70 protein-coding genes, 3 tRNA genes and 4 pseudogenes (2 of these 77 cut by a window edge) are annotated in these 51,205 nt (G+C 53.0%); 37 read left to right on the forward strand and 40 right to left on the reverse strand.

The window, feature by feature from the left end:
- The 5 genes in view from ACTJJ6_RS02430 to ACTJJ6_RS02450 are tightly spaced (each overlapping or abutting the next) and all read right to left on the reverse strand, a layout consistent with a single transcriptional unit that may run on beyond the window.
- On the reverse strand, positions 1–472 hold the 5' portion of the coding sequence (locus ACTJJ6_RS02430; RefSeq protein WP_440801931.1) for a hypothetical protein. Its footprint begins 1,865 nt before the window's first position; 472 of the gene's 2,337 nt are visible here — the first part of the coding sequence; it begins with the start codon at positions 470–472; the stop codon falls past the left edge of the window.
- Positions 465–1,076 (reverse strand): phage tail protein I, encoded by a 612-nt coding sequence (locus ACTJJ6_RS02435; RefSeq protein WP_308354563.1) that lies wholly within the window; start codon positions 1,074–1,076, stop codon positions 465–467. The genes ACTJJ6_RS02430 and ACTJJ6_RS02435 overlap by 8 nt, the downstream gene beginning before the upstream one ends.
- On the reverse strand, positions 1,069–1,977 hold the full coding sequence (locus ACTJJ6_RS02440) for a baseplate assembly protein (RefSeq protein ID WP_440801933.1): 909 nt from the start codon (positions 1,975–1,977) through the stop codon (positions 1,069–1,071). Before ACTJJ6_RS02440 ends, ACTJJ6_RS02435 begins: the two co-directional genes overlap by 8 nt.
- On the reverse strand, positions 1,974–2,324 hold the full coding sequence (locus ACTJJ6_RS02445; RefSeq protein WP_440801935.1) for a GPW/gp25 family protein: 351 nt from the start codon (positions 2,322–2,324) through the stop codon (positions 1,974–1,976). Before ACTJJ6_RS02445 ends, ACTJJ6_RS02440 begins: the two co-directional genes overlap by 4 nt.
- Entirely contained in the window at positions 2,321–2,914 is a 594-nt protein-coding gene (locus ACTJJ6_RS02450; RefSeq protein ID WP_197640607.1) for a phage baseplate assembly protein V, read from the reverse strand. Before ACTJJ6_RS02450 ends, ACTJJ6_RS02445 begins: the two co-directional genes overlap by 4 nt.
- Before the next feature lie 146 nt (positions 2,915–3,060).
- Between ACTJJ6_RS02450 and ACTJJ6_RS02455 the strand changes: the two genes are divergently transcribed.
- Positions 3,061–3,993, forward strand: a complete 933-nt coding sequence (locus ACTJJ6_RS02455; protein ID WP_440801938.1) for a hypothetical protein — start codon at positions 3,061–3,063, stop codon at positions 3,991–3,993.
- Positions 3,994–4,021: 28 nt separating this feature from the next.
- On the opposite strand, the gene ACTJJ6_RS02460 is transcribed toward ACTJJ6_RS02455, so the two are convergent.
- The 12 genes from ACTJJ6_RS02460 to ACTJJ6_RS02515 form a co-directional block, all read right to left on the reverse strand.
- A complete protein-coding gene (locus tag ACTJJ6_RS02460) occupies positions 4,022–4,468 on the reverse strand; it encodes a phage virion morphogenesis protein (protein ID WP_440801941.1) in 447 nt (148 codons plus the stop codon).
- Entirely contained in the window at positions 4,461–4,892 is a 432-nt protein-coding gene (locus ACTJJ6_RS02465; RefSeq protein ID WP_440801944.1) for a phage tail protein, read from the reverse strand. The genes ACTJJ6_RS02460 and ACTJJ6_RS02465 overlap by 8 nt, the downstream gene beginning before the upstream one ends.
- Complete coding sequence (gene lysC, locus ACTJJ6_RS02470; RefSeq protein ID WP_440801947.1) at positions 4,855–5,115, reverse strand: Rz1-like lysis system protein LysC; 261 nt, start codon at positions 5,113–5,115, stop codon at positions 4,855–4,857. The genes ACTJJ6_RS02465 and lysC (ACTJJ6_RS02470) overlap by 38 nt, the downstream gene beginning before the upstream one ends.
- The gene (gene lysB / locus ACTJJ6_RS02475; protein ID WP_440801950.1) at positions 5,000–5,458 is read right to left on the reverse strand and encodes an Rz-like lysis system protein LysB; all 459 of its coding nucleotides are present in this window, start codon (positions 5,456–5,458) and stop codon (positions 5,000–5,002) included. The genes lysC (ACTJJ6_RS02470) and lysB overlap by 116 nt, the downstream gene beginning before the upstream one ends.
- A complete protein-coding gene (locus ACTJJ6_RS02480) occupies positions 5,455–5,952 on the reverse strand; it encodes a glycoside hydrolase family 24 protein (protein WP_440801953.1) in 498 nt (165 codons plus the stop codon). The genes lysB and ACTJJ6_RS02480 overlap by 4 nt, the downstream gene beginning before the upstream one ends.
- A complete protein-coding gene (locus ACTJJ6_RS02485) occupies positions 5,927–6,256 on the reverse strand; it encodes a phage holin family protein (protein ID WP_126178881.1) in 330 nt (109 codons plus the stop codon). Before ACTJJ6_RS02485 ends, ACTJJ6_RS02480 begins: the two co-directional genes overlap by 26 nt.
- Before the next feature lies 1 nt (position 6,257).
- A complete protein-coding gene (locus tag ACTJJ6_RS02490) occupies positions 6,258–6,626 on the reverse strand; it encodes a putative holin (protein WP_174136945.1) in 369 nt (122 codons plus the stop codon).
- Positions 6,627–6,630: 4 nt separating this feature from the next.
- Positions 6,631–6,834: a tail protein X gene (locus tag ACTJJ6_RS02495; protein ID WP_414104628.1), complete on the reverse strand. Its 204-nt coding sequence runs from the start codon at positions 6,832–6,834 to the stop codon at positions 6,631–6,633.
- Entirely contained in the window at positions 6,834–7,298 is a 465-nt protein-coding gene (locus ACTJJ6_RS02500) for a head completion/stabilization protein (protein WP_440801957.1), read from the reverse strand. The genes ACTJJ6_RS02495 and ACTJJ6_RS02500 overlap by 1 nt, the downstream gene beginning before the upstream one ends.
- A 98-nt stretch (positions 7,299–7,396) precedes the next feature.
- The gene (locus ACTJJ6_RS02505; protein WP_206435850.1) at positions 7,397–8,059 is read right to left on the reverse strand and encodes a terminase endonuclease subunit; all 663 of its coding nucleotides are present in this window, start codon (positions 8,057–8,059) and stop codon (positions 7,397–7,399) included.
- A gap of 11 nt (positions 8,060–8,070) precedes the next feature.
- Positions 8,071–9,135 (reverse strand): phage major capsid protein, P2 family, encoded by a 1,065-nt coding sequence (locus ACTJJ6_RS02510; protein ID WP_440801960.1) that lies wholly within the window; start codon positions 9,133–9,135, stop codon positions 8,071–8,073.
- A gap of 60 nt (positions 9,136–9,195) precedes the next feature.
- Complete coding sequence (locus tag ACTJJ6_RS02515) at positions 9,196–10,029, reverse strand: GPO family capsid scaffolding protein (protein WP_440801963.1); 834 nt, start codon at positions 10,027–10,029, stop codon at positions 9,196–9,198.
- A 143-nt stretch (positions 10,030–10,172) separates the two neighbouring features.
- Here ACTJJ6_RS02515 and ACTJJ6_RS02520 point away from each other — a divergent pair, with 143 nt between their 5' ends.
- Entirely contained in the window at positions 10,173–11,939 is a 1,767-nt protein-coding gene (locus tag ACTJJ6_RS02520) for a terminase ATPase subunit family protein (protein ID WP_089187108.1), read from the forward strand.
- A complete protein-coding gene (locus ACTJJ6_RS02525) occupies positions 11,940–12,971 on the forward strand; it encodes a phage portal protein (RefSeq protein WP_440801966.1) in 1,032 nt (343 codons plus the stop codon).
- 31 nt (positions 12,972–13,002) lie between these two features.
- Here ACTJJ6_RS02525 and ACTJJ6_RS02530 read toward each other — a convergent pair whose 3' ends face one another.
- The 10 genes from ACTJJ6_RS02530 to ACTJJ6_RS02575 all read right to left on the reverse strand — a co-directional run bounded on the left by ACTJJ6_RS02530 (position 13,003) and on the right by ACTJJ6_RS02575 (position 20,902).
- On the reverse strand, positions 13,003–14,739 hold the full coding sequence (locus ACTJJ6_RS02530) for a DUF262 domain-containing protein (protein WP_440801969.1): 1,737 nt from the start codon (positions 14,737–14,739) through the stop codon (positions 13,003–13,005).
- A 271-nt stretch (positions 14,740–15,010) separates the two neighbouring features.
- Positions 15,011–15,193 (reverse strand): hypothetical protein, encoded by a 183-nt coding sequence (locus ACTJJ6_RS02535; protein ID WP_060429994.1) that lies wholly within the window; start codon positions 15,191–15,193, stop codon positions 15,011–15,013.
- 140 nt (positions 15,194–15,333) lie between these two features.
- Positions 15,334–17,808, reverse strand: coding sequence for a replication endonuclease (locus tag ACTJJ6_RS02540; protein ID WP_440801972.1), 2,475 nt, complete (start codon positions 17,806–17,808; stop codon positions 15,334–15,336).
- Positions 17,805–18,731 carry a DNA cytosine methyltransferase gene (locus ACTJJ6_RS02545; RefSeq protein WP_440801974.1) on the reverse strand — a complete coding sequence of 309 codons (927 nt, stop codon included), beginning with the start codon at positions 18,729–18,731 and terminating at the stop codon, positions 17,805–17,807. The genes ACTJJ6_RS02540 and ACTJJ6_RS02545 overlap by 4 nt, the downstream gene beginning before the upstream one ends.
- Positions 18,718–18,948, reverse strand: a complete 231-nt coding sequence (locus tag ACTJJ6_RS02550) for a hypothetical protein (RefSeq protein ID WP_126178894.1) — start codon at positions 18,946–18,948, stop codon at positions 18,718–18,720. The genes ACTJJ6_RS02545 and ACTJJ6_RS02550 overlap by 14 nt, the downstream gene beginning before the upstream one ends.
- Positions 18,942–19,766, reverse strand: a complete 825-nt coding sequence (locus ACTJJ6_RS02555; RefSeq protein ID WP_440801976.1) for a DNA adenine methylase — start codon at positions 19,764–19,766, stop codon at positions 18,942–18,944. Before ACTJJ6_RS02555 ends, ACTJJ6_RS02550 begins: the two co-directional genes overlap by 7 nt.
- 2 nt (positions 19,767–19,768) lie before the next feature.
- Positions 19,769–19,987 (reverse strand): TraR/DksA family transcriptional regulator, encoded by a 219-nt coding sequence (locus tag ACTJJ6_RS02560; protein WP_121535536.1) that lies wholly within the window; start codon positions 19,985–19,987, stop codon positions 19,769–19,771.
- On the reverse strand, positions 19,987–20,259 hold the full coding sequence (locus ACTJJ6_RS02565) for a DUF2732 family protein (RefSeq protein WP_121535533.1): 273 nt from the start codon (positions 20,257–20,259) through the stop codon (positions 19,987–19,989). The genes ACTJJ6_RS02560 and ACTJJ6_RS02565 overlap by 1 nt, the downstream gene beginning before the upstream one ends.
- Positions 20,260–20,325: 66 nt before the next feature.
- Positions 20,326–20,679, reverse strand: a complete 354-nt coding sequence (locus ACTJJ6_RS02570) for a DUF5347 family protein (protein WP_306403542.1) — start codon at positions 20,677–20,679, stop codon at positions 20,326–20,328.
- 1 nt (position 20,680) lies between these two features.
- Positions 20,681–20,902, reverse strand: a complete 222-nt coding sequence (locus tag ACTJJ6_RS02575) for a hypothetical protein (RefSeq protein WP_046373863.1) — start codon at positions 20,900–20,902, stop codon at positions 20,681–20,683.
- Between ACTJJ6_RS02575 and ACTJJ6_RS02580 the strand changes: the two genes are divergently transcribed.
- Positions 20,901–21,356, forward strand: coding sequence for a hypothetical protein (locus ACTJJ6_RS02580; RefSeq protein ID WP_306403543.1), 456 nt, complete (start codon positions 20,901–20,903; stop codon positions 21,354–21,356). The genes ACTJJ6_RS02575 and ACTJJ6_RS02580 overlap by 2 nt on opposite strands.
- A 40-nt stretch (positions 21,357–21,396) precedes the next feature.
- Here the strand turns inward: ACTJJ6_RS02580 and ACTJJ6_RS02585 are convergent.
- The 3 genes and pseudogenes from ACTJJ6_RS02585 to ACTJJ6_RS02595 all read right to left on the reverse strand — a co-directional run.
- A pseudogene (locus tag ACTJJ6_RS02585) lies at positions 21,397–21,525 on the reverse strand (phage filamentation protein Fil family protein); the annotation flags it as partial.
- Positions 21,526–21,535: 10 nt separating this feature from the next.
- Entirely contained in the window at positions 21,536–22,045 is a 510-nt protein-coding gene (locus ACTJJ6_RS02590) for a phage regulatory CII family protein (RefSeq protein WP_306403544.1), read from the reverse strand.
- Positions 22,046–22,076: 31 nt separating this feature from the next.
- Entirely contained in the window at positions 22,077–22,469 is a 393-nt protein-coding gene (locus ACTJJ6_RS02595; RefSeq protein WP_308354540.1) for a hypothetical protein, read from the reverse strand.
- A 113-nt stretch (positions 22,470–22,582) separates the two neighbouring features.
- Between ACTJJ6_RS02595 and ACTJJ6_RS02600 the strand changes: the two genes are divergently transcribed.
- Both ACTJJ6_RS02600 and ACTJJ6_RS02605 read left to right on the forward strand, forming a co-directional pair.
- Positions 22,583–23,422: a phage repressor protein CI gene (locus tag ACTJJ6_RS02600; RefSeq protein WP_308354539.1), complete on the forward strand. Its 840-nt coding sequence runs from the start codon at positions 22,583–22,585 to the stop codon at positions 23,420–23,422.
- 30 nt (positions 23,423–23,452) lie between these two features.
- On the forward strand, positions 23,453–24,874 hold the full coding sequence (locus tag ACTJJ6_RS02605; RefSeq protein ID WP_342147855.1) for an AlbA family DNA-binding domain-containing protein: 1,422 nt from the start codon (positions 23,453–23,455) through the stop codon (positions 24,872–24,874).
- Positions 24,875–25,139: 265 nt separating this feature from the next.
- Here ACTJJ6_RS02605 and ACTJJ6_RS02610 read toward each other — a convergent pair.
- Positions 25,140–25,653: pseudogene (locus ACTJJ6_RS02610) on the reverse strand (tyrosine-type recombinase/integrase); the annotation flags it as partial.
- On the opposite strand from ACTJJ6_RS02610, the gene ACTJJ6_RS02615 reads away from it, so the two are divergent.
- The 12 genes from ACTJJ6_RS02615 to ACTJJ6_RS02670 all read left to right on the forward strand — a co-directional run bounded on the left by ACTJJ6_RS02615 (position 25,635) and on the right by ACTJJ6_RS02670 (position 30,118).
- Positions 25,635–26,042, forward strand: a complete 408-nt coding sequence (locus tag ACTJJ6_RS02615) for a DUF1367 family protein (protein WP_143778880.1) — start codon at positions 25,635–25,637, stop codon at positions 26,040–26,042. The pseudogene ACTJJ6_RS02610 and the gene ACTJJ6_RS02615 sit on opposite strands and share 19 nt — an antisense overlap.
- Positions 26,039–26,323 (forward strand): DUF1364 domain-containing protein, encoded by a 285-nt coding sequence (locus ACTJJ6_RS02620; protein ID WP_250601962.1) that lies wholly within the window; start codon positions 26,039–26,041, stop codon positions 26,321–26,323. Before ACTJJ6_RS02615 ends, ACTJJ6_RS02620 begins: the two co-directional genes overlap by 4 nt.
- Complete coding sequence (locus ACTJJ6_RS02625) at positions 26,323–26,721, forward strand: antiterminator Q family protein (protein ID WP_103682089.1); 399 nt, start codon at positions 26,323–26,325, stop codon at positions 26,719–26,721. The genes ACTJJ6_RS02620 and ACTJJ6_RS02625 overlap by 1 nt, the downstream gene beginning before the upstream one ends.
- Positions 26,722–26,981: 260 nt before the next feature.
- Positions 26,982–27,058: transfer RNA gene (locus tag ACTJJ6_RS02630), tRNA-Met, on the forward strand.
- A 2-nt stretch (positions 27,059–27,060) separates the two neighbouring features.
- A tRNA-His gene (locus ACTJJ6_RS02635) sits at positions 27,061–27,141 on the forward strand.
- A 2-nt stretch (positions 27,142–27,143) separates the two neighbouring features.
- Positions 27,144–27,218, forward strand: a tRNA-Gly gene (locus ACTJJ6_RS02640).
- A gap of 575 nt (positions 27,219–27,793) precedes the next feature.
- Positions 27,794–28,510 (forward strand): PACE efflux transporter, encoded by a 717-nt coding sequence (locus ACTJJ6_RS02645; protein ID WP_249655173.1) that lies wholly within the window; start codon positions 27,794–27,796, stop codon positions 28,508–28,510.
- Between the two features lie 123 nt (positions 28,511–28,633).
- Positions 28,634–28,888 carry a phage holin gene (locus tag ACTJJ6_RS02650; RefSeq protein WP_197751875.1) on the forward strand — a complete coding sequence of 85 codons (255 nt, stop codon included), beginning with the start codon at positions 28,634–28,636 and terminating at the stop codon, positions 28,886–28,888.
- On the forward strand, positions 28,888–29,418 hold the full coding sequence (locus ACTJJ6_RS02655) for a lysozyme (protein WP_346423835.1): 531 nt from the start codon (positions 28,888–28,890) through the stop codon (positions 29,416–29,418). Before ACTJJ6_RS02650 ends, ACTJJ6_RS02655 begins: the two co-directional genes overlap by 1 nt.
- Positions 29,415–29,801 carry a hypothetical protein gene (locus tag ACTJJ6_RS02660; RefSeq protein ID WP_440801983.1) on the forward strand — a complete coding sequence of 129 codons (387 nt, stop codon included), beginning with the start codon at positions 29,415–29,417 and terminating at the stop codon, positions 29,799–29,801. The genes ACTJJ6_RS02655 and ACTJJ6_RS02660 overlap by 4 nt, the downstream gene beginning before the upstream one ends.
- Entirely contained in the window at positions 29,701–29,958 is a 258-nt protein-coding gene (gene lysC / locus ACTJJ6_RS02665; RefSeq protein ID WP_440801986.1) for an Rz1-like lysis system protein LysC, read from the forward strand. The genes ACTJJ6_RS02660 and lysC (ACTJJ6_RS02665) overlap by 101 nt, the downstream gene beginning before the upstream one ends.
- Complete coding sequence (locus tag ACTJJ6_RS02670) at positions 29,948–30,118, forward strand: hypothetical protein (RefSeq protein WP_440801988.1); 171 nt, start codon at positions 29,948–29,950, stop codon at positions 30,116–30,118. Before lysC (ACTJJ6_RS02665) ends, ACTJJ6_RS02670 begins: the two co-directional genes overlap by 11 nt.
- Positions 30,119–30,169: 51 nt before the next feature.
- Here ACTJJ6_RS02670 and ACTJJ6_RS02675 read toward each other — a convergent pair whose 3' ends face one another.
- On the reverse strand, positions 30,170–30,715 hold the full coding sequence (locus ACTJJ6_RS02675; RefSeq protein ID WP_060437633.1) for a hypothetical protein: 546 nt from the start codon (positions 30,713–30,715) through the stop codon (positions 30,170–30,172).
- A gap of 389 nt (positions 30,716–31,104) precedes the next feature.
- Here ACTJJ6_RS02675 and ACTJJ6_RS02680 point away from each other — a divergent pair.
- The 4 genes and pseudogenes from ACTJJ6_RS02680 to ACTJJ6_RS02695 form a co-directional block, all read left to right on the forward strand.
- Positions 31,105–31,305 (forward strand): annotated as a pseudogene (locus tag ACTJJ6_RS02680) (glycoside hydrolase family protein); the annotation flags it as partial.
- A pseudogene (locus ACTJJ6_RS02685) lies at positions 31,250–31,561 on the forward strand (lysis protein); the annotation flags it as partial. The pseudogenes ACTJJ6_RS02680 and ACTJJ6_RS02685, both read left to right, overlap by 56 nt.
- A 53-nt stretch (positions 31,562–31,614) precedes the next feature.
- Positions 31,615–32,418 carry a trypsin-like peptidase domain-containing protein gene (locus tag ACTJJ6_RS02690; RefSeq protein ID WP_440801989.1) on the forward strand — a complete coding sequence of 268 codons (804 nt, stop codon included), beginning with the start codon at positions 31,615–31,617 and terminating at the stop codon, positions 32,416–32,418.
- 152 nt (positions 32,419–32,570) lie between these two features.
- Positions 32,571–33,302 (forward strand): terminase small subunit, encoded by a 732-nt coding sequence (locus ACTJJ6_RS02695; RefSeq protein ID WP_197834778.1) that lies wholly within the window; start codon positions 32,571–32,573, stop codon positions 33,300–33,302.
- Between the two features lie 555 nt (positions 33,303–33,857).
- On the opposite strand, the gene ACTJJ6_RS02700 is transcribed toward ACTJJ6_RS02695, so the two are convergent.
- Both ACTJJ6_RS02700 and ACTJJ6_RS02705 read right to left on the reverse strand, forming a co-directional pair.
- Positions 33,858–34,070 carry a hypothetical protein gene (locus ACTJJ6_RS02700; RefSeq protein WP_049222350.1) on the reverse strand — a complete coding sequence of 71 codons (213 nt, stop codon included), beginning with the start codon at positions 34,068–34,070 and terminating at the stop codon, positions 33,858–33,860.
- Positions 34,067–34,510, reverse strand: coding sequence for a hypothetical protein (locus ACTJJ6_RS02705; protein ID WP_197834777.1), 444 nt, complete (start codon positions 34,508–34,510; stop codon positions 34,067–34,069). Before ACTJJ6_RS02705 ends, ACTJJ6_RS02700 begins: the two co-directional genes overlap by 4 nt.
- Before the next feature lie 292 nt (positions 34,511–34,802).
- On the opposite strand from ACTJJ6_RS02705, the gene ACTJJ6_RS02710 reads away from it, so the two are divergent.
- Positions 34,803–35,207, forward strand: a complete 405-nt coding sequence (locus ACTJJ6_RS02710) for a hypothetical protein (protein ID WP_143778886.1) — start codon at positions 34,803–34,805, stop codon at positions 35,205–35,207.
- On the opposite strand, the gene ACTJJ6_RS02715 is transcribed toward ACTJJ6_RS02710, so the two are convergent.
- Positions 35,204–35,422 (reverse strand): hypothetical protein, encoded by a 219-nt coding sequence (locus tag ACTJJ6_RS02715; protein WP_033640661.1) that lies wholly within the window; start codon positions 35,420–35,422, stop codon positions 35,204–35,206. The genes ACTJJ6_RS02710 and ACTJJ6_RS02715 overlap by 4 nt on opposite strands.
- 74 nt (positions 35,423–35,496) lie before the next feature.
- Entirely contained in the window at positions 35,497–35,841 is a 345-nt protein-coding gene (locus ACTJJ6_RS02720; protein WP_033642719.1) for a hypothetical protein, read from the reverse strand.
- A gap of 248 nt (positions 35,842–36,089) precedes the next feature.
- Between ACTJJ6_RS02720 and ACTJJ6_RS02725 the strand changes: the two genes are divergently transcribed.
- The 5 genes from ACTJJ6_RS02725 to ACTJJ6_RS02745 all read left to right on the forward strand — a co-directional run bounded on the left by ACTJJ6_RS02725 (position 36,090) and on the right by ACTJJ6_RS02745 (position 39,129).
- On the forward strand, positions 36,090–36,440 hold the full coding sequence (locus ACTJJ6_RS02725) for a DUF4377 domain-containing protein (RefSeq protein WP_004940949.1): 351 nt from the start codon (positions 36,090–36,092) through the stop codon (positions 36,438–36,440).
- A gap of 183 nt (positions 36,441–36,623) precedes the next feature.
- Entirely contained in the window at positions 36,624–37,823 is a 1,200-nt protein-coding gene (fabV, locus tag ACTJJ6_RS02730; RefSeq protein WP_440801993.1) for an enoyl-ACP reductase FabV, read from the forward strand.
- A 226-nt stretch (positions 37,824–38,049) separates the two neighbouring features.
- Positions 38,050–38,268: a hypothetical protein gene (locus ACTJJ6_RS02735; RefSeq protein ID WP_049300683.1), complete on the forward strand. Its 219-nt coding sequence runs from the start codon at positions 38,050–38,052 to the stop codon at positions 38,266–38,268.
- A gap of 171 nt (positions 38,269–38,439) precedes the next feature.
- A complete protein-coding gene (locus tag ACTJJ6_RS02740) occupies positions 38,440–38,745 on the forward strand; it encodes a hypothetical protein (protein WP_440801996.1) in 306 nt (101 codons plus the stop codon).
- Between the two features lie 48 nt (positions 38,746–38,793).
- Positions 38,794–39,129, forward strand: coding sequence for a hypothetical protein (locus ACTJJ6_RS02745; RefSeq protein ID WP_004940957.1), 336 nt, complete (start codon positions 38,794–38,796; stop codon positions 39,127–39,129).
- A 37-nt stretch (positions 39,130–39,166) separates the two neighbouring features.
- Here the strand turns inward: ACTJJ6_RS02745 and dcuR are convergent, their stop codons facing one another.
- The 3 genes from dcuR to ACTJJ6_RS02760 form a co-directional block, all read right to left on the reverse strand.
- The gene (gene dcuR / locus ACTJJ6_RS02750) at positions 39,167–39,886 is read right to left on the reverse strand and encodes a two-component system response regulator DcuR (RefSeq protein ID WP_004940959.1); all 720 of its coding nucleotides are present in this window, start codon (positions 39,884–39,886) and stop codon (positions 39,167–39,169) included.
- The gene (locus tag ACTJJ6_RS02755) at positions 39,879–41,492 is read right to left on the reverse strand and encodes a sensor histidine kinase (protein WP_004940962.1); all 1,614 of its coding nucleotides are present in this window, start codon (positions 41,490–41,492) and stop codon (positions 39,879–39,881) included. The genes dcuR and ACTJJ6_RS02755 overlap by 8 nt, the downstream gene beginning before the upstream one ends.
- Positions 41,493–41,617: 125 nt before the next feature.
- The gene (locus ACTJJ6_RS02760; RefSeq protein WP_261267251.1) at positions 41,618–42,460 is read right to left on the reverse strand and encodes a class I fructose-bisphosphate aldolase; all 843 of its coding nucleotides are present in this window, start codon (positions 42,458–42,460) and stop codon (positions 41,618–41,620) included.
- Positions 42,461–42,944: 484 nt separating this feature from the next.
- On the opposite strand from ACTJJ6_RS02760, the gene ACTJJ6_RS02765 reads away from it, so the two are divergent.
- The 5 genes from ACTJJ6_RS02765 (at position 42,945) to ACTJJ6_RS02785 (ending at position 48,378) form a co-directional block, all read left to right on the forward strand.
- Positions 42,945–43,874 (forward strand): sugar ABC transporter substrate-binding protein, encoded by a 930-nt coding sequence (locus tag ACTJJ6_RS02765; RefSeq protein WP_016928128.1) that lies wholly within the window; start codon positions 42,945–42,947, stop codon positions 43,872–43,874.
- Positions 43,875–43,949: 75 nt separating this feature from the next.
- Entirely contained in the window at positions 43,950–45,434 is a 1,485-nt protein-coding gene (locus tag ACTJJ6_RS02770; RefSeq protein WP_033640651.1) for a sugar ABC transporter ATP-binding protein, read from the forward strand.
- A 15-nt stretch (positions 45,435–45,449) separates the two neighbouring features.
- Complete coding sequence (locus ACTJJ6_RS02775; protein WP_025160279.1) at positions 45,450–46,490, forward strand: ABC transporter permease; 1,041 nt, start codon at positions 45,450–45,452, stop codon at positions 46,488–46,490.
- Positions 46,491–46,553: 63 nt separating this feature from the next.
- Complete coding sequence (locus tag ACTJJ6_RS02780) at positions 46,554–47,474, forward strand: sugar ABC transporter substrate-binding protein (protein WP_016928125.1); 921 nt, start codon at positions 46,554–46,556, stop codon at positions 47,472–47,474.
- A gap of 139 nt (positions 47,475–47,613) precedes the next feature.
- On the forward strand, positions 47,614–48,378 hold the full coding sequence (locus tag ACTJJ6_RS02785) for an SDR family oxidoreductase (RefSeq protein WP_004940984.1): 765 nt from the start codon (positions 47,614–47,616) through the stop codon (positions 48,376–48,378).
- A gap of 47 nt (positions 48,379–48,425) precedes the next feature.
- Here the strand turns inward: ACTJJ6_RS02785 and metQ are convergent, their stop codons facing one another.
- Positions 48,426–49,241, reverse strand: a complete 816-nt coding sequence (gene metQ, locus ACTJJ6_RS02790) for a methionine ABC transporter substrate-binding lipoprotein MetQ (RefSeq protein ID WP_016928123.1) — start codon at positions 49,239–49,241, stop codon at positions 48,426–48,428.
- 236 nt (positions 49,242–49,477) lie between these two features.
- Between metQ and ACTJJ6_RS02795 the strand changes: the two genes are divergently transcribed.
- The 4 genes from ACTJJ6_RS02795 to ACTJJ6_RS02810 form a co-directional block, all read left to right on the forward strand.
- On the forward strand, positions 49,478–49,996 hold the full coding sequence (locus tag ACTJJ6_RS02795) for a hypothetical protein (RefSeq protein ID WP_240429835.1): 519 nt from the start codon (positions 49,478–49,480) through the stop codon (positions 49,994–49,996).
- Positions 49,997–50,143: 147 nt separating this feature from the next.
- Positions 50,144–50,569 (forward strand): universal stress protein, encoded by a 426-nt coding sequence (locus ACTJJ6_RS02800; protein ID WP_015377548.1) that lies wholly within the window; start codon positions 50,144–50,146, stop codon positions 50,567–50,569.
- Between the two features lie 110 nt (positions 50,570–50,679).
- Positions 50,680–50,994, forward strand: coding sequence for an ArsR/SmtB family transcription factor (locus ACTJJ6_RS02805; protein ID WP_016928121.1), 315 nt, complete (start codon positions 50,680–50,682; stop codon positions 50,992–50,994).
- Positions 50,991–51,205 carry the 5' portion of an SRPBCC family protein gene (locus ACTJJ6_RS02810; RefSeq protein WP_016928120.1) on the forward strand. 115 nt of this gene lie beyond the right edge of the window, so only the first 215 of its 330 coding nucleotides appear in the window; the start codon lies at positions 50,991–50,993; its stop codon lies beyond the right edge, outside the window. Before ACTJJ6_RS02805 ends, ACTJJ6_RS02810 begins: the two co-directional genes overlap by 4 nt.

The following is a 51,205-nucleotide window of genomic DNA, read 5'->3' on the forward strand; positions in this document are numbered from 1 at the left end:
CCCCGGCATTAAAAATGATTGGATATTTATCAGAGTGGTATCTTTTAATCGGCTTGATTCGGTTTTCCAATGTGCCGACTGCCTGCATGGTTGATACTAGCTGCGTCAGGATCTCCGCGAGGTAGTTGCCGGAGGCCAGAAAACGCCCGGTTGGTGTGGCCAGACCGTTGATGTTCTGATATTCGTCCATCCAGTGTTTGTCATCAGTCGATCGGACGTTAAACAGGACATCTGCGGGCAGCTTGCCGTTGTCAATATCGCGCTGGGCATCTGACAGGGTCTTATACCAACCCTCGCCGAGGCTGATCGTCGCCATCAGTGAATCGAACAAGTTACGCAAATACTGTGTACGGGCGGCCAACTGCCCGGCCTGAATATTTACCGCGCCGCTTTCGCCACCCTTTACCCGATCGCTGTCTTCGACCTGGTTAATGGATTCTTCCCATTTTGACTGTTCGTTTAATTTACTCATCGCTTGCGTTCCCGGTGTAGACATAATGGCCGCTGTGTTTAATTTTGCCGTCATAGTAAAGGGGGATATCGGGCGTTTTCCCTGCCGGATATACCGTCAGTATTTCCCCGCAATAACTGGCTACAGCGCTATAAATTTTTCCGCGCGTTATTGTCTTAATATTCAATCCCGCTATATGTCGGCTGACTGGTTTTGCATCACCGATCAAGCGCTCCAACTCTTTCACAATTTCTTCAGTGATCCCAACTTCGAGAACATCAATCGTTAAACGAAATGTGCCTGCAGGGTCAGCAACCTCCCACCATTCCGCGATCGTCATGGTATACCCCATGTTTTCGATCACCCGCTTAATTGCCGCGACCGTCCCTTTGCGGCGGTGGATGTAAAATGCGTCTTTAACAGCCCTTCGCTTCTCTGCCTCTGTCCACTTTTCATCCCACCTATCGACCGAGAAAGCCCAGGCCAGGTACGGTAGAAACACAATCGGGCATTTGTCCGGATTCCACAGGTCGCGCAGGGGCACTTTTAGATCACTAACTGCAGTGCATGCCTCCGCCGCGCGGCGCTCAAGCGGTGAGGAACCAGGTGGGAGCAAGCTATTCATCCGATCCACCAATTACAACGCGGGCATCTGTGCAGTTGGCGGCTTGCGTTTTGTCCAACACCACATCGGCAGGCGGATTGCGTAGCTCTACACGCTGTACGCCCTGAGTGTGCAGTGCTGCATAAATTGCTGTTAGGCGGATATCGCGCCCAAGGCGCCGCTGCTCGTTGATATAGGCATTCAGGCGCTTTTGTGCGTCGGCAAGAATTGGTTCTTGCGCTGGCCCCGGATAGACATAAAGCACGGCGTCAATCCCATAGTTGATGATGCTGGCAGATTGAACTGTGAGGCGATCAGCTACAGGTCGTACTGCCTGATCGTTAAGTGCAGCGTCAACTTTCGCCAGCAATTCGGGGGAGGCCGTTCCGTCCCCTTCGCGGGAAAGAATCGTGACAGTGACCAGCGCCGGCGCCGGGCTGGTCGCCGATGCATCTGCAACTTTTCCATCTGCGCTTAGTGCGTGAAACTCATAGGCGCCGGTTGGTCCTGCGACGCTCATTCCCTCGAATGCCGCCGGGATGCGCTGGCGAAAATCTGCATCAGACTCCATCACAGCCTCAACTGGCGGGATGGCTTCGCTGTCTTCGGGGATAATTGTCAGGCGCGGCGTGTTGTTGTTGGCGCCAAGCTGGTCGAGGTCGCTACCGATGGCATACGCCACCATCACGGCTTGTGCAGCCTCGTTGATGCGCTGGCGTAACAGCATTTCCCGATAGGCATTTTCCTGCAGCAGCATCACGATCGGCTCAGATTCCAGCTCCAGAGTGCGTGCTATGGCCTCGCGCTGCTCTTCAGGATAGAGCTCAAGCAGTCGCGCCTTTCTTTCCTCAAGCAGGTCTTCAAAGCTCAGGGTTTCCACTACCTGGGGCGGCGGCAACTGCGAAAGGTCTATTACGCTCATGATGCGCTCCCGTACGGAATTGAAATATTGATGCTCGCCGTTGTGTCGTTCCTGCTGCCGGATACATCCACAATCATTTGGCCGTCAATCTGCGTGGTCACAGTGACGGCCGTTAGTGACACGCGCGGTTCCCAGCGATTGATAGCGCTGTATGCTGAGGCCATCAGCTGCAATCGGGTTGTGTCGTTTTGAGGCTGGTCGATCAGCTCGGACATCAGCGAGCCGAACGGGCGCCGGGTGATCCTGCTGCCGATTGGAGTCAGCAAAATTTTGCTGATTGATTGACGAATGTGATCGATATCTTCGACGGCGCGGCCGTTACTGGTGTTCATGCCCTGGTACATCATTTCACCGGCCCTCCCGATATTCCGCCACCTGTCTCTACGCCATCGTGCGCATGCTCATCAACGACGACGCCATTAGATGTGAGGCGGCCTCCGCTGTGGGTGATGTTGCCTGTCATTGTCCCGCCATCAGTGACTAATAGTTGAGCCGTTTCCAGCAACTGAGTGCATGTGACTTTTGGTGTTTCCAACCTGATCCCTGTCGCCGCCTTAAACAGCGCTGTTTTCACACCCTCCACGGTCAGGGCGCCATCTTCGGGGTCATAGCTGAACCTTGCACCGTCGGGGAACTCCGCAACCAAGGCACTCTCCGAATCCGAGGGGGCCGAGTGAGCGTCCGAAAAAATGGCCGGCAGAACAAAGGCTGTTGTCAGCTCGCCGGCCATACTCAAAATCAGCACCTGCTCCCCGACTGATGGCGCCCACCATGTGCGCGCACTGCCTGCGCGCATGGTCAGCCATTTGAGCGGCGTGGTTTCAAGCGCGCCGGTTTGTACACGGCATAGGCCGTTCTCTGTATCGACCTCGGAAATGGTTCCGATTCGGATCAGATTGGTCAGCAGGCGCAGGAGTTCAGAAAGTTGAGTATTCATTGGCACAGCCTGCCATGCGCGCGGCGCGGGCTGCATGTTGCGGGCATTGTGTGGTGTCTGGCACAATGCCATTTATAACGATTTTAGAGTGAAAAACTAATTATCTATTTTCCATTATAGGTAGATAATATTATGAGGAATTATTTATGACTGAAATTTTAAAAAGTAATCCTGATGTAATTACTGAAAAAAATAGTCTTAATTGTGATGCAAAAAAAACCGAAGTAACTATTGATGTTGATGGCATAAAGAAAACCATCATGAGGTTCGAATTAAAATCCAATGGGGATGTGATTATGATTTTGAAACATGCAGGGTTTTATAGAGAGAAAGAGACGGCCGAATATCATGGGCAAGGTATTAAACAGCAGAGATACTCGTTTCATCGGAGTTTGAAAAGTCCAAGTAAAATAAATGTAATTAAACACACATATGAGATGAAGAACGGTGAATTGATAGATACGAGAGTGGTTACGCCAGTTATAAAAAATAAATCAGGGTTCGTTCAGGTATATAGTCGACGAGTCCCCACTCTTACACCTGAGCGTTATAATACAAAACCTTTATCCAAAGTAAGTGTAGAAGAAAACTTAGGTTATTGGGATGTAAATAATTCGACTCTTTTGGTTTCAGTTTTTGTTGGATCTGCGTCATTAAACATCTCACATGATGATAATATAGTAAATATACGTAGTTTTGTTAGGGGGGATTTTAGGTTCGTATTGACTTGGACATATTTAATGATGCCCGCGCATAGCTCAGGAGCATTGCGTCACAGAATGACACTTAAGCTTGATAATGGCATGGTCTTAGGTTTGGCTAATGGCTTGAGTATAAATGACGTTGTTCTTAATGCCATTCATGAATTTTGGTATCTTTCCGATGAATTTGCAAAAACCATATCTGCCGAACAAGGGTTTTCTCTCGAAACTATATTTGAGATTATAAAGCTAACTGGGTTTGTGAAGGATGGACGTCGTTGTAGCTTAGCTTATCAGGAAAGATTAAGAAAAATGGTATCTTCAGGTACTTATATTCGTCATCAATATTTGTTGGGTAAATTATTAAATAAAATTTAAACCAATAAGCTGTGGGTTAGATTGGAAACTATTTACTTAGGTGCTCGATCAAGATGCCCCCGACTGCGGTGATGGCTGGATCATTCAGTCCAAATAATTGGCGGGCGTCGTATTTCACGGTTGGGCCGCGCTTACTCACTTTGTCACGCAGGCCGTAATGGTGCACGCGCGCAATGCGCATAACGTTTCCGGCAAAGTAAATGGCGGCTTCGTCTGCCGTGGTTGCTGTTTTCATAAAGCGAGTGGTCTGCAGCTTGCTGAACATTTTCCGGCGTATCCGCCCCTTTTTGCTGCGGCCTTGCGGTTTTCGCTCGGCGTAGGGAGTTCCGTCCGGGTTGCGCTGCTGACTGATCTGCAGTCGCTGGCGGCGGCGCAATTCATTAGCCCACTGGCGAGTTAACTTTTTCCTCTCCGCTGGGGTTAGCTGTGAGGCGAGGGCGGCCAGCCAGTCTTCAATCTGAATAAAATCACTCATTGGGTGCCCACTGATCGGCGTAAGGTGGTTCCGGTTCAGGAACTGCCTCTACAACCATTTGACCGCCTGCCTCTTTCACGATCACGCGCTCTGTTAGCTTCAGGTTTATGCTGATGTCGCAGGTGGTGTTATTCAGAATATCCACCTCAAACGTGAAGCCCTTATCTCTGCCGTCTGGGTTGGCCATGATGTCCGGCTGGTTGCGGCGAAGCCAATACAAAATCACTGCGTTCAGTAGATTTTGATCCGCTGAAAAGTCGGTTATCACCAGGTTGAGTGTGTACTGGTATTCGAATGAAATGGTTGGCGCCAGGCTGGAAACAACGGCCCCTTCATCAACAAAAATGTGCAGTTTATCTGGGTTTTTTCCCAGATATTCGATCCCGTTAGATAGGGCGTTTCTCAGTGATTCCGGCTTGTTCATCGTTTTTATCCTGGCATTGAATAATGGCATCGACCTGATCAGCGCACATCGCCCAAGCCGCCTCTACGCGGCTCTTTTCTCGCTCCAGGTCCCCGTTGGTGAGCGGGTTACTGGCCGGTAACTGGCAGGCGATCAACCTCGGACAGCCAGGCTCGATAAGCCGCACCTCCGGTGATTGCCTGGCGGGCGTGCAGGCGCACAACATCAGAAGGCAAGCGGCCATCAGCCCAGGCTTTAAGCTCTGCATTTTCACGGTATAACCTCGTAATCAGATTTTCTCGTTGCGACAGAAGGGCGGCTGTGTTGGTCATCTGCTGGCGCAACTCGGCCTGCGCCCGGTTGTTGTTGCTGGCGATCAAACTCAGGGTTATCAGCTCTGCATTTTTAGCTGATAGCTGCGCTTCCATCCCCTGTATGGTTTTCCCCTGCGCCTTGATGATCCCCTGCTGATCGCTGACCGCCTTTTCATAGGCGCCCAAGCGCCAGGTTTGCCACCCTAACGCCGCGGCGAGAGCCAGGCCGATGGTGGCCACGACCAACCAACTGCGCGGAATGACGCCGGTCATGCCAGTGCCCCGCCATAACTGACGTATTTTTTCAGAAGGGTTTCAAGTTTGTGCTCTGGCTGACCATATCCGGCACCCGGCAGACTCGCCCAGATATTGCGGCACTTTCTCAACGCCAACTCTATCCGGCCGGCGTTGACGTCAGCCAAGGCGCCGCGCTCGCGGATTAGTTGGATGGCCCATTTATCCTGTGATACCGGCCCAAAGTCTGGCAGGCCGAGCGAGGCGCGGTAATGGTCCCAATCCCTGATCAAAAACTGGTAGCCGCCAGAGGCTGTGCTGCGCTGCCCGCGGCTGTTAAATACCTTGCCGGGGCGCCCGGCGGCGAAGGGGTGATCTCGGTAGCTGGAAAACGTTTCTGCTTTACCGTCGATGCCGGTCACGATCACGTTGTAGCCGTCGTCTGACCTGGCCAAAAGCGTGGCGCCAATTTCACTGAATCGCAGCGTGTCCAGATAGGCGTTAATGTTAGGAGTGGTGACGATGCGGGCCATTTTTCCCCCTGGCTTTATGCTTGGCTGGCGCCCGCTCTTTTGCCGCGGGCGGTGATGGAATTATCGCCATGATGTTCCCGCGGGAGCGAGTAACCGCCATCAGGATCATGAAACTGAAAAGGGCGGTTAGCGCCCCCGACTGCGGGAATCGGCCGAACACGGAAAAAATGGGCACGGCGGCGCAAATCATGATCACAACGTATGCAACACCGCTAGCCCACGGCTTATGCTTTGCCCCTCGGCGCTGGAACGCCAGCAGGCGGCCGGCAATGAGCAAGCAGATGATCGACGTTATCCAGTGCATGTTATTTCCCCCTGAATATGCGGAAAATCGGGCTATCCCCGTCAAGTTTCTGCAGCGCAACTAGCAGTATTTTGATGGCCACGCCTGCAGCAACGAACGCGCCGGCGCCCAGCTTCACCTCAACATCCAGCCCGGTGGCTCTCTTCAACAGCGCGGCGGCCATCGGCGCGAACAGACAGCCGGCAATAAAGCTACTGATCCAGAGCGCGCCGCGGCGCTTAAGCGTCAGCTCCTGCGACGCCAGTACGAACAGCGATGCGCCACCGAAGGCGCCAAGCACAATTGGCGCGGCGTCGCCAGACAAGATGGAGAGAAGGGTGATCCCGCCAAACGTGAATAACGTGGTGCCGCTTGTTACTGGTTCGCCCATGACATCAATCCCAAAGTTGAATAATTTGCTGTGTGGGGGGCGGCGCAATGTCCGGCATTTCTACCGGCGTGCCGTGCGGAATAAATGGCCCGATTTCTGCCAAGCCTGGATTGGCCAATAAGACGACTTCGGATAGCCCCGCGGTGCGGCCATAGTGGCGCCAGCACAACTCATCAACGGTGTCGTTTTGGTGGGCTATCACTTTCATCAGATCAGCTCTACAGTCATGTGTTTTTCACCCTGGATCAGACGCATGGCCCAGCGAGCATCCCGCCACAGCTCATCAATGGATTCGTCCGTTTCGTCGGCTCGCTTTCCGCCGGCGCCGGTGGCATCAAAATCGCGATACCGTTCGTTGAGGTTGGCCTTGGTGATGCAGTACACCGCGCGGTTGTAGTGCTGTAGCAAAACGCCCTCTTCATCCAACTCTTCTGCTGGCACATTTTCCAAAGCAGTAAAGCCGGCGGCCTGCTGCGCCTCTCGCCACAAGGCTAATTCGCCATTCACTTCCGCAATGGCATTCAGCGCTGCATGGCGCAGGCGCTGCGGGGTGAATGTGCCATCGGTCCTGATGGACTCCTGCAAATCGGACAGATCGACATCCGGCCAAAATTGCGTGTTCTTGATTACCTGTTTTTCCTCGCCGGCCTGGCCTGGCGCTACAAATTTCATGGGCAGGGCTCTCAATGGGTGGGCGGTGGACGGGCGTATTGATGCGGTATAAAACCTGTCGCAACGCCCGTGCCGCCCCGCGCGTGGGCACGTTCGGTTTAGCCGTTCTCGGCCTTCTTCAACTCGCGTTCGAGTCGTTCAATGTCTTTTTTCACACCAACCCGCTCATGCAACTGGAAGGCGCGGTTTAACTGGTTGAGCGCTAACTCAGGCTGTTCGTTATCCCGCAATCCGTAGCCCATGACTTTGTGCAGCTTGGCGCGCACTTCATCTGGCATGTCGTGGTCTTCAATCAGATCCATGAGGCGCGTCAGGATGGAGAGATTTACCGGCTGCTTAGCGTCGTAGGCTTTCAGGGCGCTGTCCGCGATCTCTTCGGCCACCGCACAGGCGGTTTGGCGTGCATATCGGCTTGGCATGACCAGGCCATGCTTGAGCGCATACTCTGCGATGTCGATGGCGCCATTGTGATCGCCGGCGTCGATGCGCCAGACCATCACATGCATGATCACGTCATCTTGCGCGCCCATTCCGGTCTGCAGCACTCCTGCCACCCAGGGGGCGTATTGCGGCAGGACTTCACGTTTAACTTCGGCCTTTTTCTCCTGCGACTGCACCCGCTTCAGCCGGCGGCTGTCTTCTTCAATTTTCAGGAGCATCATTTCATAGCCATTGGCATGGCGGCTCAGAGCGCCGCCCTGGCGGGCGGCCTCCTTTGCTTGCACATAGACCATATGGCGCTGCGCTGGGCTCAGGGCCATCAGTTAGCCCCTTATTCGCCCGCCGGTGCTTCCGGCGCTGGCGCCGCAAACTTGCCGAGTTTGATGTTTTCGATCAGGCAACCACAGCCATAATCTTCAACAACATAAGCCTCGTTGACCGATTCGAAGTTTTCGATGCGGTCGCGTTTCGGGTTGTCGATAATCAGACGGCGGCGGGTGTCTTCTTGCCAATAGATGGACAGGTTATCCAAGCGAGTGATCAGCATGGCATTGGCCGGGAAAAAGGGCGCGCGAACAGCTTGCAGGCCGCCCATGCGTTTCTGGCTAATAATCAGATCAGCGGCCAGCGCTTCGGTGTTTGGCTGCGACTGGTTCACCAACGGGAAGTATTTATCCGCCAGCAGGCCACGGCCGCAAATCACCACCAGATCGGTATCATCCTGGAACCACGGATCGATCAGGTTGTTCACGGCGTCCATCACGACGGCATCCAGGTTGGCAAAGTCGCCGTTCTCACCCACGCGGATCACGGGCGAAACTACGGCCCCTTCGTCATCCACGATTTTATCCATCACGCGCGCCGGGGCGTCGGTGCGGTATTTCTGCAGCCACCCAATGTTAACGTCCTGCAGTAATGGGTTGGCGGTTCGGTTCGAGGTCTTTTCGCGCTTCAGGCCGTTAAAGCCGATCATGATGCGGTCCAGCGCTTGGCGTAACACGATGGCGTCACGGATGCGTTTCTGGAAATCCTGGAACTTGGCCCACAGGTCCAATTTCCCGTAGGTGATCGAAGTGTCGAAGTTGGTTTGTTCGCACTTATATTCGATGGAGTCCAAGCCGCTTGGATCTGTAGTTTCACGCTCTTTGGTTGAGGTGTCAGTGGTGCTGGCAATCGTTGTGCCCACACCCAGCCCCAAACGTTGACCTGATTGCTCTGTCACCTGGACAATATTGATCATCTGCAGGAATGCGGCGCTTTCCTGGATTTTGTTTTCCAGCTTTTGAGCAATAGAAGGCTCTACCGCAAATTTAGTGCTGAATTCGACGGCTACACCGTTCAACTCACCCAGGGTGGTCAGGTAGGCGTTAAATTTAAATCGCGTTTCATTGCGCATAATCGGTAACTCTCCGTAATCAGTTTTCTATGCCCTATGGGGTATGCCGTGGCACTGCGTTTAGCAGTCGGTTTTTTCTCCGTTGCTTTCACCGCCGCCGCCAGGTGTTAACGGGCGAAACTTCGGATTGCGGTCCTGCTTGCTCAGGTTGGCCTGCAGGTCGTTAAGTTGCTTACTCAGTGCGGTGATCTGAGTTTCCAGTGCCGGCACTTTTTCAGCAGTGGTGTTGAGCTGGGCGACGCTATCGCCGATGCTCTGAACTTCGCCGGCGACCAGTTCCACAGCCTGATTTACGTCAGAAAAGCGGGCGTCGTCATTGGCGTTACGTTTGGCGAACATCGCTGTGATACGGGACAGCAGGCCGGGCTTTTGGTCTTCCTGTTCCACAAATTCGATCAGGGCTTCTTCTGCTGCAGTAAAGAGGTTGTCTTTATGCTGCTTGCGGTTAGCCAATGGGTTTGCTGATGCGGATGCACTGAAGGCGAGGTATTCGGTCCCCAGACTGGCCGGATCGTCGGTTACGGCTAGGCCGATCAGGTAGGCTTCACCAGTGTCGGCAAATTTCGGGTTTACCTCGATCGAGGTGTAAACCTTTTGCGCCTGCTTAACCATTTCGACCAGGTCCGCGGTTGGTGCGATGTCGCCATACAGTGCCATCTTCCCGGCCAGTGGACCTTCGGTAATTTCCTCTGCGGTCAGGCCGGTTACATCACCGAAACGACGGAAGGAGCTATCGGGGTGATATCCCTTGATGTGTTCCAGATTTACCCGCGCGCCATAAACGGATGGGTTGTAGTTCTTGGCCATCTGCGTCAGCCATTCGCGGCTAATGTTGCGGCCGTCGGTTGTCGCACCCTCTACGGCAATACGAAAACGCTTTGATTTAAGTGTCATTAGTCTGTTCCGGTCAGTGTCGGTAATCGGTCAGGCTTATGGTTGCGGCGAATAGGGAGGGGAGACAACGAAAGGGCATTGTGTGGTGTTTGGCACAATGGCCGGGAAGGGATGGCGGCGCGGCCGGTCGGTAGTCTGGCGCCATGACAACGACGACGCTCAACACCGATCTCGATCCCCGCAGACAGGCGATGTTCCTGTACTTTCAGGGGTTACGAATATCCCGCATTGCTGAAATGCTGGGAGAGAAGGCCGCAACAGTACACAGCTGGAAGAAGCGCGACAAGTGGGGGAGCATTGGCCCGCTTGAGCAAATGCAACTTACCACAACAGCGCGCTATTGCCAGCTGGTGATGAAGGAGCACAAAGAAGGGAAAGACTTCAAGGAAATCGACCTGATCGCCCGCCAGGGTGAGCGACTTGCTCGGATCGGGAAATTCAATAGCGGCGGCAATGAGGCTGACTTAAACCCGAATGTGGCTAACCGTAACAGCGGCCCGCGCAAGGCGCCTGAGAAGAATGTTTTCAGCGACGAACAGACGGAAAAACTGACCGAAATTTTCCATGATTCCCTGTTCAAATATCAACGCAACTGGTTTGAAGCCGGCGCCAAACACCGTATTCGCAATTTGCTTAAGTCCCGCCAAATAGGCGCGACTTTCTACTTTGCACGCGAAGCCCTGATAGACGCCATCACTACAGGCCGAAACCAAATCTTCCTATCAGCGAGTAAGGCACAGGCGCACGTTTTCAAGCAGTACATCATCGAGTTTGCCCGCGAGGTGGATGTTGAGCTGAAGGGCGACCCGATGACCCTCGGCAACGGTGCGTGCCTCTATTTCCTCGGCACAAATGCCCGCACCGCGCAGAGTTATCACGGCAACCTGTACCTGGATGAGTATTTTTGGATCCCTCGCTTCCAAGAACTGCGTAAAGTTGCCTCCGGTATGGCACTGCATAAGAAATGGCGCCAGACGTACTTTTCAACGCCGTCGAGCCTGACCCATAGCGCCTACCCATTCTGGTCCGGCGCCCTCTACAACAAGGGGCGCGCCAAGGCCGATCGGGTTGATATCGATCTCACCCATACCAACCTGGCGCGCGGCGTTCTCTGCCCGGATGGCCAATATCGCCAAATCATTACCGTTGAAGATGCAGTTAACGGCGGATGCAACCTGTTTGACTTGGATCAGCTACGGCTTGAATACGGACCAGAGGATTATCAGAACCTGCTGATGTGTGAGTTTATCGACGATATGGCGTCGGTGTTCCCACTCACTGAAATGCAGGGGTGCATGGTCGATAGCTGGGAACAGTGGGACGATTTCGAAGCGCTGGCCATCAGGCCCTTCGGGTATCGGCCGGTGTGGATCGGTTATGACCCGGCCAAAGGCTCTGCGTCAGGTGACAGTGCCGGTTGTGTTGTTGTGGCGCCGCCAATGGTGCCTGGCGGGAAATTCCGCATTTTGGAGCGCCACCAGTGGCGCGGCATGGACTTTGCCGCCCAGGCGAAAAGTATCAAGCTTTTGACCGAGTGCTACAACGTCCAGTACATCGGTATTGACTCCACCGGCGTTGGCCACGGCGTTTATCAGCTTGTGAAGCAGTTCTTCCCCGCAGTGCGGGAGTTTGTCTATCGCCCGGAGGTGAAAAACGCTCTGGTGCTGAAAGCCAAAGACATCATCACACACCGGCGCCTGGAGTATGACGCCGGACACACCGACATCACCCAATCTTTTATGGCCATCCGCAAGGCGATGACCGCCAGCGGTAGCCGGCCAACGTATGAAGCCAGCCGCAGCGAAGAAGCCAGCCATGCCGATCTGGCGTGGGCAACTATGCATGCGCTGTTCAATGAACCGCTCGAAGGCGTCACGGCGGGCAACAGCAACATTGTGGAGATTTTTTAAATGAGCAAGCGTCATAAAAAACGCGCATTACCGCCAATTCACGCCCATAAACAAGCTGCCGGCGCGGCAGGGGTTGAAGCCTTTACCTTTGGCGATCCCGTCCCGGTGCTCGACCGTCGGGAACTGCTTGATTACGTCGAGTGCGTGCGCATGGATAAATGGTATGAGCCACCGATTAGTTTCGATGGCTTGGCCAGGACGTTCCGTGCCACGGTGCACCATAGCTCGCCGCTATATGTGAAGCGCAACATCTTGACCAGCACATTTAAGCCGCATCGCCTGCTGAGTCAGCAGGCCTTCAGCCGTTTCGTGCAGGATTATCTGGTGTTCGGCAATGCCTATCTGGAACTTCGGACCAACCGCCTCGGCGGCCCGTTGGAACTTAAACCCTCCCTGGCGAAATATACACGCCGGGGCGTGGATCTGGATACCTACTGGTTTGTGCAGTATGGCCTGGGCGTTGACCCTTACCAATTCGACACCGATAGCGTGTTTCACCTGCTGGAGCCTGATATCAACCAGGAGATCTACGGCTTGCCAGAATACCTGTCTGCGCTTAACTCGGCATGGCTCAACGAATCGGCCACCCTGTTCCGCCGTAAGTATTACCAGAACGGCAGTCACGCCGGTTTCATCATGTATATGAGCGACGCTGCTGCCAGCCAGACTGATGTGGATAATATCCGCAATGCTATGAAAGGTGCGCGCGGGCCTGGCAACTTCCGCAACCTGTTTATGTACTCGCCGAACGGCAAGAAGGACGGAATTCAGATCATCCCGTTGAGTGAGGTAGCTGCGAAGGATGAGTTCTGGAATATCAAAAACGTGACCCGTGATGACCAGCTGCATGCGCACCGCGTACCCCCGCAACTGATGTGCATCTTGCCGGAGAACGCTGGCGGTTTCGGCAACGTGAAGGAGGCGAGCGAGGTGTTTGTTCGCAATGAGTTGATACCGTTGCAACGGCGGATGCAGGAACTGAATGAATGGCTGGGTGAAAGTGTTATAACTTTTAACGAGTATAGTTTATGAATTGAGAGAAGAGGGGGCTCACCCCCTCTTATTATATATTATTTAAACCATATGACTCATCTGCATATAGGGTTGCATTAGCTAATATTTCATCTCTTTCCCATACACTTTGATCAGGGGTGTAACGACCTAAAAATTGCCTAACCAATTCAAATTGAGAAAGCTGGTATATAGGTATTTTTTCAATTATTGGTTTGTTACCGGCCCTTTCATTAAGTTCTTTTGAAAGAGGAAGTAAATTCCCTATCAGGCTAGCAAGCTCTAAATCAGGTGAGCTCTGCGGCATTATATGTTCAATGCTAATAAGATCCGGTAAGAATTCATCTGTTCTAGCTCTGGATTTTTCAATGGACGCAAATATATACTGTATTAATTTTTTTTGCTTGGTTTCTTTATTGTTAAATTTTATGTCTTTGAACTTGTCAACGAAAATATCCCTTTCTGGGAAACGACCTCTTAATGTATCAAGTAAATTATTTATCGCCTGCTTATTAGTCTGAGAGGTGGACCGTCTGTCACTTAAAGCTCTAGCTGCTTTTGAGTATGAGCTTTCTATCCCAGAAGGCCTCAGTGAGCAAATCGCATTGAATGCGAAATGGAATTTTTCAATAGTCTTAAAAGCTCTAATCATATCAGCATGATTCAATTTCCTTCTCGATTTAGCTTTAAGTAAGGATAATAAAAAAGGTCTATTCTGAGTGATGTTGAATAACTTAAGAGCCTGAAGGCTTCTTAAAATTGGTTTGTCTTCCTGTTGAGGAAAATCCTCATTTGTTGGTGAAGCTATCTTTATATACGTATTTGCATCTTCTAGAAGTTCATTTAGAAAATCCGTTGCATTAATCTCACCTTTTCTCCATTTGCTAATGAAGGCTTTGTAAAGATTTTCACTGCTTACATAAGAATGATTAGATACCCACCAATGTCGGATAAATTGTTCCATTGACCCGACGCCATTTCTTGATGCGATAGTTTTCCGTATGGCATTCCACTTGGTTTTTGCAGCATCATCAGGATGGTTTCCATTTAGGGCTTTAAATATTTTATTTTTTATTAAATCGACATAACTTAAATTCATTCCTCGAGCATTAAGAGTTTCAAATATTGTATAAGCTTCATCTTCTTCATTGACGGTTATGAAAATTACCTTTAGATAGCGTACCACTTGCTCTCTAATTGCTTTCAATGATGTCTCATATTCTTCATTGTTATTTATTACTACACCTAACAATGATGAAACGTTATCTAGACTAGATAAATTATATAACTCATCATATGCGTTTTTTAGTGTCTTTTCCTCATCACTTACAGCTTGCTCTCCTGCCTTATCTATGTGCTGTATATTTGTCTGGAAAAAAGGTTTTGGACTTTCATTTACTAACTTAAAGAAATAATATCCATCATCATCTTTCCCTGCAATATAGTTGTCATATAGTGCTTCCGCTAATGGGCGTCTTCCCAGTTCAACAAACCTTTGGCACAAAACAGAAAGCAAGATAGTTAGAGTCGTTAATCGCTGCTGCCCATCAACTATTTGCATGGAATTATCGGTCTCATCACCAATGAGAACTAATGACCCAATGAAGTATTCGCTGTAGGAGTATGTGTTATTTTGTTGGTCATAATTTATATTTGATAATGTATCAACCCAAAGTTCATTTATTTGTTCTTTCTCCCATGAATATTCTCGCTGAAATCGAGGGACAACATACTTTTTATTAACAGATAATAACTCTGCTATTGTTCTAGTATAGGCGTGTAGCTCCATTATTATTCCTATTAAAATAATTAACAATGTTATCTAATGTGTGTGTAGATAAAACTATACTCCACACAAACTGCATATCCAACTCAAAACTGTTGGCGCGCAATCGTAGCCCCGCCACGCCTGCCCGCTTTTTGCATGGGTTTTCATGCAGGTGCCTTACAAGCAGAAAGGCGCGCCATCACTGGTGCGCCAGGCAGATTTAGATCCTTTTTTGATCATGCAGATCCATGCAGCATAGACATGCACACTAGCGGGATGAGCAAACTATTGTTTATCTGTCAGCGTTATAAAAAATCCCGTCGTAGTCTTTGTCCGGTAATACCTCACTAGACAGGTCGATGATCATCCCCAGAGCCAGCTTCAAATCAGATGCGTGTCGCGGAGCTATGAGGGCGAGCTCAGCTATGAATCGAACACGCGTTAAGGTTTGTTTTTGTTTTTCAAGTGATTCCATCACTGCCTCCAGATGAAGCTGTATATATGTACAGTATTATATTGAGCGCATTCCTGAGTCCCGTCAAGACGTCATGTTAATGAATTTATTTCAATTGCATGTAATTTCGGCAAAATCGTAGATATGGCGGTGTCACATGATTATTTCCTACGACGGCCATACAGCCGACCATCAGCCCCCGCGCAAAAGTAAGACGCGCCGATCTTCACCGTTCCGCCAAGCAGAAGACGGTCAATTTCTTCAATGGCTGGTGCCTGTTTGCCGGCGGCACTCAGCTCCTGCGCTATTTTTTCTCGCTGCTTATTGCCTTCTTTTTCCATCTGTTTCAGCAGCAGATCTCGATCTTCGGTTTGCCCGGTCAATTTTTGGCGCAACCTATTGAAACGCTGCATTAGTGCACCCGCCCGTACCGGCGCGCGTGCCGTGAAGAGATCACCGCGGCTGTTGCCGTAGTAGTGATTACCGGCAATTTTCATCGTCATGCCTTTGGTCAACAGTTGGCATTCTGAATCGCTGATCTGAATGCCGGCAATTTCTTCTACTCGGCCTCGAATTCTCTCCATAGCGACAGTTGCGCCGGTTGGAACATTGGCGCCCTGTGGTCTGCTTATTCTTGTTTTTGGGTTTCTGTCCCTGATTCTTGCCAGCACCTTCCGCCGTTCCTTGGCAGATAACTCGCCAAAATTGATATCACAGTTGGCATAGTCGGCTTCGCCTATATCCGGCGGGGCCATACTCCCACCAGGATCCCCCGTACAGTTATTGACAGAACTCCGAGAGGGCGCAGGCGCACCCTGAAGGTCAACCCCCAAAACCGGCGCTTTCTTCGGCACAATTTTCCATTGGGTTACCCGGGTGATGATTGGCACGTCTTGGCCAACTGGCGGAGAGAAAACACCACGCACGCGGATCACGTCTTCGCCGTATCCGTTGGTTTCTTCTGCGGCCTCGTAATAGGTACGGACAACAAGATCGTCACGCTTAACAAAAGGCCCGCCCTGGGCGTTGATATATTCCGCCCAATTGCCGACGTCCGCGGCGTCGTGGACTGCGGCAAACTCTACGCTGAGGCCAATCGCGGCCTCATGGTCGGCCATCCTGCGCAACTCACGGTAAACGGTGACTGGAGCGCCACCAATGAATTGAAACTGACGAATACGCCAGCGCGCGGCCCAAGCAGATACTGCGGCAGCGCTTTCCTTGAGCGGCTTCCCGCTTTCGTCGTCCAGTTCTCCATCCAACTGATAGCCGTCGATGTTTTTGCTGATGTACTTCGCAACGTAGCCGGTGGCGCTGCCTTGTTCAGGATCGATCACTTCAGCATGGAAGCGTGCCTTGCGGGCCTTGGCAGAACTCAATTCCCGTGCATCCTCCTGCGTGGCGTAATCGCGCATGATTTCACGCACCTGGCCAACATCTTCAGGCTGCATAAAAATCAGCATGTGCCAGTGTGGCGTGCCATCGTGGTGAGGCTCGGCAACCCTGATCCCGAAAATGCGTAAATCTTCTCGGTGGAGTTTCGCGCGAATCTTTGACCACACCGACCTCAGATAACACTGCGTCTCGGCTGGGCTGGCGCCGTTCCATTTCCGATTACGATGACCGTGTTTGTTGGTGGCATGGAATTTTGACGGGGCGGTTATGGTGAAGAACTCGCCAACGTAGCCCAGATCGTTACAAATATTCTCGAAGCCGCGGATGCGCACCATCAATTCACTGCGGCGGATCGCGGGATTCGCAACGCTGCCATCATATTTATCGATCAGGCTTATACGGTTGCCAGCTTCGTCTTCGAGCTCCATCCCCTTTAAAAACTCGCGGGTGCGTCGCTTCTGCTCGCGCCACTCGGTGATCGCCGTTTTGCTGGCGTATGGGTTGGCTTTTTTGCTGACGTTGGACAGCGCAATATTCAAGTGCTCGCGCCATTCTGCAGAGGTGCGGCGCAGACGGTTGAGCCACCATTGAGGCGACAACATCCGGGATACGGCAGGGCCGGCATCTTCTTCGCTGAAAAAGCGTTTATTCAGTTTTTCCCACAGCGGCGGCAGTTGGCGAAAGTCGCGAGTGATGATCCCCGCGCGGCGGTAAAGCAACCACATTGCCTTCAAATCACTGCAACCGGAACATTGCTCTGCGACCAGGCCCAACTCCTGCGCTATAAATGCGGCGATATCCTCTGCAAGCGCCTCAACATCACTGCGGGACATATCAGCAAGGTGATTAAATCGCGCCATGTACCTGGCGTTGTCAGCCGTCATTTTTGATATCTGGTACTGCTTATTGACCAGTTCCAAACGTGGTAATGCGCGCTTAACAAAATTAAGCGTTAAGTACGCATGTGCTCGCTGGATCCCCTGAGATTGTTCAAGTTTGAAGAAGTGGGAGTTAATCTGTCGCTTTACCAGGCCAGGTTGGCTGTTCAGGTGTTCAAAGGCGGCGGCGAGATCGGCATTAATGAGATCCCGCTTTTTCTGTTCTTCCGCACTGACGAATGGCGAGCCTACGCCTTTTCGCGGTGCGTTCCATGAATAAGCCCATTCAAAAGCAGGCTCGCCGCTGCCCGTGTAGGGCGGCGGCGGAGTGGGGGCGTGGCGGCCTTGACGGCTGTTGTTCATGCCTGCGCCTTGAGAGCGCTTATTATTTGATACATCGCCTCCGGCGGCACGGCATTGCCAGCCATATGCACAACCAACTTGTGCGATGGCGGCTTGATGTAATCGCTAGGGAAAGACATGGCCAGCATGTTTTCATCTTTTGTCAGGATACGCATGTAGTCACCATCAACCAAAGCCCAGCGGTCCCGGGTCGTGATAGTTCCTATTGGTCGTTGCAGAGAGCGGCCTGATTTTGTGTTGCCGTAGTAGGAAATCAGGAACCGGTCACCAAATTGAGTGCGTCCATTTGCAACCCTGTTGAGTGTTGCTGCTGCACGACCTGGCTTGTTGACCAGTGACCAGCGGCCAGAATCGAAATCAATGAATGATTCGGCAGAGACATGGGGCAGTTTGGGCAACTTCAGCACAAGCGGATTCTTGCTGCGGGTGCAGACGATGAACATGCGCTTCCTGTTCTGAGGTACGCCAAGGTCAGCGCAGTCAACGATGTGAGATGCCAGTGAATAGCCCAGTCCCTGCATTGCATGCGCCCAGGCAGGGAACAGCAACCACTGCAGGAATTCCGGTACGTTCTCAACGATGATTTGCTCAGGCTTGAGCACTTCAGCCGCCGCCGTAACCGCCCAAGCCGTTGAACGGCTGGCATCGTGTTGCGGGTTACCGTTGGCTTTCCCGCGTGCCTTGCTATGGCCCTGACAGCACGGTGAGGCTAATAACAGATCGAGATTTGGAACCAAATCCCGTACTTCTCCCCAATCAGCTTGGTGTAAGTCTTGGCATGCGTGAACAGTGTTAGGGTGGTTGATCGTGTGTGCGCTAACAGCGGCTTGCCAGTGATTGGCCGCCCAAACGATGTCCACACCCGCTTTACGCGCGCCCGTTGATGAGCCGCCGAGTCCTGCGAACAAGTCAATTCCTTTCATCGGCTTTACTCCCGGTGATGTGGCTATAAACGAGAATTGCTAGCCCGTAGACGAATCCACCGAGAACCAGCGCAGCGGTGATAGGCCAAATGGCTGACAGAATTAGGGCGCCGGCGGCCGTAGTGACGCAGTAGATGTGCCCGCTTTTAATGCCGAAGCAAAGCAGGCAGAAAGAGGCGCAGGCGCCAACAAGCCAGCAGAGAAAACCGATCAGCATGCGGCGGCCCCCATCGTTGCGATGATTTCGCCGACACGCCCGCGCCCATCACTTTTGCAACTCACGGAACGCGGGGCGGTGATGTGGTGGATCTCAAACTCGCCATAACACTGCAGCGCTTCGGCGACATCGCTGTTTGAGGCCACAACGTGACAACCGCGCGCGGCGGCGGCACGCAGCGAGTACATCAGGTTGTACTGATGCAGTTCGCCAAAGCCTTCAGTGTGGTAATCGGTAAAGCCGGTTGTCTTCGTCTTAGGCATGTATGGCGGATCGCAGTAAATGACATCGCCGGGCACCGCCATTTCAATGCTTTCGGTGAAGTCACAGCACAGGAAAACGGCGTTTTTCGCTTTCTCGGCGAAGGCGCGGATCTCTTTCTCTGGGAAATAGGGTGCGTCCACCTTGCCGAATGGAATATTGAATTCCCCGCGGCGGTTGTAACGGCACATGCCGTTGTAGCCGTGGCGATTCAGATAGAGGAACTTCGCCGCGCGCATGATATTGCTGACTTCGATGCGGAGGTTGAAGCTGGCACGGACCGCTAAATATCCTTCCTGGCCCTTGTGATTGGCAAACATCAACTGGCCAAGCGCGATTAATTCTTCCGGGTACTCTTTGGCCACGTTGTGGAAGTTAATCAGGTCGCCATTGATGTCGGCCAACAGGTAGGAATCGAAGTCGGTGTTCAGGAAAACGGTAGCGGAACCCACAAACGGCTCCACCAGGCGGCGGCCTGGTGCGGTTGGTAGGTGTTTGCGCAGGGTGTCCATTATGCGGCGCTTGCCGCCCACCCATTTCAACGCGGAATTCAGCATAACTACCCCCGGTAGTGGCGTGATTTTGTTTCGTGAAGTTCCTGGCAGTTGGCGCAGCGGGCTGTACCAGGAACGGCAAGGCGGCGCGCCTCTGGGATCTGCGCGTCGCACTCTTCACAGAGAAAGGCGGAAGGGGCGGCCGGTTTCCGGCGCGCCTGTTCGATTTGAGCGTCCAGGATCAGCTGCTGGCGTTCCTGTTCGATGTCCATTGCATCGGCCATTAGTGCAGCTCCATCGCCTGGTTCTGGATGAATTCGGCTTCGTGGCGCAGCAGCTCCACGGCATCACGAAGGCTCAAATCCTTGGCGATGATGGAGTTGGCCAGATTCTCCAGCTTGGTGGACATCACCGCGGCCTGGTTCTTGCGCTCATCCATGCGGGCGCGCTTCAGCATTTCTTCCAACTGGTAGGCGGTCTGGTGCACAACGGAAACATCGTCGCCGGCGGCGAGATCGATCCCGATGGTGATTGGCAGTTTTTGCATATTTCTCATGGTGGTTTTCCTTTCTTCAGGTAATAAAAAGCCCGGCGGGTTTACGCCAATTAATTTCTGGTCAGGTTAAAAAGTTATTTCTCTCGGCATGCTTAAATGCTTCGGGAATAAACTCACGACTGCGCGGAATTTATTCATTGCATCAACCAATGCTTTTTTCTCCTCACTCGTCAGTTCATTGAAACTCAGCCCGTGGCGCTCTTTCTTGATACCAGCCAAAAAGAAAATGGCGCTCAGAGCCCGGATGTTGTCCTTATGTCGTGGATCGCTTCCATTGCGCACGTCTGCCAAAAATCGGTTTATTTCCGCAGTGCTGTCGCACTTGAAAACATCCCGACGCAATTCGGCGATGTACTGTAAACCGTCGGCCCGCTGGCCCGGTGTCAGCGGCGCAGTACGCGTAGTTTCAGTAAAAGCCATATCATGATTTACTCGTGATTGCTTTGTGACCAGCCTCATAAAGACACTCAGCCAGTACATCTGCCAACACAGATGTATCAGCATTGGCCAGAATTTTGCGCCACTGGGCCTTCGCTCTTACACTGTCCATGCACAACCCAAGTTGCATCTCAACGGTCATGCGGAATAACCTATACAAAGCGTCGTATTCATCTTTTTTTTCAGCAAGAGTAGGTGTGGTCATGTCCAAAAGCTCCAATATTGATTTTTTTAATGAAATAACGGGTAAAACATTGGCTTTTCTCTATGAGAATTTCCCACTTGAAAAGACCATTCTTGTAAAAAACCTTATTGATGATGCCTCCATTGATGTGACGCTGGAAAACGGTGTCACAGTGCCAAGCAAAGAATGTGAAATCGCATTTGCAACAATAAAATGGCTTATCGAAGCCGGATATATTTCTGCTAAAGGTCATCCATATGCTTCGTTTAGCGATGCTGTACTTACAGCAAAAGGCCTGGAGTTACTGAAACTGATGCCTGATTCATTGACGGAATCATTCGGTGATACTCTTTTGGCAGCGAGTAAAGGAGCAGTGACTGAAGGCACTAAAGACGTCATTGGGCAAGTCACTTCCAAAGCACTAACCGCAGGCTTAAGTATCTTGTGGCAAGGCATTTCAACGCTTGGATCCTAAAAAATGCAAATACCTCTGATTTACAGCTCGCGACCTTTTCCTCTTGTTTTATCTGTAGTCGGTACTGCACTGGGTGCCAGCGTTGACCGTTCTTAAGTTCTAACCAACCGTGGCCAAAGTGGCGGAATTGACTTTGCTGCTTGAGCAGGGGAGCAATAGAAATTGGCATCATATTCATCTCAACTCATGCCCAGTGACGCGCCAACGGCGGTGATGGCATCGACGGTAGAAGCCATTGTCGGGTTAGCATGTATGCGAGACTGTATGGCGAGGCCTGCCAGCGTCATGTAACGAACGCCGGCATTAACGCTTTCGCGTATCGCACCGCGGCGCGCGGCGGTCATGGCGCCATCTGCAACGGCCTCGGCCGCGACCTTGCCGATTTCGGAGGTGGCATTAAGCACATATGCCGCGACTTTGCCGCTGGAGAGTTCATTGATCGGTACGCACGGCTGGCAGTGCAGCTGCGCCAGCATCCCATCGATCAGTGTCGGGTCTTCGGTGAGGTCGGTCAGCGTCAGCAATTCCTCAACGGTCAGGCGGTGCGGCTGGTCTGGATTCAATTTGTTGCGCAGCACCTGCGCCGACATGCCAGCATCAGCGCTCAGCTGCTTGATGTTGTGCTTTGTCGCGAAGCGGCGGCAAGCTTCTTCGTAGTGAGCCTGTTTAGAGACTTGGTAATCAAACATGGTTTAGCCCTTCAAAATTCGAATAATCGAATTAACCGCGGATATAGCGGCATTTGATCGCAACTTGGCGGTTTTTCTCGCGCCATGCTTCGAGATTGATCAGGGCGTTACCGTGTTTGGTCATCGTGACCTCTTCGATCACGCCGGTCTTCCGGTTCTTCCGGTTTTGCTTCACGGTGGTGGTAGGGGTTGGCGCCAGCAGCACAACGCCGTTAGCGATCCACTTCTCCAGCACGGATGCGCTGATGCCGTTAACGGCAATGAAGTCCTCTTTGGACATGGTAGGGGAAGTGTGCATAGCAACTGCGCGCTGCACTGCTTCCAAAATGGCGCCGTTCAGACCGGGTAGAAGCATATTTGCAATCTGCGCAGGCGAAAAAGGCGCGGCGGGGGCGGCCTGGGGGTTTGCAATATCATGAGACATAAAGCAATATCTCCTGTTAGTGGTTTGTGTTCTACGGTGTTACATATGGTGTGTATTCACTATAGATCGCAATTGTATTCACTGTAAATGCATTTGCATGAGTTATTTTACATATGACTGATAAATCAGAAGATTCAGCCGCCATTATTGAACGCCTTATTTCATCTTATGGCGTCAGTTCACAAAGAGCGCTGGCCAACAGTCTTGGTGTACCACCAAATAACGTGAGCTCATGGGCTCAACGGAACAGCGTTCCTGGAAGCGCAGTAATTAAGTGTGCTCTGGATACTGGTGCTGACTTGCGGTGGTTGATGACGGGTAAGTTTGAAAATTCGAATTTTGAGATTGGTAAATCGAAATTTTCCGGGCGAGCTTTGTATGAGCAAATTCAAGCATCAGGTGGAAAACCCGTCCTGCGACGGATGCTCGATGCGTATGGACTGCGCACACAAAAGGAACTTGGTGACCTCCTAGATATATCTACAGCAACGATCAGCACATGGGTTAGGCGAGAATATTTCCCCGGAGATGCGGTTGTTGCATGTGCATTAGATACTGGTGTTTCACTTTTATGGTTAGCCACGGGGCAAGGCACTCCAGGAAATCCAGATGTTATTTCGTATGAGTCTCGCTTTGTTAGCTTTCCTCGTTTAACTATCACTTCGGGTGGCCTCATTGAGTCAGGCACATGGATTGCAGATTCTTCTTTAATTTCTGAAAACCAAGACACAATACGTTTTGTTGAACGTTTAACGGAGGGATGGCTCGTAGATTTCAGCAGCAATATTGTTGGTAACGGCAAATGGCTCTTAGGTATTGATGGCGTTTATGACGTCTATTCTGTTGCACGTATTCCAGGACGGAAAATTAAAGTTAATGGCACATCTTCTAACTTTGAGTGTTCTGTGAATGATGTTGTTTGTGTTGGTGAAGTAAAAAAAACAATTTGCTAAGAATAAGTTATCTTAAATAGGGTTTAAAAAATGTCAAAAAATAATTTTTATGCTGAGCCGGCAGTCTATCACAAACCGATTTCTGAAATTGACACCGATACTATTAATGAGCTTTATAAGTTAGAGGAAGGGTGGTTTGTCGAGTTTAAGTCTAATCTGCCTGAAGGGGCAAAAATTGCAAAATCTATAAGCTCCTTTGCGAATGCTCATGGAGGAATAATTATTTATGGAGCGATTGAAGACCAAAAAACGAGAAAGTTAAAGGAATTGAAAGGGTTTGATGTTGATACTGCAGAAGAAAATTTAATTAAAATAAGGCAGTCGGTGGAAAGTCATATTATGCCATGCCCGTATTATCAGGCGGAAAAAATCAAGACTAGTGAAGATAAAGACGAATATATAATTTGGGTTCGGGTTCCTAAAGGTAAGCATGTTCCATATTTACATGGTAGTGGTGTTATATATACAAGAAAAGGCGACTCCTCATCACCAACAGCGCTAACTGATATAAGTGTTTTAGAACGGTTATGGCAGGATGGGTATAGAGAAAGAGAAAAACTTGCCAATAGAATAAAACATTTAATGGAATGTATACCAAAATCATTTCCAAGCATCGATATATTTATTAAGCATGAAGATTTTGGGTTTAAAGATAATGATTATGTTTTGAGTTTTAATGACTTTAAAAAATTAGCGTTGGAACCGGCAGTTGAGGGGGTACAATCTTTTCTTGATGTAGCTCATCCAATGGACGGTTCTTTTGTTGCAAGAAAGCGACATAAAGATGTTGGAAATATTAGCATTAAGTGGGAGTTTGATAGAGCGAACAATCTACACCATATTAGAATACCACTTGCCGTTCAATTTTGGGGCAAAGGTAAGCTAAATGATTCATATTTGGGAAAGGCGGATTATAGCAAGCTGAGCGAGTACTTTAATAATAACGGTATAACCAGTGATGTATTCATAGTGGATATGAGCTATGCAATTGGTATGTTATCTATCCTTGTTAGAAAGGTTTTCATGTTGCATGAAATAACAGGCGATAATGGAAGGTTATATCTAAACGCTAAGGTTTCTGGTGTTAAGAATAGCATGGCTATTGTAAATTATAATAAATATTACGAAGAGTTAAATAACTCAGTGTTCCCATTTATTTTCAGGGATCCAGATTTTTTATATCCTATTGATGAGATAACGTCTTGGATGAATCTGGTGGTTCGAGATAAAGAAAATGATGATTTAGGAAAAGCAAAATTTGAAATTGCTAATACAAGTGCCATATTTGTTGAAATTTGCCATTGTCTAGGAATAACTTTTTATTCTGTTCTTGGTAACGGTGAGAGTGTTGACGGAGGTGATGATGATTTGTCTGAATTAGTAGAAAATCTATCAGGACTGTTAATAGGAAACTATTCATACACAAGTATGGCTAACCCTAGCTATTCGTAGCTTGCGGCATCCTTTTCATATGCAAGTGGTTTTAGGATTTCATCATACTAATCAAATTGTTTTTATTCATAACATTTGTGGCTACAAATCCTATGTAGCCACTTTGTCGCCAGATTCAATGTTACTTTTTATAATGCATTGATTTATAGATGATTAAATTAAAATGAATAGTATTCGGTCTTTTTTTGAGTTGTTGATTTTAAAGGGTTTATTTTCGTTTGTCCGAAAATGTCCGAAATATGTCCGAATTTTGATATTCGGTCTTTTACAGCATCACGTACTCTTTCCCCCTTGTTTTGAGATATTTCAGCGTCATCATTTCCGTTGTATGTCCCAGCAGCTTTTGAGCAAATGCCTTGTCGTTCTGCTTTTCGTACAGGCGGCCGGACAGGCTTCGGATCTCGTGGAACGTCGGCGGGCTTTCCTGAAATTCCAAACCTGATGCTTTCCGCGCGGCGACAAATTTTTTCGTTAGCCCGTCGGGATGGATCGAACCATCTGGGCTATTTTTCCTGATGCCGGCGCTGATCATGAAGTCTGTCGTGCTGACCAATCGGCATCGGTCGATAACGGTGCCAAGCCGCAGGCCCATACATTTCAGTTCAAGATCAAGGGGGAGAGAGAGCAAAGCCCTCCGTCTTGCCTTGTTCAACCTGCAGGCGTCCGTCAACGATATGGCTAAAGCGCATTTGTGTCAGATCCTCGCGGCGTTGGCCGGAGACCAGCGCGAGATCCATCGCCAGGCAGAACCACGGCGGCATTGTCTCCGCGACCTTTCGACGACAACGCCCGACACGGCCGATTTCGTTACATCAATCGCCTGGCGCGCCATGTTGACGATGCTGGCGTGTTCTATGCGCTGGCGGACGAATACCTGCAGCTGGTGGCGGAGAAGCGCGCCGAACGGCTGACGATTGCAAAATCCTTCCACGCTTTCCGCCGATGGGTGACCGTCGAAGCAGGGCATTATGATCTTTTTGAACTCCCTGACGGTTCGACCCTGCGCGAGCCGCGATCGATCTCATTCGCAAAAATGGACTACCTCGAATTTAACGACCTGTACCAGGCAGCGCTTAACGTGCTGTGGACCTTCATCTTAAACAAATCCTTCCCAACCATCGCCGAGGCAGAGAACGCCGCGGCTCAGCTTCTGGATTATGCAGCATGAGCAAACTGACAGACGAGGCCCGCGGCCGTGATTGCCAAATCAGGATCCCCGGCATCTGTAATCGAAACCCAGAAACAACCGTCGCCGCACATTACCGGCTGGCTGGCACCTGCGGCACGGCAATAAAGCCAGACGACACACAGGCAGCGTGGGCCTGCAGCGCTTGCCACGATGAAGTAGACCGCCGCACGCGCCTTATCGACGCGAACGAAGCACGGTTGATGCACGCCGAAGGCGTCATGCGCACGCAAGAAATTTTGAGAAAGGAAGGAAAATTATAATGCGCGATATACAGATGGTTTTAGAACGCTGGGGGCAGTGGGCGCAGGACAACAGCGGAGTGGACTACTCCCCAATTGCAGCCGGTTTTAAAGGACTGCTGCCTGATACACGTAAGAGCAAACCCTCATGCTGCGATAATGACGGACTGATCATCGATGGTGCTGTCGGTAGGTTGAAGAAAGTACGCGATGAGAGAGAGCTTGGCGTCATCATGTTGCATTATCGCTATGGGGTTTCCAAGTCAGCCATAGCTCGTCGTTGGAAGATCTCAGAGGGGAGTGTGCGGCAAAAACTAATGATGGCGGAAAGTTTTATTGAAGGCTGTCTGGCTATGACTGGGGCAACGCTTGAGATAGATGCATGGACGAGCAGATCAGTAATTTCGGCAGTCGCGTAGATTTCCGCTTTTCGTTACGAATTTTACTGGCTATTGTGATAAGAGTGGTTACGCAGTGACGTAGCTTATCAACTTTCAAAACCTCGCTTCGGTGGGGTTTTTTATTTCTGGTTTGTGAAGTGGGCGGCGGAGAGGGTATCGGTGAACTTCACTAGTAGTTGTCGGCGATGTAGGATACTCTCCGGTTGTGGTGAATTGCAGTCCTCCGAGACAAGCCGAAGATAAGCGCCGGCCACCACTCAACATTTCATCCTCGCCTCGGCCATTTAGCTCAGTTGGTTAGAGCAGTCGGCTCATAACTGATTGGTCGCTGGTTCAAGCCCTGCAAGGGCCACCAAACCGCCATTAGCTCAACGTGGCAAGAGCATTGCTTCGTGACAGGAAGTAAGAGCCGGGGTTCGAGACCTCGATGGCGGACCAATGCGGTCATCGTATAATGGCTATTACCTCAGCCTTCCAAGCTGATGATGCGGGTTCGATTCCCGCTGACCGCTCCAAACATGACGCCGTAATGCAGGTTGCATTTTTTGTTCAGACGCCACCACCTGGACAGCGGACAGCGGACAGCGGACAGCGGACAGCGGACAGCGCAGTAAAGACTATGCTGTCACTTCACTCACTTTCCACCTTTATATCGAGACTAATATTGGTTATCACCATAAAGCGCTGGTGGCAAATTCGAACGCTTAAGCGTCAATGGAGCGATGATCGGTCGCTGCGTAAGGCGGCTATTAAAAAAGACTGGTTCGGTGTGTTGGAGGTATTTCACTTTGAAAGAAGCTACATGGAAATCAAGCGGGGAGCGCGTCTCATTGCCTTGAGCTGAAAATGAAATTTCTGGAAATCGCCAGGCTTTTTTGATCACAACAGTTAAGAGCATTGCAAGCGCTGGGTTTTATACAGAGCGGGAGCATGAGAAGCTATCGGGCGGGCCTGAGAAACCTAATTTGCTTGATAGCTGTTGAATAATGCAGTGTTCTTATCTGTGTGGTGCAACTCAATTCCCGTTTGCGGGTTAGATGGATAGAGTAAAGCATCAACCGGGCTATCTGGCAGGGAAGGCATGATGCTAATGCTGATCCTGAATGCGGGTTCGAGTCCCGCTACCACACCACATTCAAACCTCGCCATAGTGCGGGGCTTTTTGCATTTCAGCCCCAGCCAACGGACGACACACACGGCTCCCCCTCTTACCGGCTGTGTTTACGGCTGCTGGCTGAACTCTTTCAACTGTGGCACTCCCAATAAAAAAAATACGCTTCATAGTAATTCGTTATTAAGAAGTTTAATCATAGTCGTCTACAATGCGCGCCCATTCTTCTTGAGAAACATAAAGTTAGGTAAAATGAAGATTGAGCTGAATAAAAGTCGTAGAGAAAGAGTTTTTCATGCAGTTCTATTCGAACTGTTAGCAAATGTTCTAACTGCTTGTTTTGTCGCATTTGCCCTACAAGTTCCCCTGATCCAGTCCGCATTGCTTTCTGTAACCTCTGCTTTGACAGCAACCATCTGGAACTACATTTTCAACAAATTTTTTGATGAGTTTCAGAATAGATATGGGTTTGAGCGGAGCTTCATGGTGCGTGTAGCGCATGCAGTGACATTTGAGGTTGGGCTGATTGTTTTGTTAACGCCGATGGCAATGATTCTGCTTGGGCTGCCTTTAGTTCAGGCTTTCGTTGTTGAGATTGGATTAGTCCTCTTTTTCCTGCCTTATACGATCATCTTCAACTGGTGTTACGACTACGCTCGTTGGATTTTGGTGACTAAGCGCGAGCCTACTAGCTAAGAGTATCGTATTTAAATTTCCGCACATTTTTCAATGTGCAATTGAAAGCCACCGGAAGGTGGTTTTTTTGTTTTTATCACCCGGTACCGGGACAGATCCCCGGAAGGGGGAAAGGTGAGATCCATGCCGGAAAAAATCGCAGATAGCGCCACGCATGGCGGCTGGCTGGTAGGCCTGCTGCTCGGGGCAATAAATTATTTCTCGCCCAGTGAGTGGATGGTGATCGGCATTTTTGTCGGCATCCTCAGTTCCGTTATTGGGTGCATCGTGGGTATTTGGTTCAGGTGCCGGCGAGAAAGGTTACTGAAAATGTACCTCATTGACCGCTCAAACAAGAACATCAGCGCGCGGGACGTTGACCTGTTAGGGGGCGAGTAGTGGCTTCGATAAAAACCAAACTCAGCGCCGCTATGCTGGCGTTGATTGCTGCCGGCGCATCGGCCCCGGTCATGATGTCGCAGTTTCAGGAAGAAAAAGAAGGTCAGCGCCTGACTGCATACCAGGACGGTGTCGGCATCTGGACAATTTGCGGCGGTGTGACGATGGTCAACGGCCAAAAGGTCGTTAAGGGGCAGCGCCTGAGCGCTGAGCAGTGCAAGCAGATTGACGCAGTCGAGCAGAAAAAGGCGCTCGATTGGGTGGATCGCAACGTCAAGGTAACGCTGACCGAACCGCAAAAAGTCGGGATCGCCTCGTTCTGTCCGTGGAATATCGGCCCTGCTAAGTGCTTCACATCCACCTTTTACAGAAAACTGAATGCCGGCGACCGCATCGGCGCCTGCAGAGAAATCCGTGGCTGGATTTACGATGGCGGCCGAGATTGCCATATCCGTTCGAATAACTGCTACGGGCAGATCGTAAGGCGCGATCAGGAAGCCGAGCTGGCTTGCTGGGGATTAGACAAATGAACGCCTGGCTCTTAAAACTGGCTGGCGGGGTAATGCTACTCCTGCTGGTGGCGTCAATTTGCCTCGGCGGTTACAGCTCGCTGTTGTCGCACCAGTTGGCGCTGGCGCGCCTGCAGACTGCTGAGCAGGAAAAGACGCTGGCGCAACAGGCAGGACTGATCACCACACTGCGCGCGGATGACGCCCGTAATCGCGCAATGATGGTCGAACAGCAACGGAGAGAGCAGCAGCTGCGCCAGCAGGGCGAAAACTACCAGAGGAAATATCAGGATGCCATTAAAAATGACGAGTGCGCCCGCCGCACTGCTCCTGGTGCTGTTCTTGGCCTCCTGCGCGGAACGGACACCGCCACCGCCGGCGCCGATCGTGCTGTTTCCCCCTGAATCGGTGTTCACTCCCTGCGAACAACCAAAATTGCAGGGTGATACCTGGGGCGACATTGGCAGCCACGCGCTGGCGCTGCAAACAGCCCTATCAATCTGTGCAGGTCAGGTCGAGACACTTAACACCTGGCGTGAGGAGTTAAAAAGTGGAAAGTAAAGAACTGGTAATTACTGTTCCTTGCATGCCAGGTTCATCGTTGGGCATTTCAACGCTGGCAATTCGAGACAAAAACAAGTTATGTGAAATCTGTGGTCATAAAGGCTGTTTTAACATGGCGGTTAAAGAATTTAACAATGAACCGCCCAAAGTAAATTGAGCGGTTACACCTTTAATCATTTTAGTTGGTTCAAAATGTTAAGTGGTAACTCTAAATTTTAAATCCAGCAGGAACCGAAATGCCAGCTTTGGCTAATGTGTGATGATTTAAGCTGATTATTATGTAGTTGCAAATAATGCAAAATTTAAATCTATTGTCACATTCTTTGTATGATAGTTTATTGACATCTAAATGCATAACGATATCAGTCAAAGCAGGAAGATCCTTATGATGCTTTGCCTTTTTTAGAGTGTCCTCAATATTCCTTATTTCAATGTCTTCTATCTTTCTGTGTATTTTGTGCGAAAAATCATTCCTTAATTTGTTTATCATCTTTGTTGCAGCATACAGATCACTGGGGAGGTCGAAATTTTTTGCGATTTCTAATTTTACGCTGAAAGTGAAAAAAGAGTTTGACTGACTAGAAAAAACTTTAGGATTGTCGGTAACAGCCGCTACCCATGCCTCAATTACTCGCTCTAAATATAAGTGCATTCTAAGAACAGAACCAACCTCATCCGGTGAGCGAAGTGCTTCCAGCATCTGTAGGTTAGTCGCTTTATCTCTGAATGCCTCTTGAAAAAGTTTTATATTCATTATGCATACCATTTACAATGTCAGAAGTTGTGATGCTAGCAGCGATGGCGTGAGGCAACCATCTGTGGATTTAGACATACCTGCATATGCATACAGATCTGGTGCCAAAGGAGATAAAAATGATGTTTTTTTACATGCCGGAAGATTGGGAATCTCCTCAATGGGAAACTGACAACAAGCTCCCACACCACTGGCACAACTATGTAAGTGAAGAGGTCAGGTCGATTTGGGATACGTTTTCGCAAGAACAGAGGCAAAAGCTATCATCTTGCTTCGTCTCAATTGCTATGAACGAAGAGTGGGAATAGGCATTCACTGAGTGCCATCGATAATGCGCAAAGCAAAGTCACCGAATCTAAAGGAACTGCGCAATGAAGCTGCGCTGCTGGGTATCGTTCACGTATAACCTCGGGGCCCGATCTTTGTCGACATCGACCCTCCTGCGAAAACTCAATACCAGTGATTACGCTGGCGCAGCTGACGAGTCCCTGCGCTGGAATAAAGCTGGCGGTAAAGTTATGAATTGGCCGGCTGACCTGCCAGCACGATGTCGCTGCGCTGGATGCCAAATACACCGGAGAACTGGCTGATGCGAAAGAAAGCATTGAGCGTCTGCATAACGATGTCATTACTGGCCGTAAGCGGTTGCAGTTCAACGCAAATTGTTCCGAGAGCGGAGCGACCAGCACCGGCGGCATGGGCGATGCTGCCAACTCCCGACCTACTGACTCTACTGAACGGGATTATTTCACCCTCAGAGAGCGAATCGTCACAGTGACGAAGCAGATCGGCTATCTACAGGACTACATCAAAGATCAGTGCCTAACAAACACAAACTCCTATTGATTTTTCATTTTTTCTAATACCATTGAATGGCCTAATTGTTAGAGGACTATTCGATGTCAATAAGTCAGTTAATCTCTAAATCTACTGTGAGAATTGAATGTGATGTAGTCGGAGGCGGAGTCTCGGTTGGTACGGGATTTTGGTTTGGTTTTTCATCTACAGAAGACCCAGATTCAGGCATACCTTTGCTCGTAACAAATAAACATGTGATAGCTAATTCCACTACCATTCGTATCAGATTTAACGTTTCATCTGCTACGAATCCACACTTAAAGTTTTATGACGTAACGATAAATAATCCTATAGAATTCATACAGCACCCTGATCCTAACATTGATATTTGCGCCCTACCTATATTTAATTTTCTAAATGAGTTAAGTAAGCAAGGGCTTATAATCGACAATTTTTTCTTCACGGATCGAATGTTTCTTAACCAGCATCACGTTACCCCAGTTGAAGAAGTTTTTATGACAGGCTATCCAAACGGTTTATGGGATACAGTCAACAACAGGCCTATTACAAGAAAGGGTATAACTGCATCTTCATTTCTTGAGGATTGGCAGGGTAGGCCTGAATTTATGATTGATATGGCCTGTTTTGGAGGTTCCAGTGGGTCGCCAGTATACATAATGAATGAAGGCGGTTTTGGAGCATCTGATGGCTGGGATATTGGAAATAGATTTATCTTTTTGGGCGTTTTATATGCTGGCCCAACTCTTGATGTAAACGGAAGTATTAACATAGTAGATGTTCCTACAGTAGCTACACCAGTGGTTAGTACAACATTAATGATGAATTTAGGTCTGGTGATTAAGGCCGAGCAGTTGAATGGTCTCAGGCCATTGCTAGGAATTTGAGATATTAGACAGCCGCCTACGGGCGGTTTTTTATTGCCCATCACAGAGCATCTATCCAGGTGCTGCGTAATGCGCAAGCAAAGCCACAGGCGACACCCACCGATCACTCAGATCATGGTTGCCCGTGGCTTTTTTTATTCTCGGAGAACGTTATGGCAAAACAGGATTGGGGAGCCATTCAAAAGCTGTTCCTCGCCGAATACGCCAAAACCAAAATCTCCCCGAAAGAATGGTGTGAGGCTAACGGCTACAACTACGCCACCGCACGCCGACATATAAAAATCCCTGCGCAAGGGAAAGAGAAAAAAGCGCAGAAAAAAATGCGCAGTGCGCAAGATGCGCAAATTCCCGAAAATCCCGCGCCCGTTACGTCTGGCGTTTCAACTGCTGGTGGCGATGAGGAGGGGAAGGGCAAAGAAAGCCCAAGCCTTTTAAAGCCACAGCATGAACAATTTGCGCAGAACATTGCGCAGGGCATGCCACAGAAAGAGGCCGCGATTTGCGCAGGCTACGCGCCGACGAATGCCGAATCGCAAGCCTCAATCCTGATGAGCCGGCCGGATGTAAAAGCCCGCGTGCAGGAACTGCGCAATAACGCTGCGCTGTTGGTTTCGTTCAACGCCGGCCACCTGGCGGAGCTGTCGTATAAATCTGCGAAATTGGCGCTGGAGAATAAAAAATTTGGTCAGGTCGCGCCGAACGTAAAAAACGCCGCGCAGCTTACCGGCATCGACATGAGCACGAATAAAACCGAGGTGAATGTCGATCTGGCCGGCCTGAGCTACGGCAAGGTTTGCATCGTGACCCCGGCGAACTGCCCGGCGGACGTGTGGGCTGCTCACATGGAAAAGCTGCGCGAGGGAAAGCCGACGGCTCAGTCATAATTAACGGCGCTCTGTACGCATTCAGCAGTGACTGGGCGATAGATATGGTACCTGTTGCTGATAAGACCCTGCCAGCAGTCACGGATTTAAACGCGATAATCGAACATGATGAATACTTCCAGAACGTGACCAGCAACGCCACGTTAGTCCTAAACTACCCATAGGCTGTGGCAGATACGCTAAGGTGTTTCGACCGGAGGTGATGCTGGTACGTGCTGCCAGGTGTATATGCCGTACGACTCGACGGTTGAACACCGGCGCTACGTATTCGGCGATCCGCTGGTATTCTCTGCATGGAAGGCCCATTGATGAATCGTAGCAGGCACTCGTCGGCCTGATAGCATCAATAACCTCGTAGCTTTTTGATGAGGGTGTCGCCGAGCCAACAAATGATACAAAATATGGCTATTGTCGATAAAATGGCAACGACGCGCTGAGTTATCGTGTCGAAGCTAAAGAAAAAATAGATACACAATAAAAATCCAATTCCCCCGATTAACTGATAGAAAAATTCAAAGAAAAAAGAGAGTATGCGGATATGGATGCTGTCTTTTCTCATTTCATTTTTTCCTCAATATTTTGCAGCAATCTATTAAACTCTGCATCACCTTGGTTTTTACGTACAGCCAAAGCTTCTATGAATGGATCAACATAGGGTTGAACTAAAAAGTATATAAAGTCCAAATTTCCGGCACTTCTAAGCTTGTAGTAAACCGCACTATGCATACGTTCGAGACCGATTGATTTGTATATGCTTCGTTCTATCATTCCGCAGCCATCAGCGTGAAGCTTGTAGCAACGCCAGCACCTCGGGTAATCATGGCTGCACCACCTGCTGATATGATGCTATTCACTATTCTGGATGAAATCAGAGAGGTGGTAAGCATTCTGCCAGCGGATGTGGAGCCTACGGCCCTAAATATTTTGTCTTGCGTCTCTTGTGGGATGTGTGCGGTGAATGCATCGATAATGATTTTAATCGTTCTGATAACTTGATGATAGTTCATTAAACCGGACTTTATTGCCCGCATCATGCGAATGCGTTCGTCTTCCATCTTGCGACGATTGCTTGTGTCAAAAATGCCTAGAGCTAGGTAGCCAAAATCGACAGGCACAGACATTGCGCCGTCAAGCAGCCCCACAACTGTTTCTGGGGAGACAATGACTTTTACTATCCGTTCCACTATCTCTGTGTTGTTCACTTCCATCCCTCGAAATTTTTATGGTTGTAACATAACGGACGTGGGGAGATGTTTCAATGCTTGGCCAGTGTGGCCGCCAGAGCGGAAATCACACTTTTGGCTCTGGCGATTACACCCCAACCCAACCCGACCTCCATCCCCACTCCCCACCCGCACCTATCGCTAATTTAGCCGCACCAAAAGTCATTACGTCATCTATGGCGCTGATAAGCTTCGGCCATTGCTCCCATCAACGGTTTAACGAGAGTGTCATTATGGGAAATATCCCGGCATCAGGCGCTATAAAAGGTAACCCGCAGTGAACGAGCAACTGAGTCAATTAAAGATGATGTTGCCCGGCTATCTCGAGGCGTGGCGTGAGGGGGCCTTACCCCCTGGCTGGGGGCAGGTGGCTAATCCTGAAGTGGTTGCCGCCCTGTTGGCGGAGTGGGAGGCGCTAAGCGAGTTGGCGTCTCGGTTCGAAACCGCCACTGAAGCACCCTCCGAACCGGCCGCGTTTTGGCAGGCGCGCGCCGAGCTGATGGCGCAGCGCAATCGTGAGCTGATGGCTCAACTGGCGACGCCAATCCGTTTGCCCAGCGCACGGGTGGCCTTTTTTGGCTATGTGAAAACGGCCGTGATGGACGCCAGGCAGGTTAAAGCGGCGATTCGCGATGCCGGTTTTATCGTTGCGGGCGGCGCCCCCAACGAGAACACGGCTTAACGCGGTTTCTTCTCAAATTTCTCGGCAAAAAAGAACCGCAGCAATTTATGGATCCACAGCAGGATCGCGCCGACCACCACCAGCGAGACGACGAAATGCGACAGATTTTTAGGCGCGGCATAGCCGTGGGTAAAGGAGACCCCCGCGCCGCTGAGCAGCAGGGTGGCGATCCAGAAGCCGAGCAGCAGGCATAAGGTACGAAACAGTTTAAACATGGTTATCACCAAAAATACGGAAAGCACCGACCGAACGGAGAGGTTCAGCCGGGGCTTTGATTAATTAAAACCGCTTAGCGCGAACAGGTATTGCCGCCTTTATTGCTATTGCAGTTGCTGCCGCTGTTTTTGTTGCCGCCTTTCCCCATGCCGACGTTGCCGCCGCCTTTGCTGCCTTCCTTGAAGCAGCCGCCGTTGAGCGCGCCCACCGCCAGGCCGCCAAGGCCGCCCAGAGAGCCGGTGATCACGCCGTTAACGCAATCCGGCGAGGTGTGCTTGCCGTAGAATCCCTGATTGGATGACCCGCCCCCGTTCTTGTTGCCGCCGTTGTTGTTGACGCGGCCATTGCTGCCGCGGTTGTCGGCAAAGTTACCGGCGCCGGCGATCAGGTGAAAGTGTTTGGCATCGATCTCTTGCATAAAATTCCCTCTTTATCGATTCAGTTAAATTTAGTAAAGCTTGCGCAAGCCAGCTGTTTTTAACAGAAAAAATAGCGGGGGTAATTACCGGTTCGGATAAGAACAGGGGGTTTATTTTGCGATATTTTCCAGTCTGATAGGGCACAGAGGAATGATATTTTGGATGTGTGGATCCGCATCGCTATCCGTTCTCTTGAGCCGGTTAATTTGTTAGCATGGCGCCCCTGGATGACTATTGGTGCAGTACATTGAAAATTAAAGCGTTGTTATTTGTTGCGTTGGCCGCGCTGGCCGGCTGCAGCCAGGAGGGAACCTCGATGAATCAGCCCGCAAACGAGAAAGGCGGCCAAACGGAAGTGTTGCTGGTGAACAGCGCGCTGGTGGACTGCGTGGGCGTCGGCCCGATGAAGTGCATGCAGGTGCGCCGTTCTGCGCAGCAGCCGTGGGAGTTGTTCTATACCGGCATCGAGGGCTTCACTTTCGAACCGGGCTATCAGTATCGATTGAAAGTGCGCGTCACTCCGGTGGAGAACGTGCCGGCCGACGCCTCATCGCTGCGTTACACGCTGATTGAGCAGTTGGAAAAGAACAAGGCGTGACTCTCGACTGGCCGGGTAATCGCAACCCGGCCTGCCATGATTATCCCTTTGCCATCATGACATGTCTCGGCGGCAGGCTTTCCGACTGGTCTGTTCACTGCGCTTGTTTTCGCACTTTCTTAAGTATATTGAGAAAATCAGGTATATTGTCCTTCGGTTTTTAGCTACCAAGAAAAAATTACTATGATTATCAAACCTAAAATTCGTGGTTTTATCTGCACCACCGCTCACCCGGCAGGCTGTGAAGCCAACGTCCGTGAGCAAATCGCCTACGTTAAGTCGCGCGGCGAACTGAAAAACGGGCCTAAAAAGGTGCTGGTCATTGGTGCTTCCACCGGTTACGGTCTGGCCTCGCGCATCAATGCCGCTTTCGGCAGCGGTGCGGCCACCATCGGCGTATTTTTCGAGAAGCCTGGCAGCGAAGGTAAAACCGGTTCCGCCGGTTGGTACAACTCCGCCGGTTTCGACAAGGCAGCTAAAGAAGAAGGCCTGTACGCGAAAAGCATCAACGGCGACGCATTCTCCAACGAGTGCCGTCAGACCGTGATCGATCTGATCAAAAAAGACCTGGGTCAGGTTGACCTGGTGGTCTACTCGCTGGCTTCGCCGGTGCGTAAGATGCCGGAAACCGGCGAAGTGGTGCGTTCCGCACTGAAGCCGATCGGCGAGCCGTACAAATCCGTTGCGCTGGACACCAACAAAGACGTGCTGGTTGAAGCCGTGGTCGAGCCGGCCAACGAGCAAGAAATCGCCGACACCGTGAAGGTGATGGGCGGCCAGGACTGGCAGCTGTGGATGGACGCGCTGGACGAAGCGGGCGTGCTGGTGGATAACGCGCAGTCGGTCGCTTACTCCTACATCGGTACCGATCTGACCTGGCCAATTTACTGGCACGGCACGCTGGGCAAGGCGAAAGAAGATCTGGATCGCGCGGCGCACGCCATCAACCAGAAGCTGCAGGCCAAAGGCGGCGCGGCTTACGTTGCGGTGCTCAAGTCGGTAGTGACTCAGGCTTCCTCCGCCATTCCGGTGATGCCGCTGTATATCTCCATCGTGTTCAAAATCATGAAGGAACAGGGCATTCACGAAGGCTGCATCGAGCAGATCCAGCGTCTGTTCGCCACCAAGCTGTACAGCGGCGCGGCGCCGGACACCGACGAGAAGCACCGTCTGCGTCTGGATGACTGGGAACTGCGCGACGAAGTGCAGGAAACCTGTCGTGAAATCTGGCAGCAGCTGAACGACAACAACATCAACGAACTGACGGATTACCAGGGCTACAAGGCGGAATTCCTGCGCCTGTTCGGCTTCGGTCTGCAGGGCGTTGACTACGACGCCGATCTGAGCGGCGAAGCCAATTTCGATGTGATCGAGCTGGTCTAAGCGCGTCGTGCGGTCAAACAAGGTCGGGTTAGCCCGGCCTTTTTTATTGCCTGCGAATTATCGGCTGGCTAAGCGAAAATGTTTATTTCGGGTTAACAGAGGAACCGAGTGGTTAACATCGGCGGTCGGAAGGTGAAATAACGGCGGTTATTAAACTAAAGAAAGTCATTTTTTATTTACCCTTGCCGCCGGCTGCGGGTATTTTATTTCCTTTAAGGAGAAAACTATGACATGGCGTTATTGTGCCACGGTATCGTTGTTTTTGTTGAGCGGCTGCGGCGCGATCCAGCCGACGTCGACGTCCCCAGACTGGTCTCAGCCCCAGCCGGCCACGCGGGAACAGCGGCAACGCATCATGGCGGGTGAGTCTGCCTCGTCGGTATTGCAGGAAGGGAATATCGGTATTGGCGGCACGTTAGATGGGTCGAAAATATTCGATCGTTAAACCGCTAAATATATTCAGCCAAATTAATGCGCGCATTCTGCCGATATTGTCGGAGGGTTTACCTTTCCTGCGTTATTCTGCCGTGGCTTGACCATTCATTGCGTTAGCAGACAATTCGTTTTCCTTATAGGGAACCGCCGGTTTATTTCGGCGTAATCAAAGGAGTTGCCCATGACGAAGAACATGGCCGCGATCTTTCTCTTGCTGTTGCCGCCGCTAAGCCAAAGCGCCGGCGCAGCGCGCTACGACAGGCCGTGCGAAGGAGTGTCGCCGGTGCTGTTTCAAAAGCGCCTGAAAGCGCTGGCGCAGGATCTGCGTCAGGAAATGAGCGAGGAAGCGCCGCCGACAGAGCGCGATGCGGAAGAGCTGGCGCGGTTGGCGGAGTGCACTATCGAGCCCGGCAAAGCGCCCGTCACCGGCGGGCAGCGCGTCTCCCGTTCAGAGGAAAAGCCGACGGCATCGCCGAACGGTTGCTGAGCCGGCGTGTACGCAGAGTCTAGCGATGTAATGTAAAAGGAGTCATTGATGAAAAGGATCGTGTTGGCCGGCGTGGCCTTGTGTTGTTCCAGCTTCGCGCAGGCGCGGGTGGATCTGGAATACCATGCGGCGGCACCGAAGGACAGTAAGGTCACCGAGGAGTACCAGAAAAAGCGCGACGCATTGCGCCACAAGGTGTGGAATGTCGATAACCTGACGCTGGCCAACGAGCAGGCGATTGCACGCGAACAGCAGCGCGAAGCCGCTGAGACCGCCGAGCGGCAGCAGCGGAACCTGGAACAGCAGCAGAAAAAGCAGCGTTGCCTGCGCAGACACTCGAAAGATCCTCATCCCGAGGCTAAGTGTTACATGCACAACTTCTAACCTTTAACGTCCGGGCGCTTTCTGCGCCCGACGTCGTTTAGGCCGGGCGGCAATGCTCTTTCAGCATGGCGATCGCGTCCGGTTTCAGCTGATACAGATAGACCGGCCGGCCGGTGGCGCCGTACAGAATACGGGTGCCGAGGATGCCGCTTTCCGCCAGATAGATGAGGTACTTGCGGCAGGACACCCGCGAAATGCCAATGGCGTTGGCCAGATTGTCGGTAGAGAATTCGCTGTCGTGCTGCTGTTCGATCCACTCGCACACCGTGCTCAGGGTGATGCTGGTCAGGCCCTTCGGCAGCTTTTTGCTCTCCTGGCCGCCGGGCTGGCGGCGCAACAGGCTGTCGACGTCGGCCTGCGAAAACTCGCGTTGCGCCAAGAGCTGTGACTGTTGCCGGTAGTGGCTCAGCGCCTCCTTGAAGCGGCTGAACTGGAACGGCTTGATCAGATAATCCACCACGCCGTAGTGCAGCGCTTTTTGCACCGTGTTCACGTCGCTGGCGGAGGAGATGATGATCACATCGGTCTTCTCGCCGAGTTCGCGCAGGCCGGGCAGCAGATCCAGCCCGTTCTCCTGCTGCATGTAAATATCCAGCAACACCAGATCGATGCTGACGCTGGCGTCGGCCAGCAGGGCGCGCGCCTGGCTCAGGGTCGCGACCGTCGCCTGGCAGTGAAAACCGCCGACCTGGCTCAGGTAGTATTTATTCAGCTCCGCCACCATCGGGTCGTCGTCGACAATCAGTACGTTAATCATGGGCTCTGCTCTTGGCCTGATAGGGAAGGTGCACGAAAAATTGGGTCAGCTCGCCCGGTTCGGATTCGAAATCGATGCTGCCGCCCAGTTTCTCCAGATGGCTGCGGATCAGCGCCAGGCCGATGCCGCGTCCCGTTCCCTTGGTGGAAAATCCGTGTTCGAAGATGCGCGCGCCGATCGCCGGATCGATGCCGGGGCCGTCGTCGCTGACGATACAGTGTAATTGATCGTCGTGATGATGGAAGCTCAGGCCGATCTCGTGGCCCTCAACGCCGTCGATGGCGTCGATGGCGTTTTCGATCAGGTTGCCGAGCACGCTGATCAGCACGTGGGTGGTTTCCGCATCGTCGGTTTCCGGCAGCAGGCTGTTTTCCTCGATGGTCAGTTCGATGCCGGCCTCGTGGGCGCGGCTGATCTTGCCGATGAAGAAGCCCGCCACCTCCGGCGAATGGATCTTGCGCAGCAGCGCGCCGATCTCTTCCTGGTAGTTGCTGGCGGTGTTGATGATGTAGTTTTCCAACTGCTGATAGGCCTTCATATGCAGCATGCCGAGTATCACATGCAGCTTGTTCATAAATTCGTGCGACTGCACCCGCAGGGCGTCGGCGTAGTGCGCCATGCCGCTCAGCCGCTGCAGCAGGCGGCTGATCTCGGTCTTGTCGCGGAAGGTGGCGATGGCGCCGGTCACCTGGCCGTTGACGATCACCGGCACGGTATTGGTCAGCAGTTCGCTGCCGTTGAAGCTGATCTGCCGATCGCGCAGCGGTTCGCCGCTGGCCAGCACCTCCGCCAGATGCAGCTGCGCCGGCCAATGCTTGCTGGCGGCTTCCAGCAGCAGGTTTTCCACCGGCCCGCTCTGGCGCAGCAGGCGCTTGGCTTCGTCGTTGACGATGGTGATGCGGGATTCATTATCGACCGCGATCACGCCTTCTTTAATCGACTGCAGCATGGCGTTGCGCTGTTCGAACAGGTTAGAGATTTCGTAAGGCTCGAAACCCAGCATGATGCGTTTGAGCGCAGAGACCAGGAAAAAGGTGCCCAGGCTGCCGACCAGGGCGGCGAAGGCGATGGTCCAATAGATGATCCATCGGCTTTCCGCCACCACCCGCTGCACGGTGTCCAGCGCGATGCCGAGCGCCACCACGCCGATTTGTTTTTTCTGATCGTCATACACCGGCACGAACACCCGCAGCGCCGGAGCCAGCGTGCCGCGGTTGATGGCGCTGTTGACGTTGCCTTGCAGCGCGGGCGCCAAATCGTCGCCGATAAAATGCTTGCCGATCAGCCAGGGTTTAGGGTGCGAATAGCGGATGCCCTGCATATCCACCACCACCACGAACAGCAGCTCGTTTTGATGGCGCACCTGCTCGGCGAAGCGCTGAATGGCGCCGCTGTGATCGCGCCGCTGCAGGCCGTCGATCACGGTGTTGGAGAGCGCCAGCGTGTTGGCGACGGCGATGGCTTTTTGCTGCAGCTGATCTTGCCCCTCGCGGCTCATCTGCACGAAAAACAGCGCGAACACCACCAGCAGCACCGAAGCGATGATGGCGGACACCATCAGCGTGATGGAGGTGCTCAGCTTGAGCGGCACCCGTTGTTTTGGCATGGCGGTTCTCCGAATGGCGATATCACGGCGTATTCTAGCGAGGAATGCGGCAAGCTGCAGTTACCGGCAGCAGGTTATAGCATGCTGCCGGGGGAGCGAGGGGTTATTTTAGTTACAAAAGCGGGTTACTGCTGGTGGTAGATCTCCAGCGCCTGTTGGCCGCTGGCGCCCTGATGGATGATCGCCATCAGGGCGCGCACCACCTGCGACGGGTTGCTGTGTTGATAGACGTTGCGGCCATAGACCATGCCGGAGGCGCCCTGCGCCATCAGCGCGGCGGATTTCTCCAGCACCGGGCCCAGCTCACCCTTGCCGCCGCCGCGCACCAGCGTCGGGCAGCGCGCCGCTTCAACCACGCGGTGGAAATCTTCCACCCGATCGGTCGGATCGGCCTTGATGATGTCGGCGCCCAGCTCGCGCGCCAGCCGCACCAGCGGCACGATCTTCTCCACGTCACCCAGCGATCCGTAGGCGGCGCCCTGGCCGGCCGGGGCCATCACCAGCGGTTCGATCATCAGCGGCATGGCGTAGCGGTCGCAGGCGTGGCGCAGGCGGCCGATGTTCTCTATGCACTGGCGGAAAATGCCGGGTTCATCCGGGATCATATACAGGTTGACCACCACCGCGGCGGCGTCCATTTGCAGCGCGGCCAGGATCGGCGCTTCCGGGTTGTGCAGCACCGCCCACATTTCGCGGTGGCGCGCGGCGTTATAGGCGTTGCCGACGTCGGTGCGCAGCACCAGCGCCGGCTTTTCGCGCTGCGGCGCGCGCTGCAGCAGATCCGCCTGGCCGTAGTTGACCTGAATGGCGTCGGGGCGCGCGGCGATCAGGTTGCCCATCACCCGTTCGATATCTTCCAGGCCGATTAAGAAATCCGGTTCGTTGGCGATGCCGTGATCGATCGCCACGTCCAGGCACTTGCCGTTGTTGAACAGGCGGTTCATCCGCACCTTACTGCTGAGCTGCATGTCAGGTCCTCCTGAGATAGGGATATGTCCATTATTGCCGAGTAAGGATGGTCGGGAAACGCGGAAACCGCAAACTGCGCGCCCGCTCGCAGTTTTTGCCGGCGCACGAAAGGGGAACGCTCGCGGGCGGCTTTCATTTCATTTGTTAGATCCGTGTCATGTTTTTGTTAATAAGCCATTCCAAAACGCATGTTTCGCTTGTTTGGGTTAAAAAGTTTCAATAGTCTAAATTATGAAATAAACATTTAAAAAAGCGCCGAAGACGCGGCTTGCTTCACCAGGGGTTTATTTCAATTAGTTGTTTTTAATCTATTTTGAGATATCGATCACCATTTTGTTCACGGCCTTAATACGGCAATAACGCGGTAATTTCGCCGTATCAAAGGGATAACACCGACCGTATTGTTGTTTGAATGTAAAAAATATTTTTCATTAGCTGTCAACCAACAGACCTCTTCATTCTAACGATTAAAGGGTAACGAACATGAAGCTGAAGAAATTGATCGCCGCCTCGGTACTGATGTGCATGCTGCCGGCCAGCGTGTTGGCGAAAGACATCAAGATCGGCGTTTCCATGGCTTACTTCGATGACAACTTCCTCACCATTCTGCGCCAGTCGATGCAAAGCAAAATGAAGGCCGACGGCAACGTCAGCGGCCAGTTCGAAGACGCCAAGGGCGACATCGCGCAGCAAATTCAACAAATCGAAAACTTCGTCAGCCAGGGCGTCGACGCCATCATCCTCAACCCGGTGGATACCCAGGGCGTCAAGCCGATGATCAAACTGGCCGAGAACGCCAAGATCCCGCTGGTGTTCGTCAACCGCAAGCCGGAAGTGGCGCTGCCGGCCGGCATGGCCTACGTCGGATCCGACTCCAAGCTGGCCGGCAAACTGCAGATGGAAGCGCTGGCCAAGCTGATGAACGGCAAGGGCAACGTGATGATCCTGATGGGCGAGCTGTCGAGCGAAGCCACGCGCGACCGCACTCGCGGCGTGGAAGAAGTGGCGGCCAACTATCCCGGCATCAAAATAGTCGACAAGCAAACCGCCAAGTTCTTCCGCAAAGAGGCGGTGGACGTCACCACCGACTGGATTTTGTCCGGCCAGCAGATCGACGCCATCGCCTCCAACAACGACGAAATGGCCATCGGCGCTATTTTGGCGCTGAAGCAAGCCAAAAAATCCGGCGTGCTGGTGGCCGGCGTTGACGGCACGCCGGACGCGCTGGAGTTCATCAAGAAGGGCGATCTGGCGCTGAGCGTGTTCCAGGACGCCAAAGGCCAGGGCGAGGGCGCGGTGCAGACCGCCGTTCAGCTGGTGAAAGGCGAAAAAGTGGAAAGCAACGTGTTGATCCCTTACCAGCTGATCACTCAGGCCAATTACCAGCAATTCGCCGATAAAAACAAGAAATAAGCCTTGAAGCCCGCCGCGGGCGCCGGTGTGGGGCGAGCGCGGCGGAAAACGTGGGTCAGTGCGGAGGTAAGCGGTATGTACCCTTATGTTCTTGAGGCCGAAGGCATCAGCAAGCAGTTCCCCGGCGTCAAAGCGCTGGATAAGGTCTCGATTAAAATCAAACCCGGCAGCGTGCATGCGCTGATGGGAGAAAACGGCGCGGGCAAATCGACGCTGATGAAATGCCTGATAGGCATCTACCACCCGGATGAAGGCTCGATAAAAATCAAAGGCCGGCCGGTCACCTTCAGCGACACGCTGCAGGCGCTGCATTCGGGCATTTCCATGATCCACCAGGAGCTGAACCTGGTGCCTTACATGACGGTGGCGGAAAACATCTGGCTGGGGCGCGAGCCGGCGCGGTTGGGGTTCGTCAACCACGAACAGCTGAACGAGAACACCCGCGAGCTGCTGGCGCGGCTGAACATCAAACTGCAGCCGGACACGCTGGTGGGTGATCTGAGCATCGCCAACCAGCAGATGGTGGAGATCGCCAAGGCGGTGTCCTACAACGCCGACGTCTTGATCATGGACGAACCGACCTCGGCGCTGACCGAAGGTGAAGTGGTGCATCTGTTCGCCATCATCCGCGAACTGCGCGAGCAGGGCAAAGGCATCATCTATATCAGCCACAAGATGGACGAGATCTTCGCCATCACCGACGAAGTGAGCATCTTCCGTGACGGCACCTTCATCGCCTGCGACAAAACCGAAAACCTGACCAAACAGTCGCTGATCACCATGATGGTGGGGCGCGAACTGACGCAGATGTTCCCCAAATTCAACAACAATATCGGCGAGGAAGTGCTGCGGGTGGCGGGGCTGCGCCGCAGCGGCTGGTTCCATGACGTGTCGTTCAGCGTCAAACGCGGCGAGATCCTCGGCGTCGCCGGGCTGGTGGGCGCCGGGCGCAGCGAAGTGATGGAAAGCCTGTTCGGCATGCACCCGGCGGACGGCGGCGAGATCTTTATCGAAGGCCAGGCGGTGAAGGTCGATTCCCCGGCGAAGGCGATCGAGAGCGGGCTGGCGTTTCTCACCGAAGACCGCAAGAAATCCGGCCTGTTTCTGGTGCTGTCGGTGGTCGAGAACATGAGCATCGTCAACCTGTCGGAATACATCGGCAAGAACGGTTTCGTCAGCCACGTGCAGATGGCCAAAGACTGCATGGATCAGATCAAAAAACTCAACATCAAAACGCCGACCATGGATCAGATCATCAATAACCTCAGCGGCGGCAACCAACAGAAGGTGCTGATCGCGCGCTGGCTGCTGGCGCAGCCGAAAATTCTGATCCTCGACGAACCGACGCGCGGCATCGACGTGGGGGCGAAAGCGGAAATCTACCGCCTGATCAGCGAGCTGGCCAACCGCGGCGTCGCCATCATTTTGGTCTCCTCCGAGCTGCCGGAGATCCTCGGCATGAGCGACCGGGTGATGGTGATGCACGGCGGCCGCATCACCGGCATTTTGGACAAAGACGACGCGGACCAGGAGAAGATCCTGGCGCTGGCCTCAGAATAACGAAGGGTGAACATCATGAGTAACGTAAAGATTGAGAAGCCGCTCTCCGCCGATTCAACGGGCAAGGGAACGCTGTTCTCCGGGCTGAGCGGCAAAATGCCGAAGGATACCGGCATCTTCATCGTGATGATCGGCATCGCGCTGATCTTCGAAATCCTCGGCTGGTACATGCGCGATCAGTCGTTCCTGCTGAACCCGAACCGCCTGCTGCTGATCGTGCTGCAGGTGGCGATCATCGGCATCATCGCGGTGGGCGTCACCCAGGTGATCATCACCACCGGCATCGATCTCTCCTCCGGTTCGCTGATTGCGCTGACCGCGGTGGTGGCGGCCAGCCTGGCGCAGACCTCGGACAGCATTTCGCCGATGTACCCGGGGCTGCTCGATCTGCCGGCGGCGATCCCGATCGGCGCGGGGATTGGGGTGGGCATTGTCTGCGGCTTTATCAACGGCTTCCTGATCACCCGCACCGGCATTCCGCCGTTCATCGCCACGCTGGGGATGATGGTATCGGCGCGCGGTCTGGCGCAGTACTACACCAAGGGCAACCCGGTCAGCTTCCTGTCGGACGGCTTCACGTCAATCGGCCAGGGCGCGATGCCGGTGATCATCTTCCTGGTGATTGCGGTGATCTTCCATATCGCGCTCAAACACACCCGCTACGGCAAATACATCTACGCCATCGGCGGCAACATGACCTCGGCGCGGGTGTCCGGCATCAACGTCAACAAATATCTGGTGACGGTTTACACCATCGCCGGCGGGTTGGCGGGACTGGCGGGCGTGGTGCTGGCGGCGCGCGTCAGCAGCGGCCAGTCGAGCATGGGGATGTCGTACGAGCTGGACGCCATCGCTGCGGCGGTGATCGGCGGCAGCAGCCTGATGGGCGGCGTCGGGCGCATCACCGGCACGCTGATCGGCGCGGTGATCCTCGGCCTTATCAAAAGCGGTTTCACCTTTATCGGCGTCGATTCTTACATTCAGGACATCATCAAAGGCGTGATTATCGTCGCCGCCGTGTCGATCGACATGCGTCGCAACCGCAAAAAACACTGATTGCCGTGAATTGCCGCCGGCGCCAAGGTTGGCCGGCGGTGTTTTTTTACCGGGGGGCACATCATGAATTACCTGAAAGGGCTGTGGCTGGCGGTGGCGCTGTGTGCGTCCACCCCGGCATTGGCGCAAACCATCGGCGTATCGATGGCCTATTTCGACCAGAACTTCCTCACCATTATCCGCCAGGCGATCGACAAGGAGGCCAAGGCGCGCGGCATTACCGTGCAGTTCGAGGACGCGCGCGGCGACGTCGGCCGCCAGACCGATCAGGTGCAGAGTTTTATCAGCGCCGGGGTGGACGCGATTATCGTCGATCCGGTCAACTCGGCCAGCACGCCGGTAATGACCAAAATGGTGCAGGCCGCCGGCGTGCCGCTGGTGTACGTGAACCGCACGCCGGGCGACGCCAAACTGCCGCAGGGCGTGGTGTTCGTCGGCTCCGACGAGCGGGAATCCGGCACGCTGCAGATGGAAGAGTTGGCGCGGCTGGCCAACTATCAGGGCAACGTGGCGGTGATGATCGGCAACCTGACCGACGCCGGCGCGCTGCAGCGCACCAAAGACGTGGAGCAGGTGGTGGCCAGGTACCCGAAAATGAAGGTGGTGCAGAAGCAGAGCGCCAACTATTCACGCAGTGAAGGCATGGATCTGATGATGAACTGGCTGACCAACGGCGAAGCGATCGACATCGTCGCCGCCAACAACGACGAGATGGCGATCGGCGCGATCATGGCGCTGCAGCAGGCGGGCAAGGCAGACAAGAAAGTGCTGATCGGCGGCATCGACGCCACGCCGGACGGCCTCAAGGCGCTGGCCTCCGGCAAGATGCAGGTCACGGTGTTCCAGGACGCGGTCGGCCAGGGCAAGGCCTCGGTCGATGTGGCGCAGCGCATGATCAACGGTGAAAAGCTCGAGCCGTATTACTGGATCCCGTTCGAGCTGGTGACGCCGGCCACGATGCAGAAGTATGCGGCCAGGCCGTGAGTTAACCGTCAGATTCGCGTTGCCGGGGCGCTGCTTGCAGCGCCTTTTTTATTGGCGTCAGTTACATGTCCGCTTGCGGCCAGCGCGGCGCGGGATCTTGCCTCACACTGAGGATCTTTAAACCGCGTGAGGATGAGCGATGAATGCATTAAACGGCAAGGTGGCGGTGATCGGCGGCGCCAGTTCGGGGATCGGCAAAGCGGCGGCGCTGCTGTTCGCCCGGCAGGGGGCTGCGCTGGTGTTGGGCGCCCGGCGCGCGCCGCTGTTGGCCGAGTTGGTGGAGGACATTCGGCGCGAGGGCGGCCGAGCATTGGCGGTGGCGGGTGACGTGCGCGACGAAGCCTTCGCCGAACGGCTGACGGCGACGGCGGTCGACGAATTCGGCGGGCTGGATATCGCCTTCAACAACGCCGGCACCTTGGGGCCGCTGGGGCCGTCGCTGGCGCTCAGCGCGTCAGAATGGCGCGAGGTGCTGGAAACCAACCTGTCCAGCGCCTATTACGGCGCCAGGCATCAAATTCCCGCCATGCTGGCGCGCGGCGCGGGCTCGGTGATCTTCACCTCCACGTTCGTCGGCCACACCGCGGCGTTTCCCGGCACGGCAGCCTATGCGGCCGGCAAATCGGGGCTGATCGGCCTGACGCAGGCGCTGGCGGTGGAGTTTGGCGGGCGCGGCATTCGGGTGAACGCGCTGCTGCCGGGGGGCACCGACACGGCGATGGGCCGGCAGATGAGCAATACCCCGGAGGCGCTGGCGCAGGTGGCCGATCTGCACGCGCTGAAGCGGCTGGCGATGCCGGAGGAGATCGCGCAGGCGGCGCTGTATCTGGCGTCTGACGCTTCCTCATTCGTCACCGGCACCGCGATGCTGGTGGACGGCGGCGTGTCCATTCAGCGCGGCTGAGGTTGGCATGGCCCGTGGCCGGGCGTCACGGGCATGCGGGAAAAGGATCACCAGCCTTTGACGGCGTCACCTTTGTAGATGTCGGCGGCGCTGGCCGCCACTTCGTCGGTCTGGTAGGCCTTGACCAGATCCTTCACTTTCTCGCTGTCTTTGTTGTCGATGCGGCTGGCGAAGATGTTGACGTAAGGCGAGTTTTTGTCTTCGACAAACAGCCCGTCCTTGGCTGGCGACAGGCCAATCTGGCTGGAATAGTTGGTGTTGATGATCGCCAGCGTCACCTGTTGGTCGTCCAGCGCGCGCGGCAGTTGCGGCGCTTCAATCTCGACGATCTTCAGCTTTTTCGGGTTGCTGACGATATCCAGCGCGGTCGGCAGCAGGCCGACGCCGTCTTTCAGGGTAATCAGCCCCTGTTTTTGCAACAGCAGCAGCGAACGGCCCAGGTTGGTCGGATCGTTAGGCACCGCCACCTGCGCGCCGTCCGGCAACTGGCTGAGTGCGGTTATCTTCTTCGAATACCCGGCGATCGGGTAGACGAAGGTATTGCCCACCGCCGCCAGCTTGTAGCCACGCTCCTGCATCTGCTTGTCCAGGTAAGGCTTGTGCTGGAAGGCGTTGACGTCCAGATCGCCATTGTTCAGCGCTTCGTTCGGCAGCACGTAATCGTTGAAGGTCACCACCTCCACGTCCAGATCGTATTTTTGCTTGGCGACCTTCTGCACTACCGCCCACAGCGACTGATCGATGCCGGCGCTGATGCCGACCTTGATGTGGTGCTCGTCCTGTGCGGTCGGGCCGCAGGCGGTCAGCAGCAGCGTGCCGGCGGCGGCCAGCGCCAACGTGAGGTTTTTCAGCGTAAATGTCATTTTCCCAGGGTCCTTGTCAACATTGCCTGCTAATTTTGGCGGGCAGAATAGTGGCAGTGACTGTAGGTAATCGCTGGGCTAAAACAAAATACTGATTCACTATGACTCATAGCGATTAGCTATGAGCGGCCGCTGCCCGGCGCGGTGCGGATTGTTTTGACGGCGAATCGGCGGGCTTATTATGATAGCCGTTGGCCCGTAAGGGCAGACTGGGTACTGAAACGAAGGAATAGACAATGCGATTGAACACTTGGAGCAAGGCGCTGCTGCCGCTGGTGGTGTTGGCCTGCGTCTCGGCGATTCAGGTTCGGGCGGCGGAGAGCGATACCGGACCGATCCCTAAACAGCTGCTGGGCAACTGGCGCGTCAGCAAAATTGTGCCGACTCAAACCACCGGCTGCTGGGATCAGCAACAGGCGCAGAGCCTGATCGGCGGCAAAATCAGCTATAAGGCGGATGCGTTCAGCTGGAACGACACGGCGCTGAAAAGCGAAGGGGCGACCGTCAGCACCGTAGAAGCGCAGGAGTTTGTCGAGGACAATGCCGGCAGCAGCTCCTATATCGATTTCCCGATGCTGGGCATCAGCACGCCGTCGGTCGAGCGTGTGGCCATTCAGCACGCGGATACCGTCATCAAAGGCATCACCGATCAGGGCACTGATGGGGTGCCCGGCGATAACGTGCTGGTGAAAGACGCCAACACGCTGATCCTGTCGTTGTGCAACGTCTGGTTTGAGGCGCAGCGCGAGAAATAATTTCTGCCTTCAGCCCCGGCAACGGGGCTTTCCCACCGCATCACCTCCCGCCATGAGTGCCATTTCTGAACTAAAATTAATCATAACGATATGACCCCGGCGTGATATCGGAGCCTCGGCTCAACCGAGTCCATGACAGGAGGCGCTATGTGTTACCACCATATTGTCATCGCCACCGATCTGAGCGATGACGGCAAACGGCTGGTCGAAAAGGGGGCGTTGCTGGCGGAGGCGCTGCAGGCCAAACTCTCGCTGATCTATGTGGACGTCCACTACGACACCTACCACGCGGCGATCGGCTTTTCGGAACGCAGCTATGACGGCGTGCCGTTCGAAGAGAAGATCCGCAAAGAGCTGGAACCCACCACGCAAAACGTCAATTACCCGATCGCGGAAGTGATTATCGGGCGCGGCGGCTTCGTTGACGAACTGCGCACGGCGGTCGTGGACAAGAACATCGATCTGTTGGTGTTCGGCCATCACCACGATCTGTGGAGCAACCTGTTTTCCTCTACCCGCAACGCCATCAACCAACTGAATATCGACGTGCTGGTGATCCCGATCCGTTCATAAGCGCGATCATGCCTCGTCCATTCACTCCGCGCTGCGGCGCGGAGTCTCTTTTGCAGCAAAAAATGCCGTGCTCGGTTGCATAATACATAAGTGAATACTAATGTGTTTATATGAACGAAAATGACATCTTCAAGGCGTTGGCCGATCCAACCCGCCGCCGCATCTTCGACAAACTCGCTGTCGCCAGCATGAACGCCAGTGCGTTGCGCGAAGGGCTGCCCATCAGCCAGTCGGCGATGTCACAACACCTGGCGGTGCTGCGTAACGCCGGACTGGTACGCGAGACGAAGCAGGGGCGCTGCGTCAATTACCAGGTCGACCCGGAAGGGCTGGCGCAGATCGCCCAGTGGCTGGCGAAGTACCGCGCCTACTGGCCGGCGCGCATCGACGCGCTGCAAACCTTGCTGAAGGACATGGATCAATGAACAAACAGGCTGAGCGGCCGCCGCGCGACCGGCTGGTGTTGGAGTATGCGATCGAGGCGCCGCCGGAAAAAGTGTGGCGCGCGCTCAGCGTTCCCGAATTGCGCGAGCAATGGCTGCCGACGGGGGATTTGGCGCAGGCTGAACCGTTGGCCGCCACGCCGGGCGAGGCGGTGAGCTATCGCCTGCGCGACGACCAACCGCCGTTTCTCGA

The organism is Serratia sp. 22278, assembly GCF_052045405.1.
GTDB classification, from domain to species: Bacteria; Pseudomonadota; Gammaproteobacteria; order Enterobacterales; family Enterobacteriaceae; genus Serratia; species Serratia marcescens.

Bases quoted from the DNA above. Each gene is read 5' to 3' on its own strand.
- ACTJJ6_RS02660 (WP_440801983.1), top strand. From the start codon at position 29,415: ATGAACGCCTGGCTCTTAAAACTGGCTGGCGGGGTAATGCTACTCCTG.
- ACTJJ6_RS02675 (WP_060437633.1), bottom strand. From the start codon at position 30,715: ATGAATATAAAACTTTTTCAAGAGGCATTCAGAGATAAAGCGACTAAC.
- ACTJJ6_RS02525 (WP_440801966.1), top strand. From the start codon at position 11,940: ATGAGCAAGCGTCATAAAAAACGCGCATTACCGCCAATTCACGCCCAT.
- ACTJJ6_RS02435 (WP_308354563.1), bottom strand. From the start codon at position 1,076: ATGAATAGCTTGCTCCCACCTGGTTCCTCACCGCTTGAGCGCCGCGCG.
- ACTJJ6_RS02570 (WP_306403542.1), bottom strand. From the start codon at position 20,679: ATGGCTTTTACTGAAACTACGCGTACTGCGCCGCTGACACCGGGCCAG.
- dcuR (WP_004940959.1), bottom strand. From the start codon at position 39,886: ATGATTAACGTACTGATTGTCGACGACGACCCGATGGTGGCGGAGCTG.
- ACTJJ6_RS02485 (WP_126178881.1), bottom strand. From the start codon at position 6,256: ATGCACTGGATAACGTCGATCATCTGCTTGCTCATTGCCGGCCGCCTG.
- ACTJJ6_RS02715 (WP_033640661.1), bottom strand. From the start codon at position 35,422: ATGTTTAAACTGTTTCGTACCTTATGCCTGCTGCTCGGCTTCTGGATC.
- ACTJJ6_RS02460 (WP_440801941.1), bottom strand. From the start codon at position 4,468: ATGAGTGATTTTATTCAGATTGAAGACTGGCTGGCCGCCCTCGCCTCA.
- ACTJJ6_RS02595 (WP_308354540.1), bottom strand. From the start codon at position 22,469: ATGTCTCATGATATTGCAAACCCCCAGGCCGCCCCCGCCGCGCCTTTT.
- ACTJJ6_RS02550 (WP_126178894.1), bottom strand. From the start codon at position 18,948: ATGCTGATCGGTTTTCTCTGCTGGCTTGTTGGCGCCTGCGCCTCTTTC.
- ACTJJ6_RS02565 (WP_121535533.1), bottom strand. From the start codon at position 20,259: ATGAGAAATATGCAAAAACTGCCAATCACCATCGGGATCGATCTCGCC.
- ACTJJ6_RS02515 (WP_440801963.1), bottom strand. From the start codon at position 10,029: ATGACACTTAAATCAAAGCGTTTTCGTATTGCCGTAGAGGGTGCGACA.
- ACTJJ6_RS02540 (WP_440801972.1), bottom strand. From the start codon at position 17,808: ATGAACAACAGCCGTCAAGGCCGCCACGCCCCCACTCCGCCGCCGCCC.
- lysC (WP_440801986.1), top strand. From the start codon at position 29,701: ATGACGAGTGCGCCCGCCGCACTGCTCCTGGTGCTGTTCTTGGCCTCC.
- ACTJJ6_RS02805 (WP_016928121.1), top strand. From the start codon at position 50,680: ATGAACGAAAATGACATCTTCAAGGCGTTGGCCGATCCAACCCGCCGC.
- ACTJJ6_RS02445 (WP_440801935.1), bottom strand. From the start codon at position 2,324: ATGATGTACCAGGGCATGAACACCAGTAACGGCCGCGCCGTCGAAGAT.
- ACTJJ6_RS02800 (WP_015377548.1), top strand. From the start codon at position 50,144: ATGTGTTACCACCATATTGTCATCGCCACCGATCTGAGCGATGACGGC.
- ACTJJ6_RS02720 (WP_033642719.1), bottom strand. From the start codon at position 35,841: ATGCAAGAGATCGATGCCAAACACTTTCACCTGATCGCCGGCGCCGGT.
- ACTJJ6_RS02765 (WP_016928128.1), top strand. From the start codon at position 42,945: ATGAAGCTGAAGAAATTGATCGCCGCCTCGGTACTGATGTGCATGCTG.
- metQ (WP_016928123.1), bottom strand. From the start codon at position 49,241: ATGACATTTACGCTGAAAAACCTCACGTTGGCGCTGGCCGCCGCCGGC.
- ACTJJ6_RS02760 (WP_261267251.1), bottom strand. From the start codon at position 42,460: ATGCAGCTCAGCAGTAAGGTGCGGATGAACCGCCTGTTCAACAACGGC.
- ACTJJ6_RS02580 (WP_306403543.1), top strand. From the start codon at position 20,901: ATGTCCAAAAGCTCCAATATTGATTTTTTTAATGAAATAACGGGTAAA.
- ACTJJ6_RS02545 (WP_440801974.1), bottom strand. From the start codon at position 18,731: ATGAAAGGAATTGACTTGTTCGCAGGACTCGGCGGCTCATCAACGGGC.
- ACTJJ6_RS02535 (WP_060429994.1), bottom strand. From the start codon at position 15,193: ATGGAATCACTTGAAAAACAAAAACAAACCTTAACGCGTGTTCGATTC.
- ACTJJ6_RS02695 (WP_197834778.1), top strand. From the start codon at position 32,571: ATGGCAAAACAGGATTGGGGAGCCATTCAAAAGCTGTTCCTCGCCGAA.
- lysB (WP_440801950.1), bottom strand. From the start codon at position 5,458: ATGACCGGCGTCATTCCGCGCAGTTGGTTGGTCGTGGCCACCATCGGC.
- fabV (WP_440801993.1), top strand. From the start codon at position 36,624: ATGATTATCAAACCTAAAATTCGTGGTTTTATCTGCACCACCGCTCAC.
- ACTJJ6_RS02735 (WP_049300683.1), top strand. From the start codon at position 38,050: ATGACATGGCGTTATTGTGCCACGGTATCGTTGTTTTTGTTGAGCGGC.
- ACTJJ6_RS02530 (WP_440801969.1), bottom strand. From the start codon at position 14,739: ATGGAGCTACACGCCTATACTAGAACAATAGCAGAGTTATTATCTGTT.
- ACTJJ6_RS02770 (WP_033640651.1), top strand. From the start codon at position 43,950: ATGTACCCTTATGTTCTTGAGGCCGAAGGCATCAGCAAGCAGTTCCCC.
- ACTJJ6_RS02600 (WP_308354539.1), top strand. From the start codon at position 22,583: ATGACTGATAAATCAGAAGATTCAGCCGCCATTATTGAACGCCTTATT.
- ACTJJ6_RS02700 (WP_049222350.1), bottom strand. From the start codon at position 34,070: ATGATAGAACGAAGCATATACAAATCAATCGGTCTCGAACGTATGCAT.
- ACTJJ6_RS02500 (WP_440801957.1), bottom strand. From the start codon at position 7,298: ATGAAATTTGTAGCGCCAGGCCAGGCCGGCGAGGAAAAACAGGTAATC.
- ACTJJ6_RS02465 (WP_440801944.1), bottom strand. From the start codon at position 4,892: ATGAACAAGCCGGAATCACTGAGAAACGCCCTATCTAACGGGATCGAA.
- ACTJJ6_RS02575 (WP_046373863.1), bottom strand. From the start codon at position 20,902: ATGACCACACCTACTCTTGCTGAAAAAAAAGATGAATACGACGCTTTG.
- ACTJJ6_RS02690 (WP_440801989.1), top strand. From the start codon at position 31,615: ATGTCAATAAGTCAGTTAATCTCTAAATCTACTGTGAGAATTGAATGT.
- ACTJJ6_RS02775 (WP_025160279.1), top strand. From the start codon at position 45,450: ATGAGTAACGTAAAGATTGAGAAGCCGCTCTCCGCCGATTCAACGGGC.
- ACTJJ6_RS02560 (WP_121535536.1), bottom strand. From the start codon at position 19,987: ATGGCCGATGCAATGGACATCGAACAGGAACGCCAGCAGCTGATCCTG.
- ACTJJ6_RS02490 (WP_174136945.1), bottom strand. From the start codon at position 6,626: ATGGGCGAACCAGTAACAAGCGGCACCACGTTATTCACGTTTGGCGGG.
- ACTJJ6_RS02620 (WP_250601962.1), top strand. From the start codon at position 26,039: ATGAGCAAACTGACAGACGAGGCCCGCGGCCGTGATTGCCAAATCAGG.
- ACTJJ6_RS02505 (WP_206435850.1), bottom strand. From the start codon at position 8,059: ATGGCCCTGAGCCCAGCGCAGCGCCATATGGTCTATGTGCAAGCAAAG.
- ACTJJ6_RS02590 (WP_306403544.1), bottom strand. From the start codon at position 22,045: ATGTTTGATTACCAAGTCTCTAAACAGGCTCACTACGAAGAAGCTTGC.
- ACTJJ6_RS02480 (WP_440801953.1), bottom strand. From the start codon at position 5,952: ATGGCCCGCATCGTCACCACTCCTAACATTAACGCCTATCTGGACACG.
- ACTJJ6_RS02520 (WP_089187108.1), top strand. From the start codon at position 10,173: ATGACAACGACGACGCTCAACACCGATCTCGATCCCCGCAGACAGGCG.
- lysC (WP_440801947.1), bottom strand. From the start codon at position 5,115: ATGGCCGCTTGCCTTCTGATGTTGTGCGCCTGCACGCCCGCCAGGCAA.
- ACTJJ6_RS02455 (WP_440801938.1), top strand. From the start codon at position 3,061: ATGACTGAAATTTTAAAAAGTAATCCTGATGTAATTACTGAAAAAAAT.
- ACTJJ6_RS02705 (WP_197834777.1), bottom strand. From the start codon at position 34,510: ATGGAAGTGAACAACACAGAGATAGTGGAACGGATAGTAAAAGTCATT.
- ACTJJ6_RS02740 (WP_440801996.1), top strand. From the start codon at position 38,440: ATGACGAAGAACATGGCCGCGATCTTTCTCTTGCTGTTGCCGCCGCTA.
- ACTJJ6_RS02555 (WP_440801976.1), bottom strand. From the start codon at position 19,766: ATGCTGAATTCCGCGTTGAAATGGGTGGGCGGCAAGCGCCGCATAATG.
- ACTJJ6_RS02510 (WP_440801960.1), bottom strand. From the start codon at position 9,135: ATGCGCAATGAAACGCGATTTAAATTTAACGCCTACCTGACCACCCTG.
- ACTJJ6_RS02755 (WP_004940962.1), bottom strand. From the start codon at position 41,492: ATGCCAAAACAACGGGTGCCGCTCAAGCTGAGCACCTCCATCACGCTG.
- ACTJJ6_RS02440 (WP_440801933.1), bottom strand. From the start codon at position 1,977: ATGAGCGTAATAGACCTTTCGCAGTTGCCGCCGCCCCAGGTAGTGGAA.
- ACTJJ6_RS02625 (WP_103682089.1), top strand. From the start codon at position 26,323: ATGCGCGATATACAGATGGTTTTAGAACGCTGGGGGCAGTGGGCGCAG.
- ACTJJ6_RS02745 (WP_004940957.1), top strand. From the start codon at position 38,794: ATGAAAAGGATCGTGTTGGCCGGCGTGGCCTTGTGTTGTTCCAGCTTC.
- ACTJJ6_RS02450 (WP_197640607.1), bottom strand. From the start codon at position 2,914: ATGAATACTCAACTTTCTGAACTCCTGCGCCTGCTGACCAATCTGATC.
- ACTJJ6_RS02650 (WP_197751875.1), top strand. From the start codon at position 28,634: ATGCCGGAAAAAATCGCAGATAGCGCCACGCATGGCGGCTGGCTGGTA.
- ACTJJ6_RS02795 (WP_240429835.1), top strand. From the start codon at position 49,478: ATGCGATTGAACACTTGGAGCAAGGCGCTGCTGCCGCTGGTGGTGTTG.
- ACTJJ6_RS02780 (WP_016928125.1), top strand. From the start codon at position 46,554: ATGAATTACCTGAAAGGGCTGTGGCTGGCGGTGGCGCTGTGTGCGTCC.
- ACTJJ6_RS02495 (WP_414104628.1), bottom strand. From the start codon at position 6,834: ATGAAAGTGATAGCCCACCAAAACGACACCGTTGATGAGTTGTGCTGG.
- ACTJJ6_RS02645 (WP_249655173.1), top strand. From the start codon at position 27,794: ATGCTGATCCTGAATGCGGGTTCGAGTCCCGCTACCACACCACATTCA.
- ACTJJ6_RS02605 (WP_342147855.1), top strand. From the start codon at position 23,453: ATGTCAAAAAATAATTTTTATGCTGAGCCGGCAGTCTATCACAAACCG.
- ACTJJ6_RS02785 (WP_004940984.1), top strand. From the start codon at position 47,614: ATGAATGCATTAAACGGCAAGGTGGCGGTGATCGGCGGCGCCAGTTCG.